Origin of the sequence: Planosporangium thailandense (assembly GCF_011947195.1) — a bacterium.
Lineage (GTDB): Bacteria > Actinomycetota > Actinomycetes > Mycobacteriales > Micromonosporaceae > Planosporangium > Planosporangium thailandense.
The window spans coordinates 1-57,671 of sequence record NZ_JAATVY010000009.1; the positions used below are offsets into that span (position 1 = coordinate 1).

General features: G+C 68.4%; 50 protein-coding genes, 1 tRNA gene and 1 pseudogene (1 of these 52 running past the window's edge). 30 read left to right on the forward strand and 22 right to left on the reverse strand.

Annotation, left to right across the window (positions count from 1 at the left end):
• Positions 1–513: 513 nt before the first annotated feature.
• From HC031_RS34780 to HC031_RS14670, 3 genes are all read right to left on the reverse strand, one after another.
• Entirely contained in the window at positions 514–1,146 is a 633-nt protein-coding gene (locus HC031_RS34780; RefSeq protein WP_167925863.1) for an HIRAN domain-containing protein, read from the reverse strand.
• Between the two features lie 226 nt (positions 1,147–1,372).
• On the reverse strand, positions 1,373–2,335 hold the full coding sequence (locus tag HC031_RS14665; RefSeq protein ID WP_167925864.1) for a pyridoxal-phosphate dependent enzyme: 963 nt from the start codon (positions 2,333–2,335) through the stop codon (positions 1,373–1,375).
• A gap of 427 nt (positions 2,336–2,762) precedes the next feature.
• Positions 2,763–3,830, reverse strand: a complete 1,068-nt coding sequence (locus tag HC031_RS14670; protein WP_167925865.1) for a sigma-70 family RNA polymerase sigma factor — start codon at positions 3,828–3,830, stop codon at positions 2,763–2,765.
• An 84-nt stretch (positions 3,831–3,914) separates the two neighbouring features.
• On the opposite strand from HC031_RS14670, the gene HC031_RS14675 reads away from it, so the two are divergent.
• The 3 genes from HC031_RS14675 to HC031_RS33100 all read left to right on the forward strand — a co-directional run bounded on the left by HC031_RS14675 (position 3,915) and on the right by HC031_RS33100 (position 4,862).
• On the forward strand, positions 3,915–4,274 hold the full coding sequence (locus tag HC031_RS14675) for a VOC family protein (RefSeq protein WP_167925866.1): 360 nt from the start codon (positions 3,915–3,917) through the stop codon (positions 4,272–4,274).
• A gap of 199 nt (positions 4,275–4,473) precedes the next feature.
• Entirely contained in the window at positions 4,474–4,713 is a 240-nt protein-coding gene (locus tag HC031_RS33095) for a hypothetical protein (protein WP_240942518.1), read from the forward strand.
• Positions 4,707–4,862, forward strand: coding sequence for a site-specific integrase (locus tag HC031_RS33100; protein ID WP_240942519.1), 156 nt, complete (start codon positions 4,707–4,709; stop codon positions 4,860–4,862). The genes HC031_RS33095 and HC031_RS33100 overlap by 7 nt, the downstream gene beginning before the upstream one ends.
• Before the next feature lie 75 nt (positions 4,863–4,937).
• On the opposite strand, the gene HC031_RS14690 is transcribed toward HC031_RS33100, so the two are convergent.
• The 5 genes from HC031_RS14690 to HC031_RS14710 form a co-directional block, all read right to left on the reverse strand.
• Positions 4,938–5,012: transfer RNA gene (locus tag HC031_RS14690), tRNA-Val, on the reverse strand.
• 111 nt (positions 5,013–5,123) lie between these two features.
• A complete protein-coding gene (locus HC031_RS14695; protein WP_167925867.1) occupies positions 5,124–5,585 on the reverse strand; it encodes a peroxiredoxin in 462 nt (153 codons plus the stop codon).
• A gap of 125 nt (positions 5,586–5,710) precedes the next feature.
• A complete protein-coding gene (locus HC031_RS14700) occupies positions 5,711–6,145 on the reverse strand; it encodes a DUF3052 family protein (RefSeq protein WP_167925868.1) in 435 nt (144 codons plus the stop codon).
• Between the two features lie 133 nt (positions 6,146–6,278).
• Positions 6,279–8,759 (reverse strand): thiamine pyrophosphate-dependent enzyme, encoded by a 2,481-nt coding sequence (locus tag HC031_RS14705; protein WP_167925869.1) that lies wholly within the window; start codon positions 8,757–8,759, stop codon positions 6,279–6,281.
• A gap of 46 nt (positions 8,760–8,805) precedes the next feature.
• On the reverse strand, positions 8,806–9,210 hold the full coding sequence (locus HC031_RS14710; protein ID WP_167925870.1) for a YjbQ family protein: 405 nt from the start codon (positions 9,208–9,210) through the stop codon (positions 8,806–8,808).
• A 105-nt stretch (positions 9,211–9,315) separates the two neighbouring features.
• On the opposite strand from HC031_RS14710, the gene aceE reads away from it, so the two are divergent.
• Entirely contained in the window at positions 9,316–12,057 is a 2,742-nt protein-coding gene (aceE, locus tag HC031_RS14715) for a pyruvate dehydrogenase (acetyl-transferring), homodimeric type (RefSeq protein WP_167925871.1), read from the forward strand.
• 73 nt (positions 12,058–12,130) lie between these two features.
• On the opposite strand, the gene HC031_RS14720 is transcribed toward aceE, so the two are convergent.
• Positions 12,131–13,756 (reverse strand): CocE/NonD family hydrolase, encoded by a 1,626-nt coding sequence (locus HC031_RS14720; protein WP_167925872.1) that lies wholly within the window; start codon positions 13,754–13,756, stop codon positions 12,131–12,133.
• A 254-nt stretch (positions 13,757–14,010) separates the two neighbouring features.
• On the opposite strand from HC031_RS14720, the gene HC031_RS14725 reads away from it, so the two are divergent.
• A complete protein-coding gene (locus HC031_RS14725; protein WP_167925873.1) occupies positions 14,011–15,381 on the forward strand; it encodes a GH1 family beta-glucosidase in 1,371 nt (456 codons plus the stop codon).
• A complete protein-coding gene (locus HC031_RS14730; RefSeq protein WP_167925874.1) occupies positions 15,378–16,655 on the forward strand; it encodes an MFS transporter in 1,278 nt (425 codons plus the stop codon). The genes HC031_RS14725 and HC031_RS14730 overlap by 4 nt, the downstream gene beginning before the upstream one ends.
• 6 nt (positions 16,656–16,661) lie before the next feature.
• Here HC031_RS14730 and HC031_RS14735 read toward each other — a convergent pair whose 3' ends face one another.
• Positions 16,662–17,942, reverse strand: coding sequence for a L,D-transpeptidase (locus HC031_RS14735; RefSeq protein WP_167925875.1), 1,281 nt, complete (start codon positions 17,940–17,942; stop codon positions 16,662–16,664).
• Positions 17,943–18,061: 119 nt separating this feature from the next.
• On the opposite strand from HC031_RS14735, the gene gltX reads away from it, so the two are divergent.
• From gltX to HC031_RS33900, 5 genes are all read left to right on the forward strand, one after another.
• On the forward strand, positions 18,062–19,489 hold the full coding sequence (gene gltX, locus HC031_RS14740) for a glutamate--tRNA ligase (protein ID WP_338090663.1): 1,428 nt from the start codon (positions 18,062–18,064) through the stop codon (positions 19,487–19,489).
• 120 nt (positions 19,490–19,609) lie between these two features.
• The gene (locus HC031_RS14745) at positions 19,610–19,918 is read left to right on the forward strand and encodes a type VII secretion target (protein WP_167925877.1); all 309 of its coding nucleotides are present in this window, start codon (positions 19,610–19,612) and stop codon (positions 19,916–19,918) included.
• Positions 19,919–19,991: 73 nt separating this feature from the next.
• Positions 19,992–21,311 (forward strand): recombinase family protein, encoded by a 1,320-nt coding sequence (locus HC031_RS14750; protein ID WP_167925878.1) that lies wholly within the window; start codon positions 19,992–19,994, stop codon positions 21,309–21,311.
• A gap of 7 nt (positions 21,312–21,318) precedes the next feature.
• Positions 21,319–22,134 (forward strand): MBL fold metallo-hydrolase, encoded by an 816-nt coding sequence (locus HC031_RS14755; protein ID WP_167925879.1) that lies wholly within the window; start codon positions 21,319–21,321, stop codon positions 22,132–22,134.
• A gap of 128 nt (positions 22,135–22,262) precedes the next feature.
• Positions 22,263–24,383, forward strand: a complete 2,121-nt coding sequence (locus HC031_RS33900) for a GGDEF domain-containing protein (protein ID WP_277349702.1) — start codon at positions 22,263–22,265, stop codon at positions 24,381–24,383.
• A 197-nt stretch (positions 24,384–24,580) separates the two neighbouring features.
• Here the strand turns inward: HC031_RS33900 and map are convergent, their stop codons facing one another.
• Positions 24,581–25,399: a type I methionyl aminopeptidase gene (map, locus tag HC031_RS14765; RefSeq protein WP_167925880.1), complete on the reverse strand. Its 819-nt coding sequence runs from the start codon at positions 25,397–25,399 to the stop codon at positions 24,581–24,583.
• Positions 25,400–25,475: 76 nt separating this feature from the next.
• On the opposite strand from map, the gene HC031_RS14770 reads away from it, so the two are divergent.
• Complete coding sequence (locus tag HC031_RS14770; protein ID WP_167925881.1) at positions 25,476–25,742, forward strand: helix-turn-helix domain-containing protein; 267 nt, start codon at positions 25,476–25,478, stop codon at positions 25,740–25,742.
• Between the two features lie 66 nt (positions 25,743–25,808).
• Here the strand turns inward: HC031_RS14770 and HC031_RS14775 are convergent, their stop codons facing one another.
• Both HC031_RS14775 and HC031_RS14780 read right to left on the reverse strand, forming a co-directional pair.
• On the reverse strand, positions 25,809–26,039 hold the full coding sequence (locus tag HC031_RS14775) for a GntR family transcriptional regulator (protein ID WP_167925882.1): 231 nt from the start codon (positions 26,037–26,039) through the stop codon (positions 25,809–25,811).
• Positions 26,040–26,464: 425 nt separating this feature from the next.
• Positions 26,465–26,692, reverse strand: coding sequence for a GntR family transcriptional regulator (locus tag HC031_RS14780; RefSeq protein WP_205862759.1), 228 nt, complete (start codon positions 26,690–26,692; stop codon positions 26,465–26,467).
• 218 nt (positions 26,693–26,910) lie between these two features.
• Between HC031_RS14780 and HC031_RS14785 the strand changes: the two genes are divergently transcribed.
• The gene (locus HC031_RS14785; RefSeq protein WP_167925883.1) at positions 26,911–27,288 is read left to right on the forward strand and encodes a hypothetical protein; all 378 of its coding nucleotides are present in this window, start codon (positions 26,911–26,913) and stop codon (positions 27,286–27,288) included.
• Between the two features lie 35 nt (positions 27,289–27,323).
• Here the strand turns inward: HC031_RS14785 and HC031_RS14790 are convergent, their stop codons facing one another.
• Both HC031_RS14790 and HC031_RS14795 read right to left on the reverse strand, forming a co-directional pair.
• The gene (locus tag HC031_RS14790) at positions 27,324–28,658 is read right to left on the reverse strand and encodes a TIGR04013 family B12-binding domain/radical SAM domain-containing protein (RefSeq protein WP_167925884.1); all 1,335 of its coding nucleotides are present in this window, start codon (positions 28,656–28,658) and stop codon (positions 27,324–27,326) included.
• 89 nt (positions 28,659–28,747) lie between these two features.
• Complete coding sequence (locus HC031_RS14795; protein WP_240942520.1) at positions 28,748–29,740, reverse strand: LCP family protein; 993 nt, start codon at positions 29,738–29,740, stop codon at positions 28,748–28,750.
• 655 nt (positions 29,741–30,395) lie between these two features.
• On the opposite strand from HC031_RS14795, the gene HC031_RS14800 reads away from it, so the two are divergent.
• From HC031_RS14800 to HC031_RS34785, 4 genes and pseudogenes are all read left to right on the forward strand, one after another.
• Positions 30,396–31,511: a glycosyltransferase gene (locus HC031_RS14800; RefSeq protein ID WP_338090664.1), complete on the forward strand. Its 1,116-nt coding sequence runs from the start codon at positions 30,396–30,398 to the stop codon at positions 31,509–31,511.
• A 99-nt stretch (positions 31,512–31,610) separates the two neighbouring features.
• Positions 31,611–32,768, forward strand: a complete 1,158-nt coding sequence (locus HC031_RS14805) for a glycosyltransferase family 4 protein (protein ID WP_167925886.1) — start codon at positions 31,611–31,613, stop codon at positions 32,766–32,768.
• Between the two features lie 31 nt (positions 32,769–32,799).
• The gene (locus HC031_RS14810) at positions 32,800–33,960 is read left to right on the forward strand and encodes a glycosyltransferase family 4 protein (RefSeq protein ID WP_167925887.1); all 1,161 of its coding nucleotides are present in this window, start codon (positions 32,800–32,802) and stop codon (positions 33,958–33,960) included.
• Positions 33,961–34,538: 578 nt separating this feature from the next.
• Positions 34,539–34,997: pseudogene (locus HC031_RS34785) on the forward strand (glycosyltransferase family 4 protein); the annotation flags it as partial.
• A 39-nt stretch (positions 34,998–35,036) separates the two neighbouring features.
• Here HC031_RS34785 and HC031_RS33115 read toward each other — a convergent pair.
• The gene (locus HC031_RS33115; protein ID WP_240942521.1) at positions 35,037–35,180 is read right to left on the reverse strand and encodes a hypothetical protein; all 144 of its coding nucleotides are present in this window, start codon (positions 35,178–35,180) and stop codon (positions 35,037–35,039) included.
• Here HC031_RS33115 and HC031_RS34380 point away from each other — a divergent pair.
• From HC031_RS34380 to HC031_RS34385, 3 genes are all read left to right on the forward strand, one after another.
• Entirely contained in the window at positions 35,170–36,513 is a 1,344-nt protein-coding gene (locus tag HC031_RS34380; protein ID WP_167925889.1) for an MATE family efflux transporter, read from the forward strand. The genes HC031_RS33115 and HC031_RS34380 overlap by 11 nt on opposite strands.
• Before the next feature lie 101 nt (positions 36,514–36,614).
• Positions 36,615–37,991, forward strand: coding sequence for a tyrosine-protein kinase domain-containing protein (locus tag HC031_RS14825; RefSeq protein WP_167925890.1), 1,377 nt, complete (start codon positions 36,615–36,617; stop codon positions 37,989–37,991).
• A 236-nt stretch (positions 37,992–38,227) separates the two neighbouring features.
• Positions 38,228–39,637: an O-antigen ligase family protein gene (locus HC031_RS34385; protein WP_167925891.1), complete on the forward strand. Its 1,410-nt coding sequence runs from the start codon at positions 38,228–38,230 to the stop codon at positions 39,635–39,637.
• A 4-nt stretch (positions 39,638–39,641) separates the two neighbouring features.
• Here HC031_RS34385 and HC031_RS14835 read toward each other — a convergent pair whose 3' ends face one another.
• Positions 39,642–40,208, reverse strand: a complete 567-nt coding sequence (locus HC031_RS14835; RefSeq protein WP_167925892.1) for an arsenate reductase/protein-tyrosine-phosphatase family protein — start codon at positions 40,206–40,208, stop codon at positions 39,642–39,644.
• A 632-nt stretch (positions 40,209–40,840) separates the two neighbouring features.
• Between HC031_RS14835 and HC031_RS14840 the strand changes: the two genes are divergently transcribed.
• Entirely contained in the window at positions 40,841–42,151 is a 1,311-nt protein-coding gene (locus HC031_RS14840) for a sugar transferase (protein ID WP_167925893.1), read from the forward strand.
• Between the two features lie 94 nt (positions 42,152–42,245).
• Here HC031_RS14840 and HC031_RS14845 read toward each other — a convergent pair whose 3' ends face one another.
• Positions 42,246–43,658 carry a glycoside hydrolase family 16 protein gene (locus HC031_RS14845; protein WP_167925894.1) on the reverse strand — a complete coding sequence of 471 codons (1,413 nt, stop codon included), beginning with the start codon at positions 43,656–43,658 and terminating at the stop codon, positions 42,246–42,248.
• Positions 43,659–43,930: 272 nt separating this feature from the next.
• Here HC031_RS14845 and HC031_RS14850 point away from each other — a divergent pair, with 272 nt between their 5' ends.
• From HC031_RS14850 to HC031_RS14875, 6 genes are all read left to right on the forward strand, one after another.
• The gene (locus HC031_RS14850) at positions 43,931–45,178 is read left to right on the forward strand and encodes a PucR family transcriptional regulator (protein WP_167925895.1); all 1,248 of its coding nucleotides are present in this window, start codon (positions 43,931–43,933) and stop codon (positions 45,176–45,178) included.
• A gap of 141 nt (positions 45,179–45,319) precedes the next feature.
• Positions 45,320–46,480 (forward strand): acyltransferase domain-containing protein, encoded by a 1,161-nt coding sequence (locus tag HC031_RS14855; protein ID WP_167925896.1) that lies wholly within the window; start codon positions 45,320–45,322, stop codon positions 46,478–46,480.
• A gap of 122 nt (positions 46,481–46,602) precedes the next feature.
• Entirely contained in the window at positions 46,603–47,556 is a 954-nt protein-coding gene (locus HC031_RS14860; protein ID WP_338090677.1) for a beta-ketoacyl-ACP synthase III, read from the forward strand.
• Between the two features lie 43 nt (positions 47,557–47,599).
• Entirely contained in the window at positions 47,600–47,842 is a 243-nt protein-coding gene (locus tag HC031_RS14865) for an acyl carrier protein (protein ID WP_167925897.1), read from the forward strand.
• Positions 47,839–49,056, forward strand: coding sequence for a beta-ketoacyl-ACP synthase II (gene fabF / locus HC031_RS14870; protein ID WP_167925898.1), 1,218 nt, complete (start codon positions 47,839–47,841; stop codon positions 49,054–49,056). The genes HC031_RS14865 and fabF overlap by 4 nt, the downstream gene beginning before the upstream one ends.
• Positions 49,057–49,068: 12 nt before the next feature.
• Positions 49,069–50,481 carry an acyl-CoA carboxylase subunit beta gene (locus HC031_RS14875; RefSeq protein ID WP_167925899.1) on the forward strand — a complete coding sequence of 471 codons (1,413 nt, stop codon included), beginning with the start codon at positions 49,069–49,071 and terminating at the stop codon, positions 50,479–50,481.
• 73 nt (positions 50,482–50,554) lie between these two features.
• Here HC031_RS14875 and HC031_RS14880 read toward each other — a convergent pair whose 3' ends face one another.
• The 3 genes from HC031_RS14880 to HC031_RS14890 all read right to left on the reverse strand — a co-directional run bounded on the left by HC031_RS14880 (position 50,555) and on the right by HC031_RS14890 (position 54,490).
• Positions 50,555–52,102 carry a GGDEF domain-containing protein gene (locus HC031_RS14880; RefSeq protein ID WP_240942543.1) on the reverse strand — a complete coding sequence of 516 codons (1,548 nt, stop codon included), beginning with the start codon at positions 52,100–52,102 and terminating at the stop codon, positions 50,555–50,557.
• A 166-nt stretch (positions 52,103–52,268) separates the two neighbouring features.
• Positions 52,269–53,978 carry a glycoside hydrolase family 3 N-terminal domain-containing protein gene (locus HC031_RS14885; RefSeq protein ID WP_167925901.1) on the reverse strand — a complete coding sequence of 570 codons (1,710 nt, stop codon included), beginning with the start codon at positions 53,976–53,978 and terminating at the stop codon, positions 52,269–52,271.
• Positions 53,979–53,998: 20 nt separating this feature from the next.
• Entirely contained in the window at positions 53,999–54,490 is a 492-nt protein-coding gene (locus HC031_RS14890; protein ID WP_167925902.1) for a DUF3145 family protein, read from the reverse strand.
• A gap of 293 nt (positions 54,491–54,783) precedes the next feature.
• Here HC031_RS14890 and HC031_RS14895 point away from each other — a divergent pair, with 293 nt between their 5' ends.
• A complete protein-coding gene (locus HC031_RS14895) occupies positions 54,784–55,116 on the forward strand; it encodes a hypothetical protein (protein WP_167925903.1) in 333 nt (110 codons plus the stop codon).
• 102 nt (positions 55,117–55,218) lie between these two features.
• On the opposite strand, the gene HC031_RS14900 is transcribed toward HC031_RS14895, so the two are convergent.
• On the reverse strand, positions 55,219–55,842 hold the full coding sequence (locus tag HC031_RS14900) for a carbonic anhydrase (protein ID WP_240942523.1): 624 nt from the start codon (positions 55,840–55,842) through the stop codon (positions 55,219–55,221).
• Between the two features lie 132 nt (positions 55,843–55,974).
• Here HC031_RS14900 and HC031_RS14905 point away from each other — a divergent pair, with 132 nt between their 5' ends.
• Both HC031_RS14905 and HC031_RS14910 read left to right on the forward strand, forming a co-directional pair.
• Positions 55,975–57,006, forward strand: coding sequence for an alpha/beta fold hydrolase (locus HC031_RS14905; RefSeq protein WP_240942524.1), 1,032 nt, complete (start codon positions 55,975–55,977; stop codon positions 57,004–57,006).
• 117 nt (positions 57,007–57,123) lie between these two features.
• On the forward strand, positions 57,124–57,671 hold the 5' portion of the coding sequence (locus HC031_RS14910; RefSeq protein ID WP_167925905.1) for a VTT domain-containing protein. It continues 106 nt past the right edge of the window; only the first 548 of its 654 coding nucleotides appear in the window; the start codon lies at positions 57,124–57,126; its stop codon lies beyond the right edge, outside the window.

Genomic DNA, 57,671 nt, shown 5'->3' on the forward strand with positions numbered 1-57,671 from the left:
GCCGACCGTTGAAGGATGCGAGCGATCTCGTCGGTGGTCATGAACGTGGCGTACCGGCGTGTGCCGTCGCGGAGGTAGACGTGCGCGTCGATGTTCTCGATAGCTGCCGGGTCGTCGTCTTGCCCTGGCATGAACTGGACCGTCGCGCCATCCAGTTCGTACGTCCACTCAGAGCCGTGAGTCACGGGGCGATCATGTCATGTTCGCCGTCGCAACGGTTGATCCTCAGAGCAAGGCAACCAGATCCGTGAGGGTAGATGCAAGGCCAGCCTGTGCGTCGAGGTCCGGTTCGGCGCGGTACGGGGTCACCGTTGCTGCACCTCCGCGCTGTGTCGCCGCTCCCCCAGACCAGCGGATTAAGAGCCCGGCTTAGGCGGCTGGGTCTCCGACTGCGAAGTGCGGCAAGCCGTCTGGCGAGGTCCACCGGTGATCGGGCGTGGCGGTCTCGGTTGCCGTCAGCGTTGCTGTCACTCCAGCGGTCACCACTCGTCACCCACAGGCGACCATCGATCGTCAAGACACCTGATGCGCTGGCGTCGGCAAATGGTCTGGTCGAGGTTCAAGAAGCCGCCGCAAGACCTCCGGCGACGCAGCCAGGACGGCTATCTGATCGCAGGGTATCCCCGAGCCGGTTCCCCGGATCGAGATCGCCTCGATCGGCTCACCAGAATCCATGAGGCGTGACAACATCCGAGCCTTCTGCTTGTTCACATAGGCAGCCGGGTGCAGTCCGGCGTGGTCGTAGACAGCCACCGCGTTGCGATCGAACTCGTTATCCGGTTCTCGAACGAGCCGAACTGGACGACCCGGCCGGAAGTCACCAGCCTCGCACGCCGTGCGATGGTAGGCCTCGCCCCGGAGCTGGGACACGTAGATGCCGGCCCTCGGAAGGCGGGTGTCACTCGGGCTTACCAACAGCCCTGTTGTGTCCTCGCACAGGCGGAGGACTGACTCACCGCCAGTATCTCCATAGACGATCAGATGAAGGGGAGGTACTCCGTCAGCACCGACGAAGCGGTCTCGATCCCCATCATGCGGCACGTACCATCTACCATCCGGCGTCGATCCTGGCGCAGAGTTGGGCAACGGCTCCGGCATGTCGGTCTCGGTAGACGGGCGTCCGAGGATGCGATCGATGAAGCTCATGGCCGCAGCCTTGCAGCATCGATGTCGTGATTCGACCGACCGACCGAGCAGACCTCCATGGGCCGAAGGCAGGACTGCTTACGTGTCAAGGAATGATTGCGGGCGGGCTGCCAGGGCGGTCATGGCCCGTTAGCACGAGAAACAGTCCGCCGACGTCCGCCAATGTCCGCCGCCATCCATACCGGTTGTCACTCAGTTCGTCACCCACTACTTCAGTTGCCAGGACTCACCGGCCGACCCAACGGCGGTAGGCGTCCAGGTCTACGTTGCCGCCACAGATGATCGTGACCACGTGGCGGCCGGCAAAGCGATCAGGGTCTTCGAGAATGGCGGCGATACCCAAAGCCGCCGAGGGCTCGACGACCAGACCCGCGTGCTCCAGGAGCAACCGCATCCCGGTGACGATCGACGCCTCGCGCACGAGGACCGCGTCGTCGATCACCTGGAGGAGATCTTCCAGGACCGCAGGGATCGGGTACCGGCCGGCCACGCCGTCAGCGATGGTGTCGGTCGAGTCAGTGGTGACGACCCTGCGCTCCCGCCAGGACAGCGTCATGGCAGGTGCGCCAAGCGGCTGCACGCAGATCACCTCGACCTCCGGCGCCAGCGCCTTGAGGACATGGCCAACGCCGGTGGCCATGGCGCCGCCGCCAAGGGCGATCAGGACGACGTCGCCGGCGGACATCCCGCCGACCAGCTCCAGGCCGATGGTCGCCGCACCCTCGCAGGTCTCAATGTCCAAGCTGTCCTCGACCAGCCGAACGCCGTGCTGACGCGCGATGGTCACCGCCCGCTCGCGGGCCATCTCGAAGTCGCCGTCCACCACCTCCAGGTGCGCCCCGAAGGAACGAACCCGGTCGAGCTTGATCGTCGGCGCAAAGCACGACGCCACCACCGTCACGTCCAGGCCTCGGCGACGACCCGACCAACCCAGCGCCTGACCGAGGTTGCCGGCGCTGGCGCACACCACCGCCGCCGCGCCCTGGTCGGCCAGGCGGCTCGTGACCAGTTCAGTACCCCGGGCCTTGAAGCTACGCACCGGGTTCGCTGTTTCCAGCTTGATGCTCACCGTGCAGCCAAGCTGACCTCCCAGGGCATCACACCGGTACAGCGGTGTGGCCAGAAAAACCGGGTCGATCACATCGCGAGCCGCGCGGATCCGGTCAAGATCAAGACGGGTCTGGAGCACGGTCAGTCAATGTACCCGGCAGCCCAGTCGCTTCAACCGCCTTAGCCGCTTCGCCGGTCGCCGGTCGACCTATTCGGTGTGAACTACAGGCAACCCGGTCGCATGAAATCTCGTAGGAGGTCAGCAGGACTGCTGCGGTCTGTTGTGGTCCGGTTCGGTGCGGTCGGTTGCTGTACTTAGCTGCTGTACACGGCGGGCAGGCGACCTCTCTGTCCCGAACGAACCATAATGGCCGACTGAGCTGCACCATCGCTGGCCCTGAGCTGTCGAAACAGTCCGCCGACGTACGTGCCTGTCCGCTGACATTCGTATCCGTTGTCACTCGCCTTGTCACCCAGTTGTCGGGGGAGCTGCTGGGTTATGAGGAGATCAAGCGGCGTCCCAGCGCCCCATCCGGTGCGTGAGGTTAGAGGGGTGTTCCACCGGGTCAGGCCATCGTGGTGGGCAGACCGAACAGTCTGAAAAGGTCGGGGTCGAGGAATGAGGTGATCTCGGCGATCCGGTCATCGCGCAGGTCCAGCACCGTGATCGACCACGCGTCATGCGGGTGTGCGGGGTCGGTGCCGAGGTAGAACGCGATGGCCGCTTGGCCGTTCGCGCTGGTCAATTGGTGTCGCCAGCTCGGGCAACGGGTCATGGGCACCTGCACGGCGAAATCGGAGACGGCGTCGATGCCGTGGTACCAGTGCGGCAGCGGCGGCATCGACCAGGTGACGTCCTCGGTGAGTAGCGCGATCAGGGCCTCGGCGTCGCCGCGCTCCAACGCGCTGGCGAATTCGGTCGCCAGCGTCCGCGCTCCCGAGTCGCCGATGGAGCGCAGCGTCTGTTGCTGGGTGCGGGCGGGCAGCTTCTTCGCGAGGATGCGGCGGGCGCGGGCGAGCGCGGAGTTCACCGAGGTGGTGGAGGTGCCCATCATGGCGGCGATCTCGGCTGCCGTGAATCCGAGGACGTCGAACAGCAGCAGCGCCGCCCGCTGGTTGACTGGCAGATGCTGGCATGCGGCAACGAACGCCAGCTCAACCGCTTCGCGCTGCTCGTAGCGGGCCTCCGGTCCCGCTGGGTCGTGCGGGAGACCGGCGTCGGGGTAGGGACCGAGCCAGGCGATGTCGGTGCGTGGACGTTGGTCGAGCACAGCGTGCTCACTGGACGGACCCAGGTCCACCGGCAGAGCCCGCTTACTGCGCGCGTCGACTACGTCCAGGCAGACACGGGTGGCCACGGTGTACAGCCACGTGCGCAGGGTGCTGCGGCCCTCGAACCGGGCCAGCCCGCGCCAGGCGCGCACCAGCGCCTCCTGCACCGCGTCGTCGGCATCGTGAACCGAGCCGAGCATCCGGTAGCAGTGGGCGTGCAGCTCCCGGCGTAACGGCGTCACCAGGCGCGTGAACGCGGCATCGTCCCCGTCCCGGATGCGGGCCAGGTCGGCGTCCTGAGCGCCCTGTCCACTCACCTCGACGGTGCCGCCTGCGAGCCGGTCGGTAGAAATCTCGTCCATCAGCGACGATTCTGCCCCATGGCAGCAGTCTCACCCATGAACACGTACGACCGACCGCCCTTGACCGCGCCGAGGAGGCTGCTCATGAGCTCGACCGACCACCCGCACCGGCCCGCGTGGTTCGACATCTCCACCCCCGATGCCCCGCGCGCACGACGCTTCTACCAGGATCTTTTCGGGTGGTCGGTCAACGCCCTCGACGCGAACTATGCGCTCGTCGGCGGCGACGACGGCCGGCCGTCGGGCGGGATCGGCCAGGCCGGCCCGGACAGTCCGTATACCGGTCTCGTCGCCTACTTCCCGGTCGATGACGTCGATACTGCGCTCGCCCGCGCCGAGCAGCTCGGAGCCACTTGCGTCCTTTCCCCGACCGACACGCCCGTTAGCCGTATCGCCGTGTTCACCGATCCCGACGGCAACCACGTCGGCCTGGTCAGCCGCTGACCGGATCCCCGCCCGCCTACTACCGCACAGGAGCATCGTCCGTATGACGTCGCCGACACCGAATATCGACCGTCAACCCGCGACCGGCACCTGGTCGCTGATCCACGCCGAGCGCGCCGCCTTGGCCGCTGACCTCGCGCAGCTAACCGAGCAGCGGTGAGCTACCCGGTCGCTGTGTGACCAGTTAACCGTTCGCGAGGTGCTCGCGCACTTGACCGCGGGGGCCAGCCTCAACCCGGTGCGGTGGATGGCGGGTGTGATCCGCTGCCGCTTCGACTTCGACCGGCAGGTCGCCATGCGGCTGGCCGAGCACATGGGCGCCACTCCGGACGAGACGCTCGCACGATACCGCCGGGTGATCACCAGCACGACCAAGCCGCCCTTTCCGATCGTGGACTGCCGGACGTCCGGCTACACGATCTTCGCCACACGATGGTGACGCTGCTGTTGGACCTCGGCGTACCGCCGCACCTGGTCCAGGCGATCGCCCGCCACGCTGACGTGGACATCACGCTCAAGATCTACGCCCACACCAACCTCGACGCGAGGCGAGAGGGGCTGAAGCGCCTTGACGACCACCTCGACTGACCTGACACTGCTACAGGCGCTGCTACAGATGATCTCCGTTGCGGTCTTCCCCGAAGAAAAAGACCTGGTGAACCGTGGTGGGCGCGGCTGGGTTCGAACCAGCGACCCCCCGCTTGTAAGGCGGGTGCTCTTCCACTGAGCTACGCACCCGGAATCGGCGGCTAGCTTACCTTGCTGCGCGAGGATACCGCCTCCGCGGCGCACCGCTCCACCATGATCGGACTGCAAGCCGTCCAGTGATCATGGTGGAGACGGCACGAATCACGCGATCTCGGCCAGTACCTTCCGCCACGTGCCCTGGTCCCGCGCCTCACCGGGCCCGTTCATCTCGGCGTAGCGGATGATCCCCTCACGGTCGATGACGAAGGTGCCGCGGTTGGCGAAGCCCTTGTCCCGGTTGAAAACACCGTACGCGTGCGCCACCTCCCCGTGCGGCCAGAAGTCGGCCAGCAGGGGGAAGTCGAAGCCCTCGCGGTCGGCCCAGACCTTGTGGCTGTAGACCGAGTCGACGCTGATCGCGAGCACCTGGACGCTGTCACTCTGGAAGTCGCCGATGTTGTCCCGCACCTGGCACAGCTCGCCCTGGCACGTACCCGTGAACGCGAGCGGGTAGAACACCAGCAGAACGTTCTTTCGGCCCCGGAAGTCCGAAAGGTGGACCTCCTGGTTGTTCTGGTCCTTGAGGACGAAGTCGGGGGCCTGGGTCCCCACTTCGAGAGGCATGCCTTCTCCTACGGTCGCCGGAGTGGTCGACCTGTCGGTCGGCCCTAGAACGGTCGCCTAGAGGATACGGGCACGCAAGGACCAGCCGCCGACCGCATGGGTCGGCGGACCGGAGACGGGTGGCGTCAGCGCTGCTTGGCTCGGGCACTCCGCGGAACGACGAGCCGGGCGGCCGTCCAGTCCTTCCCGGCGTTGACGGTCGAGGTCTGCTGCAGGCCAGCCGTCGGAGCCGACTCGTTGATCTCGCTGGGCTCGACGTGCCCCTCACGCCCCGCCTTGGGGGTGAGCAGCCAAACCACACCGTTGTCGGTCAGCGGGCCGAGGGCGTCGATCAGCGTCTCGACCAGGTCGCCGTCGCCTTCGCGCCACCACAGCAGCACGGCGTCGACCACCTCGTCGGTGTCCTCGTCCACCAATTCGCCACACCGGTCGATCAACGTGTCGCGGAGATCCTCGTCGACGTCGTCGTCGTACCCCATCTCCATAACGACCATGCCCGGCTCGATACCGAACCGGTCCGCCAGGCTCTTGACGTCGGCCTGGCCTGCGGTCGCGTTCACTGTCTGGTGCCTCCCTGTCTTGTACGTCTAGCAGCAGTATCCACTGTTTTTGGCGCGGTCGTGGACGCTGTTAGCGCGTAGTCCACACAGTTGTAGCTTCCGGCGCAAGTGGCTCACCGTACGAACCGGGAAATCAACGCGTCAGTAGTGATCTCGCCGCTTGGATGATCTGGTCCTCGGTCACGAGTACATGTGCCGCGGCCGGGCCGAGCGGAATGAACGAGTCGACACCCGCGACCCGCCGCGCCACCCCAACGTAACCGGTGTCGACCAGCGCGGCGAGCACCCCCTCACCGACTCCCCCACTGCGGCGGGTCTCGTCCACGACCAGGACCCGGCCGGTGGCGGCGGACTCGCGGATGATGTCGGCGACGGGCAGCGGCGACAGCCAGCGCAGGTCGACCACGCGGCAGCCGACCCCGTCGGCGGCCAGCCGGGCGGCTGCCCGCAGCGACATCCGGACGCCGTTGCCGAACGTGATGATTGTCAGGTCGCCGGCCGAGCCGAGGCCGTAGACGCGGGCCCGGCCGATCGGTACGTGCTCCGCCGACCAGCGCTCCGGCGCCCGGTACTCCGAAAGCCACTCCCCATCGCCGTCGGTGTGCAGGTCACGGGTGTGGTAGAGCGCGATGGGCTCGAGGTAGACGCAGACGCTGCCGTCGACGACGGCCGCCGCGAGACAGGTACGCAGCAGCGGCGCGGCGTCCTCGGCCCGCGCCGGCACGGCGACGACGAGCCCCGGTATGTCACGCAGCACGGCGACGGAGTTGTCGTTGTGGAAGTGGCCACCGAAGCCCGACTGGTAGGCCAGGCCGGCGAGCCGTACGACCATCGGGTTGCGGTAGGCGCCCTGCGAGAAGAACTGCATGGTGGCCGCCTCGCCGCGCAGCTGGTCCTCGGCGTTGTGCAGATAGGCCAGGTACTGGATCTCGGGCACCGGCAGCATCCCGCCGAGGCCGACGCCGAGGCCGAGCCCCAGGATCGACGTCTCGTCCAGCAGCGTGTCGAAGACCCGGCCGACCCCGAACCGGTCCCGCAGCCCCTTGGTCACCCCGTACACGCCGCCCTTGCCGGCGACGTCCTCGCCGAAGACGAGCAGCTGAGGGTACGCCAGCAGCGCGTCGGTCAGCACCGCGTTGATCGTCTGGGCGAGTGTGAGCGGGCCGGCCTGTTCGGGCAGTTTGCCGCCGAATGCGGCGTTCCGGGCGGCGCCGCTGGGCACCCCGATGCCGCCCAGCGCGCGGGCGATGGCGGTGGACGCCGCCGACTCGCTGACCGCCGCGGGCTGGTCGGCCTCCGAGGCCTCCGCGGCCCCCGCGGCCCCCGCGGCCCCCGAAGCGGGCGAGGCCGGAGGGGCGGACGAGGCCTCCGAAGCGGGCGAGACCTCCGAAGGGGGCGAGACCTCCGAAGCGGCCTCTGGGGCGGGCGCCGCGAGCCGGGCGGCGGCGTCCGCGACGGCGCGGGCGACGCGTACGGGCCGCCTGGGCGCGAGCGGGGCGGCGACCTCGCCGGGCGAGCCGAGCTTCGGCTCGGTCAGGATCTCCTCGGCGACCCGGCGCACCTCCCAGCCGACCTCGTCGTAGCGGGTGAGCAGGTCGGTGCGGGTGGCGAGGCCGGCCCGGACCAGCAGCGCGGCGGTGGCCAGGAGCGGGTCCCGGTCGACGTCCGCCGCGATCTCGGCGGGCGTGCGGTAGGCCTGTTCGGCGTCGGCGCCGGCGTGGCCCATGAGCCGGACCACGGACAGGTGCAGCACGGCGGGGCGGCGCTGTCGGCGTACCCAGGTGACCGCCTCGACGGCCGTGTCGTACGTGGCGGTGACGTCGCAGCCGTCGGCGGCGAAGTACCGGATGCCGGGACGGCTGCGCAGGGCCTGCTCGACCCAGCCGGCCGGGGACCGGACACTGATGCCGAGCCCGTTGTCTTCGCAGACGAACAGGATCGGCAGGCCCAGGCCGGTGTGGGTGGACCAGCCGGCGGTGTTGAGCCCGGCGAGGGTGCTGGCGTGGTTGACGGAGGCGTCGCCGAAGGAACAGACCGCGATCGCGTCGGCCGGCCAGCCGGTGGCCTGGGCGTTGAGCCGGGAGATCCGCCGGCCGCGCGCGAGGGCGTACCCGACGCCGACGGCGCGCGGCACGTGCGAGCCGATGGTGGAGGTGGTGGGGATGATGTGCAGGTAGGGGTTGCCGAAGACCTTGTGCCGCCCGCCGGCGATCGGCTCCCGGCTGGAGGCGACGAGCCCGCGGAGGACGTCGCGGATGGGGTCGCTGCCGGCCACCTGGGCTGCGCGGGCGCAGTAGAACGCGCCGGAGCGGTAGTGCAGCAGCGCCGGGTCGGTCGGGCGCAGGGCGGCGGCGACCGCCGCGTTGCCCTCGTGGCCGGCCGAGCCGATGGTGTAGTACCCCTCGTCGAAGCTGCGTAGCCAGCGCGCGGCGAGGTCGAGGTGCCGGCTGGCGAGCTGTGCGGAGAACAGTTCCCAGGCCTTCGTGCCGGTCAGCGCCGTGCCCTCGCGTACCGGACCGTCGGGCTCCCGCTTCTCCTCGGCGGGTTCCATCCCGCCGAGGACCGCCCGGAACCGCTCGTCGAGATCCTGGGGGGTGGTCACGTCGCACAGCATGTCGGAAACCCGGCGGCCGGGGCCAGCCCGTGCTTACGATGTCACCTCACCCCGGCAGGAACGAGAAGCGCACCTGCCGTGTCGGATTATCGACATTCGGGTCAACCAGGCAGATCGACTGCCAGGTCCCCAGCGCGATCTTGCCGCCGATCACCGGGAGCGTGGCGTACGGCGCGACGAACGCCGGCAGCACGTGGTCGCGGCCGTGCCCGGGCGAGCCGTGGCGGTGCCGCCACCGGTCGTCGGCGGGCAGTACGTCGTCGAGGGCCCGCAGCAGGTCGTCGTCGCTGCCGGCGCCGGTCTCGATGATCGCCACGCCGGCGGTGGCGTGCGGTACGAAGACGTGGAGCAGCCCGTCGCCGCGCCCGGAGACGAACTCGGCTGCCTCACCTGTGATGTCGCGGACAGTCGGCGCCGACCCCGTCCGAACCGTTATTACTGATGAGTACATGTGTCGATCATCCCAGTTGACGCGTCGGTAGCGTGACGCGAGGCGGGGTAAGCGTGCACCATGGTTCGGTAGAGCTTTACCAGCACGCATCCCTAAGGAACGCCTGTGTCCACCGAACGCAAGCGTCCGGTCATCAGCGACGGCCTACCCAGCCAACTGCCTGATATCGACCCGGACGAGACCAACGAGTGGGTCGAATCCCTGGACGGGGTCGTCGACGAGCGGGGCGCCAAGCGAGCGCGGTACATCATGCTGCGCCTGCTCGAACGCGCGCGGGAGCACCAGGTCGGGGTTCCTCCGCTGACGACGACGGACTACATCAACACGATTCCGCCGGAGCGGGAGCCCTGGTTCCCGGGTGACGAGTACGTGGAGCGGCGCATCCGCGCCTACATCCGCTGGAACGCCGCGATGCTGGTACACCGCGCGCAGCGGCCGGAGATCGGTGTCGGCGGTCACATCTCGACGTACGCGTCGGCGGCGAGCCTCTACGAGGTCGGGTTCAACCACTTCTTCCGGGGCAAGGAGCACCCGGGCGGCGGTGACCAGATCTACTTCCAGGGGCACGCCTCCCCCGGCATCTACGCCCGGGCGTTCATGGAGGGGCGGCTGTCCGCGGACCGGCTCGACGGGTTCCGCCAGGAGCTGTCGCACCCGGGTGGCGGGCTGCCGAGCTACCCGCACCCGCGGCTCATGCCGGACTTCTGGGAGTTCCCGACGGTCTCCATGGGCCTCGGGCCGCTGAACGCGATCTACCAGGCCCGGTTCAACCGGTACCTGCACCACCGTGGCATCAAGGACACCAGCCAGCAGCACGTCTGGGCGTTCCTCGGCGACGGCGAGATGGACGAGGTCGAGTCGCTCGGCCAGATCGGCGCGGCGGCCCGCGAGGAGCTCGACAACCTGACCTTCGTCATCAACTGCAACCTGCAGCGCCTCGACGGTCCGGTGCGCGGCAACGGCAAGGTCATCCAGGAGCTGGAGGCGCTCTTCCGGGGCGCCGGCTGGAACGTCATCAAGGTCATCTGGGGCCGTGAGTGGGACCCGCTGCTGGCCGCTGACGGCGACGGTGCGCTGGTCAACCTCATGAACGTCACGCCGGACGGCGACTACCAGACCTACAAGGCCGAGTCCGGGGCGTACGTGCGGGAGCACTTCTTCGGCCGCGACCCGCGTACCCGCAAGATGGTCGAGAACCTGACCGACGACGAGATCTGGAACCTCAAGCGCGGCGGCCACGACTACCGCAAGCTCTACGCGGCGTACAAGGCGGCGCTGGAGCACACCGGGCAGCCGACGGTCATCCTGGCCAAGACGATCAAGGGCTGGACGCTGGGCTCGCACTTCGAGGGCCGCAACGCCACGCACCAGATGAAGAAGCTGACGCTGGAAGACCTGAAGACCTTCCGCGACCGCCTCTACCTGGACATTCCGGACAGCCAGCTCGACGAGAACCCGTACCTGCCGCCGTACTACAAGCCGGCCGAGGACTCCGACGAGATGGAGTACCTGCGGGAGCGCCGTCGCCAGCTCGGCGGTGGGGTGCCGTCGCGGCGTACCACCACGATCCCGCTCGCGCTGCCGCCGTCGGACGCGTACGGCTCAGTCAAGAAGGGCTCCGGCAAGCAGAAGGTCGCCACCACGATGGCCTTCGTCAGGCTCATGAAGGACCTGATGAAGGACAAGAACATCGGCAAGCGGTGGGTGCCGATCATCCCGGACGAGGCTCGGACCTTCGGCCTGGACGCGATGTTCCCGACCGCGAAGATCTACTCGCCGTTCGGGCAGAACTACACGCCGGTCGACCGGGACCTTTTCCTGTCGTACCGGGAGGCCGAGACCGGCCAGATCCTGCACGAGGGCATCAACGAGGCCGGCTCGGTCGCGTCCTTCATCGCCGCGGGCACGTCGTACGCCACGCACAACGAGCCCATGATCCCGATGTACATGTTCTACTCGATGTTCGGGTTCCAGCGCACGGCCGACGGGCTGTGGGCGGCCGCCGACCAGATGGCGCGGGGCTTCCTGCTCGGGGCGACGGCCGGGCGCACCACGCTCAACGGCGAGGGCCTGCAGCACGAGGACGGCCACTCGCTTCTGATCGCGGCGACCAACCCGGCCGTGGTGGCCTACGACCCGGCGTTCGGGTTCGAGGTGGCGTACATCGTCGAGGACGGGCTGCGGCGGATGTACGGGGAGAACCCCGAGGACATCTTCTACTACCTGACGGTGTACAACGAGCCGATCCACCAGCCGGCCGAGCCGGCGAACGTCGACGTCGACGGACTGCTGCGCGGCATGTACCGGTACGCCGAGGCGCCCGTGACCGAGGGGCCGAAGTCCCGGATCCTCGCCTCGGGCGTCGGGATGCAGTGGGCGCTGAAGGCGCAGAAGCTGCTCGCCGAGGACTGGGGCGTGGCCGCCGACGTGTGGTCGGTGACCTCGTGGACCGAGCTGCGCCGGGACGCCGTCGAGGCCGAGGAGCACAACCTGCTGCACCCGGGCGAGAACGAGCGGGTGCCGTACGTGACGCAGAAGCTGTCGGAGAACGGCAGCGGCCCGGTCGTGGCGGTCAGCGACTTCATGCGGGCCGTCCAGGACCTGATCTCCCGGTGGGTGCCGGGTGACTTCACGTCGCTGGGCACCGACGGGTTCGGCATGTCCGACACCCGGCACGCGCTGCGCCGCCACTTCCACGTCGACGCCGAGTCGATCGTGGTGGCGACGCTGCGCCAGCTCGCCCGCCGGGGCGAGGTACGGGCGTCGGCCCCGGCCGAGGCGGCGAAGAAGTACGCGATCGACGACGTGAACGCGGCGCCGGTCGGCGAGACCGGCGGCGACTCCTGACCCGCCCCTGACGCGATCTTGGACACTTGTGGGACCTATAGGTCCCACAAGTGTCCAAGATCGCATAGAACGATCAGCGGAGCGTCACGTCCAGCCACGAACCGCTGCCGAACGACACCGTGGCGCCCGCCTGGTCGGCGTCCATGTAGAGCGGGTCCTTCGTGTCGATGACCAGGGCGAGGTGGTGGCCGGCGGGGATGTCGTCGGCCATCGCCTCGAGCTTGAGATCGATGGTGCGCGTGGACGCCAGCCAGGTGATCGGCGCCTGGGCGATGAGCTTGCCGAAGGCCAACGGGCCGGCGTCGTACAGGTAAGCCACCAGCGTCCCGGTCGACGCCGCGGAGTTGACCGCGAGATGCAGCGTCGGGCAGCCGCGGATCGCCTCGTTGGCGGGCAGCGGGTCCGACTCCCAGACCGCCGCGTTGTTCCGGTTGATCAGGGGCAGCCACACGGTCGGCGCGATCCCGGTCAGGCCGGTGAGCCCGTTGGTCAGCAGCGGTATCCCGGCGCCGGCGACCGTGTCGGTGCCCATCGAGATCGACTCCGACCAGGCGCCGGGCGCGCTCGTCGACATCGGGCCGGTGCCGTCCCACCAGTGTGCGCCGCCCAGGTACATCCGCTGGGTCGAGGTGGTGACGTGCGCCCAGTCGGCGTACGACTCGACGGCGTCGCTGCCGAGGTGGCGCAGGACGACCGGCGGCTCGGTGTCGATGCCGGTCGGCTTGCCGGCGAGGTACCGGTCGAACCACCGGTACGCGCTGTCCCACACGTGGTTGGGCAGCCCGAACAGGCCGAGCCCTTCGACGACGGCGTGGTCACCCGGGGCGAACTCCAGCCGCTTCGGGCCGGTCAGCTTGCCGTAGAAGTCGACGAGCTGGTTGGGCGCGAAGAGGCTGTCGCCGTACGCGTTGGCCATGAGGATCGCCGGGTGGTTGCGGTTGATGGCGTCGAGGTAGGTGTCCGGAGAGCGGACCCGGCCCCAGGCCTTGAGGGGTTCCACGTCGGTGTTTCCACTGTCGAGGTACGCCTTGGCCATGGCGGAGAACTCGGCGCTGGGCCGGCCGACGAGCTGCGCGACGGTCTTGAGCAGCCACACCGTCTGCGGCCGGCGGGTGTCGTTGCCGTACAGCGACGTCACCAGGTCGGTCCAACAGCTCATCGCGACGACCGCCTTGATGCGGGGGTCGAACGCGGAGGCGAGCAGGCTGATGCCGGAGCCGTAGGAGACGCCCGCGATACCGAGGTGCGCGGGGTCGGCGGCGGTGTTGGCGAGCAGCCAGTCGACCACGCTCGACGCGTCGGCGACGTCCTTGGGGCCGGCGACGTCGATCTCTCCGCCCGAGTCCCAGAAACCCCTCGTCGTGTACGACAGGACCACGTACCCGCGGCTGGCGAACGCCCGGGCCTGCGCGAGGTACTGGAGATCGTTGAGTCCCCAGCTGTTGACGAACACGATCGCCGGGTGGCGGCCGGCGGTCGTCGGGGCGACCACGTTCGCCTTGAGCACCACGCCGTCCTTGGCGGGGATGTCGACGAAGCGGAATCCCGTGATCGGGGTGCTCTCGGCGGTGGCTGCTGACCGGGCGGCCGCGGCGCGGTGGGCGGCGACGGCGGCACTCGCGGGCGCCGGGGCGGACAGTGTGACGGTGGTGACTCCGGCGAGGACGGCTGAGAGGACGGCGGATCGACGCAGCGCCATGGACGCCTCCAGTAAATGGAGAAGTTACCAACTGGTAACAGGAATTACTGGAGGGTAACTTCATGTGCAGCAGGTCACAATAGTGATAGTCATGAATAGCTAAACGCTACTTTCCGGATATTTCGCCCGGCCGGCACGCACCGTCACCACGTACAAATGGGGCGTCACCACATTCCCCGTTAACTGATCGACGGGTATCGCGGTAGGGGCGGAACGGATTAGTGTCCGAGCAAGCTTCACGTTCGGAGGCGAGCATGACCGACGAGCCGCTGCCCGACTTCCCACCCGACTTCCGCTGGGGCGTGTCGACCGCCGCCTATCAGATCGAGGGCGCCGCGGGCGAGGACGGCCGCGGACCGTCCATCTGGGACACCTTCAGCCACCAGCCCGACCGCATCGGCGACGGCAGCACCGGCGACGTGACCTGCGACCACTACCACCGGTACGCCGGAGACGTGGCGCTGATGGCCGACCTGGGCGTGCGGACGTACCGGTTCTCGGTCGCCTGGCCACGCATCCAGCCCGCCGGGCAGGGCGCGCCCGACCCGCGCGGTCTGGCGTTCTACGACCGGCTCGTCGACGCGCTCCTCGAGCGGGGCATCGAGCCGGCCGTCACGCTGTTCCACTGGGACCTGCCGCAGCCGTTGCAGGACGCCGGTGGCTGGACCAACCGCGACACCGCCGCCCGCTTCGGCGAGTACGCCGAGATCGTCGCGCGGGCGCTCGGTGACCGGGTCGCGCTGTGGATGACGCTCAACGAGCCGTTCATCCACTTCGCCCTCGGACACCTGCTCGGCCTGCACGCGCCCGGCCGGCAACTGCTCGACGACCCGTTCCCGGTGGTACACCACCAACTGCTGGGCCACGGGCTCGCGACGGCCGCGATCCGCCGGCACGCCAGCGGCGGCGTGGCGATCGCGAACAACTACTCGCCGGCCTGGGCGGTCGGCCCCGACGGCACCCCGGACACCGCCGACGGCGCCGACCGGGCCGCCGCCGTGGCGTACGACGCGTTCCACAACCGTCTGTTCACCGATCCCCTGCTGCGCGGGCGCTACCCCGACGGCATCGACCAGTTGGCCGGCGTCGATCCCGACCGGGTCGTCCTCGACGGCGACCTCGACATCATCTCCGCCCGGCTCGACGTGCTGGGCGTCAACTATTACCAGCCGACCGGCGTACGTGCCCCGGCGCCCGACAACCCGCTGCCGTTCGACCTGACGGCGCTGTCGGGGTACCCCACGACCGCGTTCGGCTGGCCGGTCGTCCCCGCCGGGCTGACCCAGACGCTCGTCATGCTCGCCGACCGCTACGGCGACGCCCTCCCACCGATGTGGATCACCGAAAACGGGTGCTGCTACGACGACAAGCCCGGCCCGGACGCCGTCGTGGCCGACCACGACCGGATCGCGTACCTCGACGCGCACATCCGGGCGGTGCGGGCCGCGCTGGACGCCGGGGTACGCGTCGACGGGTACTGCGTGTGGTCGTTGCTGGACAACTGGGAGTGGGCCGAGGGGTTCACCAAGCGGTTCGGGCTGGTCCACGTCGACTTCGACACCCAGCGGCGCACCCCGAAGGCGTCGTACGCGTGGTACCGCGACCTCATCGCCCGTACCCGATGACCGCGACCGAGGCGGGCACCCCGGCGGCGGTGTCGGCGGTCGCCGAGCCGACGCAGCCGGTCGGCGCGCGCTGGGTCACGCTGCTCGTGTGCGCGAACCTGGGCCTGTGGATGGCTTTCTACACGCCGATCCAGGTGCTGCTGCCCCAGCAGATCGCCGCCATCGATCCCGGCCACAAGGAGGCCCTGCTGGGTTGGGTGACCGGGATCGGCGCGCTGGTCGCGGTGGTCGCCAACCCCCTGGCCGGTGCCCTGTCCGACCGGACCAGGATCGCCGTACGCGGGCGGGCGTCGGGCCGCCGTCATGTCTGGACGCTCGCCGGTGGGCTCCTCGGGGCGCTCGCGCTGACGCTGCTGGCCGGGCAGCGCACCATCGGCGGGGTGATCCTCGGCTGGGCGCTCGCCCAGGTCTGCTTCAACGCGATGCTCGCCACGCTCACCGCCGCGCTGCCCGACCGGGTACCCGTGGCCCAGCGCGGCGCGGTCTCCGGCTGGATCGGCATCCCGCAGATCCTCGGCCTGGTCGTCGGCGTCGTCCTGGTGACCGCTGTCGTCTCCGGCACCCGCGCCGGCTACCTGGCCATCGCCGTCGCGGCGGCGCTGCTGATCGTGCCGTTCACGCTGGCCACGCCGGACGACCCGCTGCCGCCCGGGCAGGCGCCGCCGCTGCGCGCCCGCGCGCTGCTGTCCGGGCTGTGGGTGAGTCCCCGCCGTCATCCCGACTTCGCCTGGGCCTGGATCACCCGGTTCCTGGTGCAGCTCGGCAACGCGATGGGCACCCTGTACCTGCTGTACTTCCTGCGCGACCGGGTCCACCACCCGCACCCCGAGGACGGGTTGCTGGTCCTGATCCTCGTGTACGCCGCCGCGCTGGTCGCCACGACCGTGGTGGCCGGGCGGCGCTCCGACCGCACCGGCCGGCGCCGGTCGTTCGCGGTGTGGTCGGGCCTGGTGATGACCGGCGCGGCGCTGGTGCTCGCCGGCTGGCCGACGTGGCCGGGGGCGGTCCTCGCCGCGGCCGTGCTGGGCTGCGGGTACGGCGTGTACGTGGCGGTCGACGCCGCGTTGATCACACAGGTGCTGCCGGCGGCGACCGACCGGGCGAAGGATCTGGGCGTCATCAACATCGCCAACTCGGCGCCGCAGGTGCTCGGGCCGGCGCTGTCCGCGCCCGTCGTGGTGCACCTGGGCGGCTACCCGGCGCTGTACGCCCTGACCGCGGTGGTCACGCTGCTGGGCAGCGTGTTCGTCCTGCGGATCCGGTCGGTCCCGTGATCGGGTTTAGAGCGCGCTGCCCTTCACCCAGTCGTCCCAGCTCATGTTCCAGCCGCCGGGGCTGTCCCACAGCTGCAACTGCTTGGGCGTGTTCCTGACGTCGACCACGTCGCCCGGCCCGAAGTTGTTGTAGATCCAGTCGATGTTGGCGGGGCCGATGTTGATGCAGCCGTGCGAGGTGTTGGTGTGGCCGTGGGCCCAGATGTTCCAGTCGGCCAGGTGCAGGTACTCACCGGAGTAGCTGATCTGGACGGTCTTCTTGATGTCCTCGTCGTAGTAGAACTTGCTGGACTTGTCGGTCAGTCCGTAGCTGGCCGAGGACATGTGGGTCACCGGGGCCTTGCCGATGACGACGTGGGGGCCGCTGCGGGTCCAGAAGTCGATCGTCTGGCCGTTGGCGCCCTTGGTCTCGCCGCCCATGCCCATGCTGACCGGGATCGTCTTCACCAGCTCGCCGTCGACGTACACCTTCATGATCTTGCTGGCGGAGTCGGCGATCGCGATCTTCGACTGACCGATCTTGAACGACGCGCTCACGTCGGACTGGCCGTAGAGCCCGTTACCGAGGTCCTTGCCGTAGACGGTCGCCTTGACAGTGACCTGGGTGCCGCTCTTCCAGTACTCCTTGGGCCGCCACTGCACCTCCTGGTTGCCGTTCCAGTGCCAGGCGCCCTCGACCTCGGGGCTCGTGGTGACCTGGAGGGTGCGCTGCGCGGCCGCCTTGTCGGGGATCGGCTCGTCCCAGTGCACGATCACGGGCTGGCCGACGCCGTAGGTGCCGCCGTCCTGGAGGAGGTGGGACGCGCTGGCCTGCAGGTACGGCTGGGTCATGTTGGGCGGCTTGAGGGTGGTGAAGGAGGCGACCTGCTCGATGTGCTGGTGGGCGCTGTTGGTGCCGTCCGCCGTCACCTTGTACTGCTTGCCGTAGCCCAGGTATTCGGTGGTGTGCCAGGTCTTGTGTGCCGCGTCGAACTCGCCGCTGACCTGCTTGCCGTCGGCATTGGCGACCGTGACGGTCTCCAGGGTGGCGTCCTTGGCGGTCACGTTGACGGGGTCGAGAACGGAGACGTCGGTGGTGTCGGCGGCCGGAGTGATCTTGAACTCACCGGGCGCCTTCTTCACGCCGACTCCGCCGGCGCCGCCCGCCTCGCCGGAGGGCATGCCCGATCCCGGACTGCGCCAGGCCGCCGTGTTGTCAGGGGCGCATCCGGCGACCGCAACCAGCGCCAGTGCGACGGCCGCCAGCCCGGCAAGCCGGGTGTACGACCGACGAGGCGGCTTGTGCATTGCGCTCCTCCCCCAACACCTGTTCGTTCGTCACGCAATCTACTGAGCCCAGGCAAGCGATGCGACCCCACTACCGGCCCGCGTGTCGCGACGACCGGGTGGGCCATAAGGTAGAAACCGTGACGGTACGTGTACGGTTTGCACCCTCCCCGACCGGTATGTTCCATGTCGGCGGCGCCCGCTCGGCGCTGCAGAACTGGATCTATGCCAAACAACACAACGGGGCGTTCGTCCTGCGTATCGAAGATACCGATGCGGCGCGCAACCGCCCCGAGTGGACCGAGGGCATCATCGCCGCCCTCGATTGGATCGGCATCAAGCGTGGCACGTACGAAGGCCCGTACTTCCAGTCCTCCTACGCCGAACAGCACCGGGAGGCGGCCGCTCGGCTGAAGGAGTCTGGCCGAGCGTACTACTGCGACTGCACCCGCGAACAGATCCAGGAGCGCACCGGCAGCCAGTACATCGGCTACGACGGATACTGCCGCGACCGCGGGCTCGAGCCCGGCCCCGGCCGGGCGCTGCGCTTCCGTACCCCCGACGAGGGCCAGACCGTCGTCGAAGACCTGGTCCGCGGCTCGGTCGTGACGGAGAACGCCAACATCGAGGACTTCGTCATCGCCCGCGCCGACGGGTCGCCGGTCTTCCTGCTGGCCAACGTCGTCGACGACGCGACGATGGGCATCACCCTCGTCATGCGCGCCGAGGAGCACCTGCCCAACACGCCCAAGCAGCAGCTGCTGTGGGAGGCGCTCGGGCTGCGGCCGCCGATCTGGGCGCACGTGCCCGTCGTGGTCAACGAGAAGCGTCAGAAGCTGTCGAAGCGGCGCGACAAGGTGGCGCTGGAGTCCTACCGCGACGAGGGATACCTCGCCGACGCGATGCGCAACTACCTGATGCTGCTGGGGTGGGCGCCGTCCGGAAACCGGGAGATCGTCCCCTGGTCGGTGATCGAGCAGGAGTTCCGGCTGGAGGACGTCAACCCGTCCCCCGCGTTCTTCGACGAGAAGAAGCTGCGGGCGTTCAACGGCGAGTACATCCGGGCGCTGAGCCTGGAGGAGTTCATCGACGCCTGCCAGCCGTGGCTGACCGGTACCCAGGTCGCGCCCGGCGCGGCGGCCGTCGCCGCGCCGCCGTGGCGCCCCGGCGACTTCGACCCGAAGGTGTTCGCCGCCGTCGCCCCGCTGGCGCAGACCCGGGTGGCGGTGCTGTCCGAGATCGTGCCGAACGTCGACTTCCTGTTCCTGGCCGAGCCGGCGATCGACGAGGCGGCGTGGGCGAAGGCCATGAAGGAAGGCGCCGCCGACCTGCTCCAGGCCGCGGTGGCCGCGTTCGAGAACGCGCCGTGGGACGCGGAGTCGCTCAAGACCACGCTGGAGGCCGTGGGCACCGAACGCGGGCTCAAGCTCGGCAAGGCACAGGCGCCCGTACGCGTGGCCGTGACCGGCCGGTCGGTCGGGCTGCCGCTGTTCGAGTCGCTGGAGGTGCTCGGCCGCGAGCGCACGCTGGCCCGGCTGCGCGCCGCGCTGGCGAAGCTGGCCGGCTGAGACGCGGAACGTGCCGCCGTCGCCGCCGCGGCGACGGCGGCACTTCCATGTGTACGGACGGGGCGGCGCGGCGGGTGCTGATCCGGTAGCGTGGCCGGCCGGACAGCGTGGGGAGGCACCGTGCCGGGTGGGCAGTTCGAGGTCGTGGCCGACGCGTTGCGCCAGCACGCGAACGCGGTGGAGGCGATCGCCGACCACATCGAGACCGCTCGCGCCGCCGGCGCGCAGGTGCGGCTGGGCCGCGGCGCATACGGCATGCTGCCGGTCTGCCAGATGATCTCGATGCTGCTCGACCCCATCCAGCAGCGCGGGGTGGATGCCCTGGCGGCCGCGAGGGACGCGCTGCACGGCTCGGCCGACGCGGTGCGCACGGCGGCGACCCGCTACGACGCCACGGACGCCGCGGCGCGGGCGCGGTTGGCCCCGTAGGGACGCATTTACCTGCTCAAACGCGCTTTCGCGTCGAGGTGCGCGCGGTGCGCGGTCCCGTAAAGTACCCGTCATGAAGGCCGCGGTCTACCTGCGGATCAGCGCCGGCCGGGCGGACCGCGAGCCCGACCTCGAGCGCCAGCGCGCCGGCTGCCTGCGGTTGGCGGGTGCGCTCGGCGCCGACGTGGTGGCGGTGTACTCCGACGACGGCGCCGACGGGCCGGCCCCGGGCCCCGACCGCCGGCCGGCCTACCGCCGGCTGCTCGCCGACGCGGGGGCGCGCCGCTTCGGCACCGTCATCGCGTACACGTCGGGTCGGCTCGCGCAGCGGCCCGCCGAGTACGAGGACCTCATCGACCTGGCGCAGCGGCACGGCATCCGGTTCGCGTACGTGCTGCCGGCAGCCGCGGAGGCCGGGTCGGCGCTGGCCCCGATCGTCGGCGCGGCCGGCACGTTCCGCAGGCTGGCCGGTGAGCTGGCCCCGGAGCTGAGAGGGCTGCTGGCAGACGCCGGTCCGGCCATCGAACCGTTCGCCGAAGGCGTGGCCGGCTTCGTTCGCAACGCGATGCCGGGCGTCCGGGCGCTGGTCCGGCAGTCCGCCCCGGCGGTCACCGAACTCAGCCGCGCGCTACCCGCCTGGGGGCACGCGACGGGCGCGTTCCTCGGCGGCGTGGCGCCGGGCGCGCCGGGTACGGCGGCCCTCGTCACCGACGTCGTCGGCCTCGCGACGACCCACGCTCGGTTCTGGGGTGACGTGGTCGGCCGGCTGGCCGACCGGTACCTGGCGCTGCGCGGGCTGGCCGACGACGCCGGCGCGGCGTTCGCCGCGCTGCCCGAGCGGGCGCGGATCGTCGTCGTGGGCGCGTTCGACCAGACCACCACCGCCGTCGGGGTCGGCATCGGCGCGGCGCTGCGGTCCCACGCCTCCGGCGCCCTGCCCGGCGTCGTCCGCCAGGGCCTGGCGGGCACCGCGAACGCCGCGAACTCGGCGGCGTCCGCGCTGGTCGGTGCGGCTATGGGCGTCGCGGCGGGCGTGCCGGTGCGGCTCGGCAGGGCGGTGGGCGGCCTCGGCGGACCGGTACGGTACGCGGGGGCGCGGCTGCGGGCGGAGGGCCGCGAACTGGCCGGCGGGGTGGCCGGCGGCGCGGAGTCGGCGGCCGGGTTCACCCTCGCCGCCGTCGAACGCGCGACCGGCAACATCCTGGCGGGCGTACGCAGCGGCCTCGCGCCGCCGGCGGCCGTCGGGGCGGTCGCCCTGCCCGGCGGCATCGCCGTCAACGACCTGCGCATCAACCTGTACGCCCCGGGCGAGCTCAGCGATCCGGCGACGGTCGACCGGGTCGCCGCCGGCGTCCACGAGGCGCTCAACCGGTTCCGCCGCGAGTACGCATAATCCAGTGATGGAGTTGGACCTGCCGATCTGTCGGACCTGCGGCGTGCAGTACCCGGCGCCGCGCGCGGACTGTCCGATCTGTCTGGACGAGCGGCAGTACGTGGGCTGGTCGGGTCAGCGCTGGACCTCCCTGGCGGAGCTGGCGGCCGGCGGTCACCGAGGCGAGCTCAGGGCGCAGGGCGAGGACGTGACCGGCGTCGGCACCACGCCGTCGTTCGCGATCGGACAGCGCGCGCTCCTGCTCCAGCGGCCCGGCGGGAACATCCTGTGGGACTGTGTCAGCTACCTCGACGACGCCCTGGTGGAGCAGGTGACCGCCCTCGGCGGGATCAGCGCGATCGCCGTCAGCCATCCGCACTTCCACGGTTCCATGGTCGAATGGGCGCACGCCTTCGACGCGCCCGTCCACATCCACGCCGCCGACCGCGACTGGGTCGTACGCCCGGACCCGGCCGTGGTCTTCTGGGACGGCGACACCCTCGAGCTCGGCGACGGGCTCACCCTGATCAACGCCGGGGTGCACTTCGACGGCGGCCAGGTGCTGCACTGGCGGGACGCCGACGGCGGCCGGGGCGCGCTGTTCTCCGGCGACATCCTCCAGGTGGTGCGCGACCGGCGCTGGCTGAGCTTCATGTACAGCTACCCCAACCTCATCCCGGAGCGCCCCCGTACGATCCGGCGGGCGCTCGCGCTGCTCGAGCCGTACCCGTTCGAGCGGGTGTACGGCGCGTGGTGGGACCTCGTCGTCGGCACCGACGGCGCCGCGGCGGTGCGCCGCTCCGCGGACCGGTACCTGCGCTTCGCCCTCGACGACGCCGATTAGGTCATTGATCCGCTCACGGCCCGCTGATCCGCTCACGGCCCGCTGATCCGCGATTCCGCTCACGAGCGCCCCGATCCGGACGATGATCTGGAATGACGACTACCTTCAATCCCGGGAAGGATTTGCGGATGTCAGCGAGGCTCGTCGACGGGCCAGGCCGGACGCCCGAAGCGGCGCGGCCCTGGCGCGTGCGAGCCATCCGCTCCGGGGGCCTGATGGGGGTCGTCGGACCCGGCATCGCGGCGTCGTACACGCTGGCGACGTGGCACGACCCGCACCGCCCCGCCATGCTCGCGGTCGCCGGGGGCCTGCTGGCGGCCACCGTCGCGAACTGGTGGCGCGCCCCGGCGATCGCCCGGTCCCGGGCGCGGATCCCGCTGCAGGTGGCCGCCGCGCTCGTCAACGTGCTGGGCTCCGCCCTGCTGGGGCTGCTCGACGGCGGGGTCGCCAGCCCGCTGGGTCCGCTGGTGCTGTTCTCCCTGATCTTCTTCGCGGTCCTGATGCCCCCTCGGATGTTCGTCGGCATCTACACCGTCACCATCGCCGCATACTGGTCGGTGGCGCTGCTGGGTGACCCGACCCCGGCCGGCTACCCCTGTGTCTACACGCTGGCGTTCACCGGCCTCGCGTACCTGTGTGTACGACACACGCGCACGCTCGCGTCGCTGCGCCGCCGGCTCAGCGAGGCCTCGCGCGTCGATCCGCTGACGAGGTGCCTCAACCGTCGCGGCTTCGACGAACGGCTCGGGCAGGAGCTGGCCCGGGCCGTACGCAAAGGGGCGCCGGTCACGCTGGTCGTCGCCGACCTCGACCGGTTCAAGGACGTCAACGACACGTACGGCCACCGGGTCGGCGACGACGTGCTCACGTGGGCCGCCCAGACCATGCTGCGGCAGTTGCGCGCGTACGACGCGGTCGGGCGCCTCGGCGGCGACGAGTTCGCGATGGTCCTGAGCGGGACCGGCCCGGGCGAGGCGGAGGTCACCGTCGAGCGGCTCCGCGCGGCGCTGGATCCGGTCGCGCCCGCCTCGGTCGGGTACGCCTCGTACCCCGCGGACGCCGCCACCGCCCACGAGCTCATGCAGCGGGCGGACGAGCGGGTCTACCGCGACAAGACCGGCCGCGAGGCCGGCCGCGCGGCCGGCCGCACCGGGCGCGTACCGAGCGCGGACGCGATAGCCGCCGCACGCCGCCAGCTCGACCGCGTGGAGACGGCGAAGGTCTCCCGCCAGGAGCGCCGCCGCCGCTCCATCGCCGGCATGGGCGGAATAGCCGTGTCCAACTTCACCATCGGCCTGGTCTACGCGGCCGTCTTCGCCACGGCGGCGCCGCACCGGTTGGCGATGGGCGTCCTGTGCGCCATCGGCTGCGCGTCGGGGCTGCTCGTGGTGGGCGGAGCCGACTGGTTGAGCCGGTCGCCCGCCGGGCGGTGGCTCATGGCCACCTTCGCGGTCGGTCTGATCCCCGTCGGCGCCGCCGTGGCCGTGCTCGACGGCGGAACGGGCTCGCCGACGATCCTCGGCACGCTGGTCCCCATGCCGTTGGTCGCGCTCAGCACGCCACTGCGGGTAGCGGTACCCGTCGTCGCCGGATTGTCCGCCTTCTACCTGGTCGTCGCGGCGGTCGTCGGCTCGCCGGGCGGCTGGTACGTCGCCCTGCACCTCGCCGGCATCATTTCGATCTCGGCCATCTGCGCGGCGCAGGGCCGTACCGCCGCGCGGCAACGACTCCTGCTGACCCGGTTGTCCCGCGTCGACGTGCTGACCGACTGCCTCAACCGGCGGGGCTTCGAGGACCGGTTCACCGCCGAACTGGCGCGCACCCAACGTACCGGCGGAACGCTGTCCCTGCTGATCTTCGACCTGGACGGGTTCAAGAAGCTCAACGACGCGCACGGGCACGCCGCCGGGGACGATCTCCTACGCTGGGTCGCCACCACCCTGCGGGACAACATCCAGCCCCACGACGTGGTCGCCCGCCTCGGCGGCGACGAGTTCGTCGTCCTGCTCGGCTCCGCGCCCGAGGCGGACGCCAGGCGGGTCGCGGACCGCCTCGTGGCCCGACTCGCCGCACGCGCCTCGGCGAGCGTCGGCGTCGCCACGCTTCCCGAGCACGGGCTGACCTTCGACGCCCTGTACGCCCACGCCGACGGCGATCTGTACGGCCAGAAGGCCACCCGGCAGACGGCCCGGCGGGTCAGCCGGTCCGGTGCCTCCACGAACCTGCGTACGGGTACCTCGGCGCCCTGAGCGCCAGCTCGGCGAGCCGCTTGTACAGCGAGCCGCACGAGGCCACGGTCTGTCAGAGCTTTCCGACCGCTGCGCATGACCGTACGGCATACATGCCTGAGCGGTGGGCTGAAGCGTGCGGCTCGGACTGGCTCAGGATGCTGCGGCAAGCCCCATCCCCGGAACGCCCTGAGTCATACCCCAAGGCGAGCAGTGGATCAGGAGGCTGTGGCGGGCTTCTTGGTGGGATCGGCCGAGGTGGCGCCGTGAGTGGGGCGGCGGGTCAGGACCTGGGGGCCGGAAGCCGTGATGGCGACCGTGTGTTCGGAGTGGGCGGTGCGGGAGCCGTCCGCGGAGCGGATCGTCCAGCCGTCTTTGTCGAACTTGATTTTGTCGGTGGAGCGGCAGAACCAGGGCTCGATGGCGATGGTGAGGCCGGGGTCGAGTTTCATGCCGCGGCGGGCGCGGCCGTTGTTGGGGACGTGCGGGGCCTCGTGCATGGTGCGGCCGATGCCGTGGCCGCCGAACTCGGCGTTGACGCCGTAGCCGTAGGAGTTGGCGACCTCGCCGATCGCGGCGGAGATGTCGCCGAGGCGGCCGCCAGGCTGGGCGGCGGTGATGCCGGCCTCCAGTGCGACGTCGGTGGCCTCGATCAGCTTCAGGTCGGCCGGGTCGGGGGTGCCGACGATGACCGAGAGCGCGGAGTCGGCGACCCAGCCGTCGATGCCGACCGCCATGTCGATGCTGAGCAGGTCACCGTCCCGCAGAACATAGTCGTGCGGCAGGCCGTGCAGCACCGCGTCGTTGACGGACAGGCACAGCACGTTGCGGAACGGGCCACGGCCGAACGAAGGAGCGTAGTCCCAGTAGCAGGATTCGGCGCCGCGTTCGGAGATCCGGCGGCGGGCGTGGTGTTCGAGGTCCATCAGGTTGACGCCGACCGCGGCGACACCGCTCAGCTCGGCGAGCAGCTCGCCGACGAACTGGCCGGTCACCGCCATCCGGCCGATCTCCTCGGCGGACTTGAGCTCGATCACGACAGCCTCCCTCTCCGATTGCGGTATTTTTATACCACGACAGGTCGGGGATGATCGGGAGGGATATCCTGCTGGCATGGTTCGCCAACCACTCACCGCCGAACAGATCGCAGCAGGCCAGCACCTCGGAGCCGCCCTCCGGGCCGCGCGGGCGGGCCGCAGCCTCGTCGAGGTGGCCCTGGCAGCCGGCATCTCCCCCGAGACGCTGCGGAAGATCGAGGCGGGCCGCCTTCCCGCACCGGCGTTCGGCACTGTGGTCTGCCTCAGCCAGGCCCTCGACGTCCCCCTCAGCGACCTGGCCGACATCTGGCTGGCCGACATGCCCATCCGCCAGGCGTCCTAGAGACCAGCCGTCCTAGTACTCCAGTAGGAGATCCGCTTCAGGATTCCGTGCGGGCTTGCCGCACCCTCACCGCTCGGCCACGAACGAGCCGCGCGCCTGGATCGTGACGACGAGACCACTCTCGCGCAGGACCCGCATCGCCTGGCGGACCGTGCCACGGGACACGCCGTAGGTCTGCTGAAGGTGAAGCTCCGACGGCAGCGGCTGACCAGGCCGCAACTCTCCACGCTCGATCTGCGCCGTCAGCAGGTCGGCCAACTGCTGATAGAGCGGCATCGGCGAGAGCGGATTGGTCATGAGCGGAGGCTAGGAGCCTTGTACATGATCTGTACGTCAGCCTTGTCCTACCCCTATACGTCCTGAACATGTACAGGTACGGTCGGCATGGTGGCGGTCGGCGGGTACCGATCCCCCGGCCGCTCCCGTCCCCAAACAGGCGGAGCTCCCGCCGCACGGCACGCGAACGGGAGCCCATTGACCGGACGCTGGAGGTCCGACCCGTGACCAGCATGAGGGCGCCACTTCGCACCCGTGGCGCCGCTGCACATCCCGCCCGGCGCCCCGCACGCCACGCCGCACGATTACGCAGACTTTTTCAGGCATCGGAAGCTCGGTCATTCCGAAAACCAGGGATAGAAGGGTACGGCTGCGGCCGGCGCGATGTGCAACTGGATTGACCGGCCGTCTCTACCGTGAAGTGCTCGGCAACGCCAGCCGCACCCTCACCGCTCGGCCACGAACGAGCCCTTGCCCGCCAGCGTGACGATCAGCCCGCGCTCCCGCAGGAGCTTCATCGCCGCGCGCACCGTACCCCGGCTGACCCCGTGCTCCCCCATCAGATACGGCTCGCTGGGCAGGAGCTGCCCCGGCGCCAGCTCGCCGCTGGCGATCTGATCACCGATCGCGTCGGCAAGCTGCTCGTACATAGGGCGGGGATCCAGCACGGCCATTGTCGAGACGTTATGGAGGGCTGTACGGGTTTCCCTTTCGGCCCCGTATTAATCCTGTACCCGTACAGCCTCTGTACGGGTACACCCAATCAGCGTACGGTCGGATCGGTGGCGGTCGGCGGGTACCGATCCCCGGCCGCTACCACCCCAAATAAGCGGGCCCTGGTCAGCGCTGCACACGCCGCCAGGACCCTTGATCGCCTACAGGGAGGCGACCCGTGACCAGTATGAAGGCGCGCCACTTCGCACCCGTGGCGCCGCTGCACGTGCTACCGGCCGGCCCATACGCCACGCCGCACGATTGCGCAGACGCGCTCACGGACGCTCTCCGGGGCGTCGAGCGCGGCGGCTACGACGAGCTGATCTGCGCCTGGCTCGTCCAGCGCCTCGACGTCTCGACACTTCGCGTGATCGTGAGCCTGATCGAACGCGTCCGCGAGGCCGCGATCCGGCAGGCCGTTGAAGACCAGCTGGTGAGGGATCCACACCCGCAGCCGAAGCATCGCCACGCTGGTCGGGAGGGAGCCCCCATCCCCCGGCAGAACAACCACCCGGGCTACTACGGACCGCCTGGCAACGCAGGTCCGGGCTTCTGATCCCGCGTGGTCTCCCATTTGAGAGACCCGCCGTTTCAGACGCCGGGTGCCTGATCGTCCCTGGGCGCCAGCGGCAGAAGGGTACGGCTGCGGCCGGGACGCGGGTACGCCTCTGCGGCGGCGGCGAGCCGGACCGCGTGTTCGCGCTGGCGCTGCCAGTGGCCGTACAGCGCCCCGCGCTGCGAGAGCCGGTCGACCTCTCGGATCGTCTCCGGGTCCACGTCGCCGGGCGGCGCTTCCCGCCAGGGCGTACCCGGCAGCGGCATGAAGGTGTGGGCGTGGATACGGGCACCAAGGTCGGCAAGTTCCCGCGCGAGCCCGAGCGAGTCGTCCACGTCGGACTGATCCTCACCGGGCATACCGAAGATCATGTCGACGTTGATGCGGAAGCCCTCCTCGATGCCGAGGCGAACCGCCCGCTTGACCTCGTCCACGCCGTGGCCGCGCTTCGCGGCGGTCAGGACCCGGTCGGAGCCGGACTGCGCGCCCACGATGATGTTGTTGTTGGCGCAGTAGCGCTTGACCAGGCGCAGCGCCTCGCGGCTGACGTGTTCGGGCCGGATCTCGCTCGGGAACGAGCCGAAGAACACCCGACCGTTCGGACCGATGCCCTCCTTGCACGAGGCGAGCAACTCCTCGACGGCGGCCAAGTTCGGTTCCTCGTTGTCGCTGCCGTACGACATCGCCGTCGGCGTGATGAACCGGACGTCGCGCAGGCCCCGCTGGCGCATATGGTCGACGTGCCAGCGGACGTTCTCGACGCTGCGGTGCCGGAACCGCGCCGAGAACATGAACGGCGTCTGGCAGAACCGGCACGAGTACAGGCAACCGCGCGTGATCTCGATGGCGTTGAACCGGTTCCACCGCAGCGAGAACCCACGGAACGTGTCGAGCGGCAACCGCTGCGGCCGGCCGGTCTTGACGATGGTCCCGGCCGCGTCCCGGAAGACCACACCGGGTACGGACGTCGGGTCGCCGACTGCGTCGACCAGCCGCAGCAGCGTGGTCTCGCCCTCCCCTACCGCGGCGACGTCCCAACCGGCGTCGAGCGTCTGCACCGGCTCGGCGGTCGCGTGGACACCGCCCGCGACGTGCAGCACCTTCGGCGAATCGACCCGGGAGCGGATCTCGGCGAGTTCGCCGGCGAGCGCCTCCGCGTCCGGGGAGTAGAACGACCACAGTACGAGGACCTTTGGCGCCTGAGCCACGGCCGCCTCGATCTCGCTGACCGTCTCGTCGACCGACTGAGCGAACCGCACCTCGTACGAGACCGGGGTCTGGTGCTCCTCCAGCGCGCCGAGCAGCACGTGGAAGCCGTACGTGACCGCCTTGCGGTACCGCAGAACGATCACCATGTCACAGTCGCTCATGCCGCCTATCGTGCCAGGCACGGTTTCCCGGACGCGCCGTCAGTCCCGGTACGCCCCTTCCCTGCCACACGGCCGTCACCAGCAACGACTTAGCCCTCGGGCGCTTTTTGAGGATTGGCCTCCAGCCACTCCTGGATGGTGTCATCGCGTACAGCGGCGAACATCGCGGCCGCCTTGCTGTCGTCGAGCTTCACCGCCGATCCGGCCGGGGTCTGCAGATTGGCGCTCGTGTACGGCACCGTCGCGTACTTGACGTTGGCAGGCTTGACCTGCCTGGCTGCAAGCACCAGCTCCTGGAGATCAACGCTCTTGTCGATGGTCAGCGCCTGGGCCGCGGTCACGAGCAGGCTGTCCAGTCGCAACGGGTTGGTCAGCATGCCATCGGCGTTGACCTTCTCCATGATCCCTTTCACGACCAGCTGCTGGTCGTGGATGCGCCCGAAGTCGCCGCCGGGCACCTCCTTACGCTGCCGTACGAACTCCTCCGCCTCATCCCCGTCGAGATCATGACAACCTTTGCTCCAGACCTTGCTGGAGAAGGTCGAGCGGACGTCGTAGGGGACGCAGACGTTCACCCCGCCGACCAGATCGACCAGCTTGCGGATGCTGGCGAAGTTCGCGATGACCGCACCGTCGAACTGGACACCCGTCAGCTCGGTGATGGTCTTTGCCGCGTGCGGCGCACCTCCGAACGCGAACGCGGAGTTCAGCTTGTTCATCCCACCCTCCCACGGCCCGGCGGCAGGGACGTTGACGTAGCTGTCACGCGGGAGCGAGATGACCGTGGCCTTGTCCAGGTTCTTGCTGATGTGGACCAGCATGATCGTGTCGGACCGCTCACCCGGAAAGCGCCCTTGGTCTGGCTCGCCTTCCCGCGAGTCGGAGCCGAGCAGCAACAAGTTGAGCGGCCCGGACTTCCAGCGTTGCTCGTCTTTCGGTTTGGCGACCGTGCCGAGAAGATCCGTCCGAGAAACCTTGCTCTGATAGCGGTTGACCAGGGCGTACGCACCGATAGCCGTGCCGGTCGCGAGCACCAACAGCAGAACACCGAGGCCCAGCAGCGCCTTCTTCCAACCCGCCATGGCGCGGAGTCTGCGGCCGACGCGCCATCTGTGCTGGCTGGCGGGTGCGGTTGAGGGTACGGACATCTCACCTTCCCGTTGCGGACAGGTGCGGGGTATGGCCCGTGGGAGTTAACGCACGCGGTGCGCACTCCTTCAAGGTTCCGCGCCCCAAGATTCCCAAACCAGCACCGCAGCGACCGCTTGTGCAGGGCGGAATAGTCCGACCGTCTCGCGATTCAGAGCCGATCATCCCGTCGAATCATGAAACAAATTCAGCGGTCGAGCAAAGCAGCAATAAGCTGCGGAAATACCGCATGCACGCGACGCGCTATAGGCCGTTCGGCCGAGCGAATCGCGCTTTTGCGCAATGCCTCACCCCCGTTGACAGGCCGGGCAGTCCTGGGATCTATTGACCGATGCCAAAGAGCGGCCGTCGTCGCCGCCCATTGCCTCGCACTCGTGCTCGACAGTTCGAGGCCGGCAAGGAATGGATCATTACCGCTGGGACCGGAGGTATCGGCGTGCCATCCGCCATGCGCTGGACGGAACCATTGCATCACCTGAACACCGGCATTGCACTGGTAACCCGTACCGCCGCAGGCACGGACGAGGCAGTCTCTTGTCGCGGTACCGCGGGGGTACAACGTGCCATTCCTGGCGGTCGCAAGTGAACGTGGCAGCTCCTGATGCCATTTTGGGAGCCGATCCGCTTGCCGGCCGCTCGGTCGCCTTGATCCACGAATGGTTCGGCGCCACCGGCGGATCCGAGCAGGTCTTCCTGAGCATGGCCGACGTAATCCCACATGCCGACCGGTACGTGCTGTGGAAAGACCACGACGCCAAGGCCAATCTCGACCTCCGAGAATCGTGGATGTCGAAGACACCGCTGCGGCGCAGCAAGTCCGTCGCGCTGCCCTTCATGCCGCTGGCCTGGCGCACCCTCACACGGCAGAAGTACGACATCGTCATTTCGTCCAGCCACGCTTTCGCCCACACCGTCAAGCTCGGCCACCCTGAGGAGACGCGGTACCTGAGCTACGTCCACTCCCCCGCGCGGTACGTGTGGAGCCCGAACCTGGACGGGCGCGGAGCGCGACGGCTCCTAGGTCCCATGCGGGCGGCCCTGCGGGCGGCAGACGAACGGCTGAGCCGCCACGTGCACACCTACGCGGCCAACTCGCGTGAGGTCCAGGCCCGCATCCGCCGGTACTGGAACCGCGACGCGCGGGTGATCCACCCCCCGGTCGACGTCGAGTTCTTCGGCGATGCGCCGCGAACCGTCAAGCAGCAGGACCGGACCTACTTGCTCGGGGTGGGGCGGTGGATCGCCTACAAGCGGTTCGACCTGATCATAGAGATCGCGGCCGAGGCCAGAATCCCCCTAGTCCTTGCTGGTTCCGGGCCAGAGGAGGTGTCGCTGCGCCGACACGCCGACAAGGTCGACGTCCCGGTCACGTTCGAGACGCGCCCGACGAGAGAGCGCCTGCGCGAGCTCTATTGGGGAGCTAAGTGTCTCCTCTACCCCGCCCACGAGGACTTCGGCATGATTCCCGTCGAAGCGCAGGCGTGCGGCACCCCCGTGCTCGGGCTCGCGCGGGGCGGCTTGCTGGAAACAGTCGTAGATGGCGAAACAGGCTTCCTTACCGGTGCACTTGAGGCCGCAGCATACGCAGCCCTCGTTCGCAAATTGGACGAATTCTCGGCCGACGCAGCAATGACAAACGCAAGCCGGTTCTCGAGCGATGCCTTCAAGGAAAGGTTGGGGTCATGGATTTCTCAAGGTATCTAGGACGAAGCGCTCGTGACATCTTTACCGACGTCTACACCACATCCACCAGTACCCTTAGCCGCACGCGAGCCGCAACCAAATGATCTCCATCCGCACGTCATGAAGATCCTTCACCTCGACCACACCTCACAACCAGGGGGAGCAGAACTCGCTCTGCTCAGGCTCCTCAATCGAGGGCAAGCGTGGACCGCGACTGTGATGACCCTAGGATCCGCCGGCGTTTTCGCGACGCTTACAGCAACCGGCATCCCGGTGGAGACCCCTACTCCGACGTTACCGACGGGTGGAACCAGTTCACGAAACGTGCGCCGCCAGCTCGCGTACATCACTGCGCTAATGAAGCATTCTCATCTTCTCTATAGAAGCGAACGCTTCCGTCAGGCCGACCTGATTCACGCCAATACAGCAGCGGCTGCGATTCTCGCAGCACCAGCAGTTGCTATGGCCCGGATCCCGTTGATCATTCACATCCGAGATATAGTTTCGCCCGCGAGCCTCGGCCGACTGGGATTCGAAGCCTTCACCAAGCTTGCCATCCCAAGAGCAAGCGCCATAATCGCGAACTCACAAGCCACTCTCACGTCCGTGGCCCCATTCATAACAGACGCATTGCCTAAGATCGTGTTGCAAAGCCCTATAGGCATGAGCGACAGAGTCCATACGGCACCACGCCGACACGTACGCAAAATAGGCATGATCGGGCGACTGCAGCAATGGAAGGGGCAACATATATTTCTTAAGGCCTTCGCGTCGACATGCAACGACCTCAATGTCCGCGCGATCATTGCCGGTGGACCGCTCTTCGGGGAGACCGACTACGAACAACAACTCATCAGTCTGGCGCGCCAACTCAGAATCGACGACAGAGTCGACTTCCTCGGTCATGTCGAAGATGTGGAATACCTCATAGATTCCTTGGACGTCGTGGTACACGCTTCCATCACACCCGAGCCCATGGGCCAAACAGTTCTACAAGCGCTCGCAATGGGAAAACCTGTAGTCGCTACCGAGGGCGGCGGCCCCAGCGAATGGCTGATCTCTGGGACTAATGGCATCCTCGTGCGACCAAACGATCCGGTCTCTCTCAGCGAAAGCCTGCGTGCGCTGACTGATTCATACGACCTTAGGCAGCATATTTCTCAAGGTGCAGCAGAGACGCGGGTCATGACAGATGCCGAGTGCATCCGACGGCACCACGAATTCTTTCGCCACGTGCTGTCGCTACACAAGGTTACGCGGGTGCCCAATGAGAAGTAGAGGCAGCGGACTTAAAGTCGCTTATGTTTCGTTGTACCCCCCCACCTATAGCGAAACCTTCGTAACCTCGGAAGTCGATGCCCTAAAGCACGCCGGGGTAACCGTGGAGAGCTTCTCTGCAAACACGAAACAACCCAGCCGGTTTCACCACGGCATTCACATGGTCGCAACAATCCTCAGGCGCCCCGCTACTGTTGTGCGAGGCTGGCGGGCTCTTGGATACGACTACGGCATAAGGGGCATATTCGCAGCTGCCCAAGCGGAGTCGCTAGCTGCGACAGTCTCGCAATACGGACCAGATGTCATCCATTCGCATTTTGTTGGACTGCCAACCGCGGTCGCGATCCTACTCGGACAGAAGCTGAATATTCCCGTTACCTCAACCGCTCACGCCGCCGACTTCGTGCTAGACCGTCGCGTTCCGGCACTTGACCGGAGGCTTAGTCTTCTGAGCCATCTGTTCCTTATCTCATCCTCGGCGATAGATCAGATGCGGCACCTGGGGGTCAGGATCGACAACCACCCGCACAGCGTAGTTCGAGCGTCAACTGTCGGGGCTGTTCCGGAGCGCCGGTCAACACAGTCCGACGGCCCCGTCAAAATCGTGAGCATATGCCGCCTTGTCGCCAAGAAGGGTATCGACACGGCGATCGAGGCGCTCCGCATTCTAAAGCAAGACGGATTTGAATTTAGGTACGACATCTTCGGCGCGGGGCCGCTCTGGGATTCGCTAAACGACCTGGCGAGGTCCCATGGCCTTTTCGAACAGGTTCGATTCCATGGGGCTACGCCGCATGCCGAAGCCATCGAATCCTTGGCCGGTGCGGACGTAGCGGTTCTTGCATGCCAGGCTGATACGGACGGCGATCTTGACGGAATTCCCGTATTCCTCATGGAAGCCGCCAGGATGATGGTGCCAGTCGTAACGACTGATGTATCCGGCATTCCGGAACTGGTCATCCCCGGTGCAGGTTGGCTGGTACCCCCATCGCGGCCAGACCTCCTGGCAGACGCTATCCGAGCTGCGGCAACAGATCACGAGGCGGCACGTCAACGCGCCCATGTCCTGCACAACAGGGTTCTGTCGGAGTTCTCACCCGGCGTTCAGGCACAGCGACTTACGACTGTCTGGCTCAGGCTCCTACGCCGAGAACGCAGCGATCTAGAGGCCGGCGAGAGGCGTGGTGCCTAGGCATGGACTTCACAGTGGTATCCACGTACTTTCCGTTGCCACAAGATCGCGGCGACCCCGTACGAGTACTCATGATGCTACGGGCACTCGCGCAAGTGCGCAGTTACACATTACTGGTGGTACGCCGGCCTACGACGACAGCGGCGGACGTGCGACGACTAGAGGAGCTACTCGAAGGCGTTACAGTGCGTACTTACGACGCAACGCCGTACTTCCTCGGCCGGATGGGCCCGCTCGGTAGGTTCACCGAGGCACGTGCAGCAGGGCTCCCACCTTGGATCCGTAGCCGATACAGCCGTGACTTGCATGCATCACTAGCACGTAGAACCGGAGTTGCACTGGCAATCGGGGAGGCTGCGGGCGCCTACATCAAATCCACGATGTTGGCCTGGCACTGGGACAAAGCGAACGTGTTGGCCGCCAGCGCACCGCTGGCCATCTCAGAATCTCGTAGCCTGCTATATAAGGCGAGAGCCGCTCATATTTCCCGGACGTCGAAGTCATTTGAAGCGTCCGCACTTGTCCGATGTCGCACCGTTTCAGTTACCAGCCAGGAGGAAGCGGAGCGGCTGGTCATTATGCACGGTCGGCGTGCGGATATCATCATACCCAGCTGCGTATCAGCTCCTGCGGATTACGTTCGAATACCAGGACCACTCAAGCTTGTTTGGTTGGGTAGCTTCGCGTACGAATCCAATATTGTCGGCCTCCGGCGATTTCTACGAAATGGCTGGGAGAAACTACGGCGCAGCGGCTTCTCACTAACGCTTATAGGATCAGGATTGTCGGCCCACCTGAAACGAAATCTTCAAACGCACGATGGCGTGACAACTTTAGGGTTTGTAGAAGATCTACGGCCCATATTGAGTAGCGCATATGCAGCCGTTGTGCCCCTATGGAGTGGCGCCGGCGTTAAGCTAAAGACTCTGACCCTCCTTGCGCACGGCGTACCCGTCTTTTCCACATCGTGCGGGGCGGAAGGGATACCGCAGACGGATGGCATCCAGATACGAGAATCGCCAGAAGAACTTGCAGAGGCGATCATAAGTTCAAGCAGCAGCGATCTAGAGCGAATGTCAGTGAGCGGGGCCGAACTCGCTGCCGCCGAGTTCTCTGAGGACGCCTTTCAGCGCAAGGTCAATCATCTTCTCGCCGACCACATAGGTCTTCGATGCGGCGTTGACCTGCTGCCGTGGGAGATCACCTAGCGTGTCGATCAAGAAGCTCGCAACGGCGTCGTTCGCAAACCTCCTCATACCGCTCAGCGGTATGCTCGTCAGTCCAGTCCTCTCCCGGGAGCTTGGTCCTGATAGGCGGGGCCTCTACGCCGCCTTTACGCTGCCTCTCGTCGTTGGCGGGTGGATCGGAACGCTTGGCCTTCAGGATTCACTGAGTTACCACCTTGGCCAGCGCAAGATTACTTGCCGTAGGGCCCTTCGAATTGCGATTGTCGCTTCCGCACCGCTCGGGCTCTTGTGCCTCGCACTCCTATTGGTGCTCGGTCGGTGGCTGTTTGCTGGGCTCGCGTCGACCTACAGCCAGTTTGTTCTAATCTCGCTTTTCGCACCCGTCCACGTACTAGTGAATCTTTTGATCGGATGCCTGACAGGTGTATCCGACGTGCCGAGCGTCAACATAGTCAAGGCCATTCCAGCTCTGGCGCGGGCAGCCTTCATCGCCTTGGCCTGCTTGCTCTTGCATGTAACGGCATTCGAGGCAGCTGCGATCTTTCTAGCCTCGGGTCTCATTGGCGTTACCATTGCGATCTATCGCCTACGCACATCCGAGCCGTGTCGTTCTTCAGAGCTTGAGGACACCATTACGTCAAGGCGATCTATCGCCTCCTATTCATGGTGTTGCCTCCCAGGTGTTCTCGCAATGGTATCGACCGCGAGGCTAGACCAGGTGATCGGGTTGCCTCTGATAGGCGCTCGCGAACTCGGTTACTATGCCGTCGCGGTTAGCGTCGCCGAGATACCAATGGTAATCGCCGCCGCAGCCCGAACGGTTTTGCTGGGGGCTAGAGGCGGGGATACCGTCAACGTAACGAGAGTGACCCGCTGCGCAGTCGCGATTTCCTCATGCTCGTGCCTAGGCGTGACAGCGCTTGCTCCGATTGTTTTGCCAATCTTTTTCGGCGAGCCGTTCCGGCCAGCAGTGCTACCAACAACGATCCTGGCAGTCGGTACCGTGCTATACACAGGTATGACGTGCATGACGGCGATCCTGCTCGTCGAAGGAAGGCCACGGTCGTCATCTCGTTCTCTCGTCATCGGATCCGCCCTTGGCGTGGTCCTGTTACTGGCCCTATCTCCCCTTGGCGCGATTGGCGCAGCGCTAGCAAGCCTCGCGGGATACGGGTTATCCCTCGCGATCGCCTGGCGCGCGCTATCTAGACTTGGAACCAGTTACGGGTTTACAAACTTCATTGTTCTGAACTCACAGGATCTTATAGCGCTTCGGCATTACCTATGGGACACCGTGTCTAGGCGTCACTTGGCAAGGGCATCGACGCCCAAGCAAGGTGGACATCTGAGGGCTCAATCCGATTGACCTAGCAAAGTACGAACCCTACCGCGCCCGCTTCTACGTTACCAATGACGCATTTCGCATCGAGCAGAGAATACCAATGAAGTGAATCGGCTGGAAGACACATGACCCTCTCCAAGTTCCTAAGCACAATTCGCGCTCACTGGCTTTTGGTGCTCGCAGCTGCTGCCGTAGGTGGCCTCGGCGCCGGTATAGTGTCGACTCTGCAGGCACCGGTATATGAGGGCACGGTACAGTTGTTTGTATCGGTTACCGGCCGGGGAGCAGACACCAGCCAACTCAACCAAGGAAACACCTTCAGCCAACAAAGAACAAAATCATACGCGGCAATTGTGAACAGCCCAGAAGTTACGCGAGCTGTAGCGCAGTCGCTACATCTTCCGTACACAGCGGAAGACCTTGCCAAGCACATCTCGACGACCAATCCGCTCGATACTGTCCTGTTGGATATCACTGTGCGGGACACCTCGCCTGACCGGGCACGTGACATTGCCAATGCTGTGGCCGCGGAGTTCCCGCGACTGGTCGACCGGATTGAGACGCCGGCTGGCGAGAACACCTCGCCGGTGAAGATTTCCGTCACGCAAGCGGCCACGACTCCAACAGCTCCCGTGAGCCCGCGCTTGAGCCTAAATCTAGCAATTGGGCTGATACTCGGCTTTACCCTAGGTACTAGTTTCGCTGTCTTGCGCACCACCTTTGATCGGACGATTCGCAGCAAGCTTGTAGCCGCCGAAATCGCTGGCGCATCGGTACTCGGATCTCTCCCTGACGAGTCGAAGGGAAAGCCGCAACCGTTAATCATTGATGAGTCGTCTTCTCCTAGAGCCGAGGCGTTCCGGCAGTTGCGCACGAACATCCGGTTCTTGTCGGTTGACCGGCAACTCAACAGCATTGTTGTCACCGGCTCACTCCCAGAGGAGGGCAAGACCACGACAGCGGCGAACCTCGCGATCGCACTTGCCCAAGCCGGTCAGCCCGTTGCACTCATCGATGCTGACCTGCGGAAACCGAGCGTCGCGGAATTGTTCGCACTCCCCAGCGGAGTCGGACTGACCAACGTACTGCTCGGCGACGTACCTGTCAGACACGCTCTTCAGCCTTGGCGGCCAGATTTGCCGCTCTTCGTCCTTACGTCGGGCCCGAAGCCGCCCAACCCGAGTGAACTGCTTGCATCCGCGAGACTCAAGAAGACCGTCGAATCGCTTGTGGCCTCACACATGATGGTAATTTTCGATTCACCGCCGCTGCTGCCGGTCACCGATGCGGCGATTGTCGCCCAAGCAACCGACGGTGCCCTGATGGTCACACGAATTGCGCGGACCCGTACGGACCAATTCACCACGGCGATAGAAACCCTCCGTACGGTCGGGGCGACCGTCCTCGGCGTTGTTGCTAACCGAGAGAAGAAGGAGAAGAAGGAAGCTTACGGAACGTACTACCACGCGCCCTCACCGCGTCGTTACCGCGCAACGAGGTAGCTCGTGGGTACGATGATACCCAGATCAGATCGAGAATGCCCTCGACCGTCTCGCCGCCTCCTGCCGGCGTCACTTGATTCCGCTACTAGACGCAAGCCACCGAGCCGGCGACACCGGAGGCACCCCGAGTTCCCGGTTTGTAAGAACAAGACAGCCGTTTGGGCAGCGCTAGAGGGCCTGGCGTATTTGGTGAGCCATGTTGCGACAAGATCGCCATCCACCGTAGGACGTGGACAGTGAACTGGATTCAGTTCACAGCCGTCACGTCATTCGGGTTTACCGCTTCGTCGGTTGGTATATGGTTCGTCGTCCGTCTTGGTGTAACAAGAGCGATCGCAGCGACTCTGGCCCTTTCGGCAGCCGTAGTCGAAGAACTGCATGCTAGCGGGAGGAACGCTGCGGAGGGCGTGCTAGAGGCGCCAACGCTCGTCAGCCTTGGGCATCAGCTTCATTCAGCGCAAATATTCAGGGTGTCGCTGCTCACCCTAATCGCGATTGCGGCGACTCCGCTCCTCGCTACCATGCGTGCCGGCAAGAAATTCCCCGTCAGCTACTTCTGTCCGGTCGGTGCGTTGATTATCGGCGCGGGATTATCCGGGCTCGCTTCAGGTGGCATGAGGTCGTCGGAGAAGGCCATCATCCCTCCGTTGCTGATCGTCGCCGGCATGTTAGTTGGCAAACACGTACGCGACATCGATCACAAGATGCTTTCAATCGCACTGTTCGCCCTCATGGCGTACAAGGCCGCTGTTGCCGTTCTCGTCATGGCAGGACTCGGCGCGCGTGGTCCCCGGTTTGTGCTCTATTACGACGCGGTTACACCCAGTCTAGCGGCTGCGATACTGCTGGCAGTCTTCCTGCGTCAACATTGGGGTCGCCTAGAGATTGGACTCGGACTGGCCGCGGGGGTCGTCCTGTTGCTCAGTCCACGACGCACCCCGGTGTTCGCGCTGTTAATTACCGGCCTCCTGCTCATCGTGCTTACCCGGCGTAAGCGTGTTCTCAGGCGCAGCGTCGTGAGTGGTGGGATCATGGCGATATGCGTTGTGTTCTCGTCGGCCCTGCCCGACAACCTACGCATTCGACTTAAAGGTGGGATCGCAGTCTTAACGGGCGCATCTCATGAGGATTCGGCGGCTGGCCACTTTGGCGACCTCCACCGTGGTTACGAACTCGGCATCACCGGCCCGCTTTTCGGGCTCGGCCCTGACTCCCCCCAACCGTCCGGGCTGGCTGCGAGCGACGCACACGCTCTCTATGTGCACGACGAGTTCCTACACGTTTGGGTCGGCCGTGGGATTTTAGCGGCGCTAGCCCTCTGCGTGCTGGTATTGATGTCAACGATTCACGCCATGCGGGCTACCTCCAAGGTTTCGCCAAGTCAGGCATCGCTGACTGAAACTACGGCGGTGTGCTTTCTGTTGCAGATGCCAATCATACTCACATTTTTCCCATACCTGAGTACGACTACCCGATGGCCGCTCGTGTACGGAATTGCGCTTGCAGTCGCTGCCCGCACGCGCAGGATGTTCCTTCCACGCAGGCGGGCTGAAACCACCGACGAGGCTCAACGACCGGAGATCATGACCTCGGTTCCGCACGGCATACGACTCGTGACCAAGGAATCGCCTCAGCAGATAGTATGAATTGCTACAGGGCGTCCAGAATCGCCTCGATCGCCTCCTCGATCTCCGTGGCCGCCGTTCGGTACTCCTGTTTAGCGCCGCCGATCGGATCCGCAACGTCGAAGAGTTCACCGGCCGGCGGCTTCAGGTAGCCCCGCCGGTGCCGTGCCACCCTGGCCAGGTTGGCCACCCGCTCAATTGGGAAGCGCCCCGGTAACTTGCCCGGATCCATCCCGCGTACGAGCCAAGCGAGTTCGCGCCACGTGAACGTGCGGTGCAGCGCCGCCGGCATCAACCCGACGATCTCGTCACGATGTTCGCGGGTTGCCGTGAGCACCAGGTGGGCGCGCTCTGCGGCTTTCAGGTCGAGCGGGCGCGAGACGAAGTCGTCAGCAGGCACACCGCGCCGCTCGAGCTCCGCGGCCGCCAGTGGCTGCATCGGCATCCCGGCTACCGCTCTCATGCCTCCGCTGGTGACGTACACGGAGTCGGCCACCGGCCCGAAACGGCGCCACAGGCCGGCCACCATGAGCCGCTCTGCTATCGGGGAGCGGATCTGGTTGGCCGTGCAGACGTGAAGGATGCCTCCCATTGCAGATCTTCTCTCCCGCGCTCACACCGGTAGCAGGAATCATACGGAACTGTCGATCTAGCGTTGCTGGCGAGACACGAAGGAACGACCAGCACGTACCGAACACCAGCGATATCAGCCGTGCTGGCGGAGACGTCCCGAATCGCACTTTCGATCGTCAAGAGCACAGAGTCACGAACAGAAGCCGCCCACGCTGCGACACGGGATAGCGCACGTCAACCTGCACCGAATCGGCAAGCCCCGGCCAGGCACAACCGAAAGCAACCCCCTGCCGTCGCTGTAGCATCTACGTCCTTGCATGGCCAAAAGTACGACGCCGGTTACGACGGTGAGTCAGACCATTTAGACCCTGGGTGATGGCGCGCCGGAACCGCGCTTCCTAGCGTCTTCCGCGGTGGTTTCAACTCAACAGCAATCTAGGCGGCTTGGAGGCCTGCACCTTGCTGTCCCGGGAATCGCAAGTTCAGTCGACCTTCGCGCCCGCTATTCCTCAGCAGAGACACCACGCTCCAGCGCACTCCAGCAGCATCAGGACGCGCGCCGCGTACACCCCGGCTCACGTCAGCGACAGGAATGCCGTTACCGCCACGAGGCGCCTGTCGACGAAATTGATCAGGACTTCCCGTACCTGGATGTTCCTGCTTCCCGTGGACGTCATTGCGCTGTCGTCGTTGATTCCGTCCAACTCTGCCCATGCGCGGGGTCTGGCCGTCACGGCGGCGCTGTCGATCGCGCTCCTGGCAGCCGGCGGGCTGTACCGGCCACGCCTCCATCTGTCCATTCTGGACGAGATGCCGGCCCTCGCCAGCAGGTTCCTCTCCGCGACAGCGATCGTCGTCTTCGTCGCCGCGTTGCGGCACGACACCTTCGAGGGGGTCGACGAGCTGCTGCGCACCGCGACCGTCATGCTCGTTCTTCTGCTCGTCGGGCGGGCGCTGGCCATGTGGACGATGCGCGCCGCGCGCCGGCGGCGGCTCGTCGGTCACCCGACGATCATCGTCGGCAGCGGGGCACTCACCGCAGAACTGGCGCAGATCCTCGCCCGCTATCCCCAGTACGGCCTCCACGTCATCGGGTTCGTCGACAACCTGCACCGCCTGAACGCTGTCGCCCAGACCGTCCCGTACCTGGGTGATCTCGCACAGCTCGCCGAGGTGAGCACCCATCGGCGTGCTGAGGTGATCATTTTTTCCGATCCTGATATCACCGAGGCGGGCTTCGCCGACGTCCTGCGCAAATCCATGACTCCCGACCGCGACATCCTGTTCGTCCCCCGGATACACCAGTTCCAGATCCAGACCACTCGCCCGGACCACATCGGGGCGATCCCGGTCATGCGCTTCAACGTCCCCACCTTGAGCGGCTGGCGGTGGGGCTTGAAGCGGGCGATCGACGTCATCGTCAGCGCCCTGGCGCTCGTTCTGGTCAGTCCGGTCCTCGCCGCCTGCGCGATCGCCGTACGGATCGAGGGCGGCCCCGGGGTGCTGTTCCGGCAGCAGCGGGTCGGCCGAAACGGAACGGAATTCGAGGTTCTCAAGTTCCGTTCGCTCCGCCCGGTCGACGAAACCGACTCGCAGACCACCTGGTCGGTGGCGCACGACAGCCGGGTGGGGCCCGTCGGTCGGTTCCTGCGCCGCACCTCGCTCGATGAGCTTCCGCAGCTGTGGAACATCCTTCGCGGCGACATGACGTTGGTGGGGCCGCGACCGGAACGCCCGTACTTCGTCGAGCTGTTCTCCGCCGAGCACCGCCTGTACGCCCAACGGCACCGGGTACCCGCCGGCCTGACCGGCCTGGCACAGGTGAGTGGTCTGCGCGGGGATACGCCGATCTCCGATCGGGCGCGTTTCGACAACTACTACATCGAGAACTGGTCGCTCTGGCTCGACTTCAAGATCCTGCTCCGGACGGTCCGCGAGGTCGTCTTCGGCGGCGGCCGGTAGCACGGAGACAGATCTTGGGGATTTTGACACCGTATTCGGTGTCAAAATCCCCAAGATCGCAAAAGTAACGACCCGAAAACGACGCCGTCAGACCTCAGTGGCCGAACGTGAACCAGTTGACGTTCACGAAGTCGGCCGGCTGACCGCTCGAAAACGTCAGAAACACCGTATGCGTACCCGTGACGGCCGCGATGTTGGCCGGGACCGTACGCCAGCTCTGCCACCCGCCGGTGTTGGCGATCGCGAAGCTGCCGATCGGCGCGTTGGCTCTGCTGTCCAGGCGTACCTCGACCAGGCCGCTGACGCCGCCCGCGGCGCCGGCGGCGACCCTCGCGCTGAACTGGTGCGCCGCGTTCGTACCGAAGTTGACGTTGTTGAACTGCAGCCAGTCGCCGTTCGCGATCCAGCCGACGTCGCTGCCGCCGCCGGCGTCGGAGGTCGCTTCGGTCTGGGTGCCCGACTGCGCGTCGAAGTCCTCGGCCTGGATCGTGGAGTACGCGTCCCGCCCGTTGCCGGGCGGCGGCGGAGGCGGCGGAGGCGTGGAACCGCCCCCACCGCTGGTGTACACGGCCACGTAGTCGACGAGCATCGGTACGCCCGACTGCGTCGCCCCGGTCGGCCCGCCGCCGAACGCGTCCGGGAAGCCGCCACCCATGGCGACGTTCATGATCACGAAGAACCCGTGGTGGGTGGCGTTGTTCCAGGTGGTGGCGTCGACCTGGGTGGCGTTGATGGTGAAGAAGTTGTTTCCGTCGAGGTACCAGCGGATCTGTTCGGGCGAGACGCTGCGGTCGTACTCCATGGCGTACGTGTGGAAGCCGGTCTGGCAGCCGCCGCAGGGCCGTTCGCCGCTGCCGATTCCGTTGAACTCGTTGCAGGGGCCGCCGGGGGCTACACCGCAGTGCAGGGTGGCGAACTCGGAGCTGCGGCCGTTGATGTCCTCCAGGATGTCGATCTCGCCGATGCCCGGCCAGCCGGCCGCGCCGTTGGGCCGCGCCGCGTCGCCGAGCATCCAGAAGGCGGGCCAGTAGCCGGCCGCGGCGGCGCCGCTGACGTTCGGCTGCTGGATCGACGCCTCGACGCGCAGCTTGCCGCCGGGGGGCGCGGCGAAGTCGGTGCGCTGGGTCTCGATCCGGCCGGAGGTCCAGTTGCCGGCGGCGTCGCGGATGGGCTTGATGGCGAGGTGGCCGGCGCCGTCCTGGTACACGTTGGCGGTGCTGTCGGTCGTCTCCTCGATCTCGCCGGTGCCCCAGTTGGGCGCGCCGCCGGGGTAGCCGTGGCCGAGGTCGTAGAGCCAGTCGGACCGGTTGAGCCCGGTGTTGGCCGGGCCGTTGAAGTCGTCGCTGAAGGCCAGGTTCCACCCGGCCGCCGGGGGCGGCACGGCGGCTCGGGCGCTGATCCTGGTGGTCAGCCAGCTCGCCGCGGCGACCAGGACGACGGCCGCGACGACCAGGAGTCGGAACGCAGGTCTCCGTGATCGGGAGAGCGCGTGCGCGGAGGAGTTCATGGGGATGCCTTTCCGTTCCGATGAACAGGCGGTGACTGGCTCGTTTCTCTGTTCCCACATGGCCCGGCAAGTTGAGAGAGCGCTCTCGCATACTTTTTAACAGCGGGTTACCTATAAGTCAATGAACTTCAATATTTACTCGTCGGTCGCGGAATCGAAACCGGCCGGGGCGGCCGCCGCGTGTCGGGGGGTCGTACCGGAGCGCGCGCCGAACGGACCTTCCAAGAGCACCGGCGTCCCGCCGGTCAGCGGCTCATGACAAGCTTTCGGACATGACCAGGCAGGTGGTGGAGGCCGGGGAGCAGCCCGACGGCGAGGGAGCCGACGCCCTGCCGCTCGCGGCCAGCATCCGGGCCATCGAACGGGCCGCCGGGGCGCTCGCGACCGCGAGCGTCGCGCGGATGGACGAGGTCCTCCCCTGGTTCCGCGAGCTGCCCGCCGACCATCGCGCCTGGGTCATGCTGGTGGCGCAGGCCGGCGTACGGTCGCTCGTCCAGTGGCTGCGCCGGCGCGGCGAGCCCGACGGCAGCGGCCCCCAGGAGATCTCCGACGAGGTCTTCGACGCGGCGCCCCGGGCGCTGGCGCGCTCCATCAACCTCCAGCAGACCGTCCAGCTCATCAAAGTCACCATCGAGGTGACCGAAGAGCAGGTGCCGCACCTGGCCGCCCCGGGCGAGGAGCAGGACATCCAGGACGCGATCCTGCGCTTCAGCCGCGAGATCGCCTTCTCCGCCGCCCGGGTGTACGCGCGGGCCGCCGAGACCCGCGGCGCGTGGGACGCCCGGCTGCAGGCGCTGCTCGTGGACGCGCTGCTGCGCGGTGACTCCTCCGACGTGCTCGCCAGCCGGGCCGCGGCGCTGGGCTGGGACGACAAGCCGCCGGTCGCGGTCGCGGTCGGGCGCTCGCCCGGCGGCGAGGCGGCGATGGTGCTGCACACCGTGTACCGGGCGGCCCGGCGGATCGGGGTGGAGATCCTCGGCGGCGTGCACGGCGACCGCCTCGTGGTCGTGCTCGGCGGCGCCAGCGACCCGCTCGCGGCGACCAGCCTGCTGCTCGCCGGCTTCGGCGACGGCCCGGTTGTCGTCGGGCCGGCCGTACCGAGCCTCGACGAGGCCGCCGAGTCGGCGCGCGCCGCCCTCGCCGGGTACCGCGCCGCCCCCGCCTGGCCGGCGGCGCCCCGGCCGGTGTCCGCGGGCGACCTGCTCCCCGAGCGGGCGCTCGCCGGCGACACCGAGGCGCGGCGCATCCTGCGCCAGGACGTGTACGGGGCACTGGTCCGGGCCGGCGGCGAACTGCTCGACACGCTCGAGGCGTTCTTCGCCGCCGGCGGCGTGCTCGAAAGCGCGGCGCGCGCGCTGTACGTCCACCCCAATACCGTCCGGTACCGGCTGCGCCGCATCGGCGAGGTGACGGGATTCACGCCGCTGTCGGCCCGTGACGCGTTCGCGTTGCGCATCGCCCTGACGGTCGGGAGGCTGGATCCCTCAGCCGCTCCGCCTCTCCCGCCAACGGTGAGTTAGTTTCACGTCACGCGGCGTAAGATCAGCCGCTATCGCAAGGAATCGGACGACATCTTTTGGAGGTTTCCTCCAAAAGATGTCGTCGACTTTGGTCGCTTGCGTTACCTCCACAAGGCCGGACTATCCGGAACAGTCATAGGCGTGCTCGCCGTACTAGCCCCTGGACAGGGGTCCCAGAAGCCTGGCTTCCTCACCCCGTGGCTCGAACTCCCCGGTGCCGAGGCCCGCCTGCGCTGGTGGTCGGCGCTCGCCGGACTCGACCTCGTCCACCTCGGCACCGAGGCGGACGCCGACGAGATCAAGGACACGGCGCGCACCCAGCCGCTTCTGGTCGCCGCCGCCCTGCTGGCCGCCGAACACCTCCCCATGTACGACGTGGGCGTCGTCGCCGGCCACAGCATCGGTGAGGTGGCCGCGGCCGCGCTGGCCGAGGTGCTCAGCCCCGAGGCCGCGATCACGTTCGCCGCGGTCCGCGGGCGGGAGATGGCGGCGGCGTGCGCCCTCGAACCGACCGGCATGAGCGCGGTGCTCGGCGGCGACGCCGACGAGGTCCTCGCCGCGATCGAAGCCGCCGGCCTCTACCCGGCCAACCGCAACGGCGCCGGCCAGGTGGTCGCCGCCGGCGCGCTGGCCAGCCTGGAGAAGCTCGCGGCGGAGCCGCCCGCGAAGGCGCGCCTGATCTCGCTGTCGGTCGCCGGCGCCTTCCACACCCCGTACATGGCGCCCGCCGAGCAGGCCCTCGGCGCGCTGGCCGGTGGCATCACGACGGGTACCCCGTCGCGGATCCTGCTGTCCAACCGCGACGGTGCGGCGGTCGACCACGGACCCACGATGCTGCAGCGGCTCGTCCGACAGGTCACCGCGCCGGTGCGCTGGGACCTGTGCATGCAGACGCTCGCCGAGATCGGCGTCACCGCGATCATCGAGCTTCCGCCCGCCGGCACGCTCGCCGGCCTGGCGAAGCGGGCGCTCAAGGGCATCGAGATCATCACCGTGAACACGCCGGACGATCTGGCCGCGGCACGCGACGCCATCGCCCGCCACGGCGCCGCGCCCAGCTTCGAGCCGAGCCCGCAGTTCCACGTCGTCGTGGTGACCGCCGCCGGCACCTTCACCCCGGCCGACGGCCTGGCCGAGGGCGTCGACCTGCGTGCCGGCCAGGTGATCGGCCACGTGACCACCCGCCAGGGCGCGGTCGAGGTGACCGCCCACGAGGCGGGCACGCTCACCGAGTGGCTCGCCCACCCTGACGACCCGGTCGCTCCCGGCCAGCCCGTCGCCCGCATCGGCGGCCTCCTGTAGAGGCTGCCAGAGCCGCGCAGAGCCGCCAGCGCCGCGCAGAAGCCGCCAAGGCCGCGCGGCCGCCAACGAAAGGCATCGTCCGTGATCGAGCAAGCACGCTGCTCCAGAGAGGCATAACTGTGATCCAACCCGCCGCCGGTTCCCGGATCATCGCCATGGGGCACTACCAGCCCGCCCGCGTACTGACCAACGACGACCTGGCCCAGATGGTCGAGACCAACGACCAGTGGATCCGCGACCGGGTCGGCATCGTCACCCGCCGCATCGCCGACACCGAGACGGTCGCCGACATGGCCGCGGCCGCCGCGGACAAGGCCCTCGCCAACTCGGGCCTCACCGCCGGCGACATCGACCTCGTCGTCGTCGCCACCTGCTCCTCGGTCGACCGCTCCCCCAACGTCGCGTGCCGGGTGGCGGCGAAGCTCGGCATCAACGCGCCGGCCGCCTACGACATCAACACGGCCTGCTCCGGCTACTCGTACGCGCTCGCCACCGCCGACCACGCGATCCGCGCCGGCTCGGCCCGCAACGCGATCGTGATCGGCGCCGAGAAGCTGTCCGACTTCACCGACTGGACCGACCGCTCCACCTGCATCCTCTTCGGCGACGCCGCCGGCGCCGCGGTGGTCACCGCGGTAGGCGAGGGCGAGCAGCCCGGCGTCGGCCCGGTGCTCTGGGGCTCGGTGCCGGAGCGCAGCGACGCGGTACGCATCGAGGGCTGGCGGCCGTACATCCAGCAGGAGGGCCAGCAGGTCTTCCGCTGGGCCACGACCGCGCTCGCGCCGCTGGCGCTCGAGGCGATCAAGCGCGCCGGGTACGAGCCCGGCGACATCAAGGCGCTCGTCTGCCACCAGGCCAACGCCCGCATCATCGAGGGCATAGCCAAGCGGCTCAACCTGCCCGACGCGATCGTCGCCAAGGACATCGTCGAGTCGGGCAACACCTCCGCGGCGAGCACGCCGCTGGCCCTGTCCAAGTTGATCGAACGGCGCGAGGTGCCTTCGGGTTCCCCGGTACTACTGTTCGGCTTCGGCGGCGGCCTCACGTATGCCGGACAGGTCGTCCGCTGCCCGTAACGCGCTCACCAGGCGTTCCACATCAGGAAGGAAGTAAAACCCCATGACCCGTGACGAGATCGTTGCCGGCCTCGCCGAGATCCTCGAAGAGGTAGCCGGGGTCAACCCCGACGACGTCACCGAGGAGAAGTCGTTCACCGAGGACCTCGACGTCGACTCGCTGTCGATGGTGGAGGTCGTGGTGGCGGCCGAGGAGAAGTTCGGCGTGAAGATCCCGGACGACGAGGTGCAGAACCTCAAGACGGTGGGCGACGCCGTGTCGTACATCTCGAAGGCGCAGGCGTGACCGTTGAGGTTGTAGTCACCGGGCTCGGCGCGACGACCCCCCTGGGCGGGGACGTCGCGTCGACCTGGGACGCCATGCTCGCCGGCCGCTCCGGGGTCAGCGCCCTGACCCAGGAGTGGGCGGCGCAGCTGCCGGTACGCATCGCCGCCCAGCTCGCTGTGGAGCCGACCATCGACCGGGTGCAGGCCCGGCGGATGGACCGCTCGGAGCAGGTCGCCCTGGTCGCCGCCCGCGAGGCGTGGGCCGACTCGGGGCTCGCCGACGCCAACCTCGACCCGGAGCGCCTCGGCGTGGTCGTCGGGACCGGCATCGGCGGCGCCACCACCCTGCTCGCCCAGGACGACATTCTCGAAGCCAGCGGACCGCGGCGGGTGTCGCCGCACACCGTACCGATGCTCATGCCCAACGGGCCGGCGGCCTGGATCGGCCTGGAGTTCAAGGCCCGGGCGGGCGTGCACTCGCCCACGAGCGCCTGCGCCACCGGTTCGGAGTCGATCGCCTGGGCGCTGGACATGATCCGGTCCGGCCGGGCCGACGTGGTGATCGCGGGCGGTACCGAGTCGGTCATCCACCCGCTGCCGATCGCCGGCTTCGCGTCGATGCGGGCCATGTCGACCCGCAACGACGAGCCGGAGAAGGCGTCCCGCCCGTTCGACCGGGGCCGCGACGGCTTCGTGCTCGGTGAGGGCTCCGGCATCGTCGTACTCGAACGCGCCGACCTCGCCCGGGCGCGCGGCGCCAAGGTGTACGCCCGTCTCGCGGGTGCCGGCATGACCTCGGACGGATTCGACATCGTCCAGCCGGAGCCGAGCCACGCGGGTGCCGCGCGGGCGGTCGCGAAGGCGCTCAAGGACGCCGGCGTCGACGGGGCGGAGATCGTGCACGTCAACGCGCACGCCACCTCCACCCCGGTCGGTGACATCCCGGAGATCACCATGCTTCGTACGGTGATCGGTGACCACCCGGTGGTCACCTCGACCAAGTCGATGACCGGGCACCTGCTCGGCGCGGCCGGCGCGGTCGAGTCGATCGCCACCGTCCTCGCCATCCACCACGGCGTGGTGCCGCCGACCATCAACCTCGACGACCCCGACGACGGAGTCGACCTCGACGTGGCCGCCCACAAGGCGCGCCACATGGAGATCCCCGCCGCGCTCAACAACTCGTTCGGCTTCGGGGGCCACAACGCGGCGTTGATCTTCACTCGCGCCTGAACCGGAGGACCCATGACCCTGACATCGACTTCTGCTGATACACCGGCGGTCGACTACCGCGATCCCGAGGTGCGGCTTCGGGCGCTGTTCGACGACGGCACGCTGCGGCTGCTCATGCCGCGGGACGACTCCGGCGTCCTGGCCGCCCGCGGTGAGATCGACGGCACCCCGTCGGTCGCGTTCGCCACCGACGCCACCCGCATGGGCGGCGCGATGGGCCTCGAGGGCTGCCGGCACATCGTCGACGCCATCGACACCGCCGTGCGCGAGCGGGTGCCGGTGCTGGGGTTGTGGCACTGCGGCGGGGCGCGCCTCGCCGAGGGCGTCGTCGCGCTGGACGGGGTCGGGCAGGTCTTCGCCGCGATGGTGCGCGCCTCCGGGCGGGTACCGCAGATCTCGGTGGTGCTCGGCCCGGCCGCCGGCGGCGCCGCCTACGGCCCGGCGCTGACCGACATCGTGGTGATGTCGGACGCCGGCCGGATCTTCGTCACCGGCCCCGAGGTGGTGCGCAGCGTCACCGGCGAGCAGGTCGACATGGAGCGGCTGGGCGGCCCCGAGCCGCACGGCCGGCGCTCCGGCGTGGTGCACGTGACCACCAAGGACGACGACTCGGCGCTGGCCAAGGCCCGCGAGCTGGCCTCGCTGCTCGGCCGGCAGGGCCGCATCGAGCCCGCCGACGTCGCCGACGACGTGGACCTGGGCGCGCTGCTGCCCGAGCAGGCCAACCGCGCCTACGACGTCAAGCCGCTGGTCAAGGCGCTGCTGGACGCTCCCGGCGTGGAGCTGCACGCCAAGTGGGCGCCCAACATCGTCACCACCCTGGGCCGCTTCGGCGGCCGCACTGTCGGGGTGATCGCCAACAACCCGATGCGCCTGGGCGGCTGCCTCGACGCCGCCAGCGCGGAGAAGGCGGCCCGGTTCGTGCGGATGTGCGACGCGCTGGGCGTGCCGCTGATCGTCGTGGTCGACGTACCCGGCTACCTGCCCGGCGTGGGCCAGGAGTGGGACGGCGTGGTCCGCCGCGGCGCCAAGCTGCTGCACGCCTTCGCCGAGGCCGTCGTGCCGCGGGTCACGCTGATCACCCGCAAGGTCTACGGCGGCGCCTACATCGCCATGAACTCCCGGTCGCTGGGCGCCACCGCCGTTTTCGCCTGGCCCAACGTCGAGGTCGCCGTCATGGGCGCCTCGGCCGCGGTCAACATCCTGCACCGCAAGAAGCTCGCCGCGGCCGCACCCGACGAGCGCGAAGCGCTGCGCGCCCAGCTGATCGACGAGCAGACCCGGGTGGCCGGCGGAGTCAACCGGGCGCTGGAGATCGGCGTCGTCGACGACGTGGTGAAGCCGACCGAGACCCGGCGGCGGATCGCGGAGGCACTGGCGGCCGCCCCGGCCGCGCGCGGCGCGCACGGCAACATTCCGCTGTAAGCACGTCGATGCCTCGATGCGGGCCCGACAGCGCGGACTGCGCTGCCGGGCCCGCACCCTTTGGCGGACCGGTTCAGCGCGGGCGCGGCACCGCGCCCTGCTGCGGGCCGTAGGGCTGGTACGGGACGGGCGCGGCGAGCGGCGCCTCGGCGACCGGCCCGGTGCGGCTGTACGTGCGGTTGCGCCCGGACCGCTTCGCCGCGTACAGCCACTGGTCGGCCGCGCGTACCAGCTCCCGTGCCGACACGCCCTCGGCGGGCATCGTGCCCACGCCGATGGAGACGGTCACCCGGACGCGCGTCTCGTCGCCGATGTCGACGTGGTCGGCGGAGACCCCCTCGCGCATGCGCTCGGCGAGCTGGATCGCGTGGCGCGGCGGTGTGCCCGCCAGCAGCACGAGGAACGTGTCGCCTTCCCAGCGCGCCACCACGTCGCCCGGCCGGCCCGCCGTCCGCAGCCGCGCGGCGACCTCGTGCAGCACCAGGTCGCCGCCGTTGTTGCCGTACATGGCGTTGATGAGTTTGAGGTTGTCGACGCCGACCAGCAGGACCGCCAGCTCACCGCGTACGAAGAAGGCGCGTTCGCACTCGGTCTGCATCGTCTCTGCGACGAAGTCGCTGGAGTAGGCGTCGGTGAGCCCGTCGCGGATGGCCAGGACCCGCTCCTCGGCGGCCTGTTCGGACATCCGCGCCATGATCAGCAGGAACGTGACACCGCCGGCGATGGCCGTGGCGACCACATGGGCGTCGCTGTGCTGCACCACCATCACGACGAGCGGAAGCAGCGACGCGGCGGCGAGCAGGATCAGCCGGCCGCGGCTCGGGATGACCACGGTACGGGCCGACCGCCGGTCCAGCGACCGCATCGACGGGTGCAGCGCCGTGGCGCCGAGCAGGAAGTACGCCCCGAACCAGAGCGAGTCGATCAGGCTGCCGTCCTTGTACGTGTCCTTGGTCAGCACGTACAGGATGTCGGCGACGAGCTGGAGGGTGAGGCTGGCGACGAGCAGCCGGTACGCGGCGGTCCGGGTACCGACGCCCAGCACCAGCCGCAGCGCGACGGCCAGCACGAGCAGGTCCATCGTCGGGTAGGCGGCGGAGACGAGCCGCGCCGGCAGCGATCCCTCGCCACCGCCCTGGGCGCTGATCACGAAGATCCAGGCGACCATGCCGGTCGGCACGGCGAGCACGCCGGCGTCGATGAGGGCGATCCGGTCGCGGCCGGGGGTCCGCCGGCGAATGAAGATCACCAGGGCCCAGCAGATCAGCGGGTACTGCAGGAGGTAGAACACGTCGGCGAGGTCCGGATAGTCCTCGCGGTGCAGCACGGTGTGCAGGATGAAGTAGACGGTGTCGCCGATCGAGTACATGCCCTGCGCGGCGGCCAGCACCAGCCACGGGAACCGGGACGCCGGCCGGTTGAGGACCGTGCCGGCAAGGAGCGCCAGGGCGGCGGCCGTCGAGACCCCGATGAAGATGAGGCTCTGCGCCACCCCCGGCACCCCGAGGTGCGGGAGGACGTAGTACCCGGCGGTCACCACGACGCCGGTGCCCGTGAACCACATCCATGCCGAGCTGTTCCGGACCGGCGCCGCTCGGTCCGGGTGGTGTCCGACCGCCATCTCCACCTCAACACGCTCGCCGCGCGACGGTGGACGTTCCGTCAGCTCAACGGCCCGCCTCGCGCCCACGTATGCCCTGGTCGCCCTCTATGGAAGGGCGGAGGCGCGATAGACTATCACGAATGGCTGGCGGTCCACTACGGACAGTTAAGCGGCGCGGGGACGGTCAGGCCACGCAGGCCGACCGGGGCAGGCCGGGCACCTCGATCGGCGAGCGACCGGGCGCCGGAGCCGCGCCGGCGAGCACGTCCGCGAGCGCGTCCATCGACACCTTCGTCGACGAGTAGGTGGCCAGCAGGACCGGCGACGCCGACTGCCCCAGGATGAGCGGCAGATCCATCGCCACCGTCACGGCCGCGCTCGAATCGAGGTCGGCACCGGCGTCGCCGTAACCCACCAGCCGCACCTCCGTGCCCCCGCTCGGGACCACCGTGACATGCCGGGCGCGCAGGGCATCCGTGAGCCAGGCCCGCTGCGGGTCGCGCCCGTTGGACGAGGTGACGGTGACCGGCCCGCGTACCAGGGCGCCCTGGCAGCCGCCGCGCAGCACCGTCACGGCGGCGGCAGCCACCTTGGCGGCCGCGGCCTGGCGGTCAGCGCCGTTCACTCCCGCCATGCCTGGCTGCGGTCGCCCGCCCAGGGTGAGCCGCAGGGTCAGCACCCTCGTCGCCGCCTCCACCAGGCGCTGCCTCGGTAGCTGGCCGCTGTGCAGGCCGTCGAGGAGACCGGCCTGGGCGGCCGCGAGATCGGGTGGCATCAGCAGCAGGTCGTTGCCGGCGACCAGCGCCCGTACCGCCGCCTCGCCCGGCGCGTACTTCTCCGCCGGCGCCATGTTCAACGCGTCGCTGACCACCACGCCCTTGAACCCGAGCCGGCCGCGCAGCAGGTCGATCAGAGCCTTGGACGAGAACGACGCCGGCACTCCCGGATCGATCGCGCGCACGTCCAGGTGGCCGGACATGACCAGGTCCGCGCCGGCGCCGATGCCGGCCGTGAACGGGGGCAGATCGCCGGTGGCGAGCGCGTCGGCGGACTGGTTGAGCACCGGTAGCTCGGTATGACTGTCGCCGCTGGTGTGGCCGTGCCCCGGGAAGTGCTTCAAGGTGGCCGCGACGCCCGCGTCGCGCAGGCCCTGCACCGCCGCGGCGACCTGGTCGGAGACCGCCTTCGGGTCGGAGCCGTAGGAGCGCGACCCGATGACGCCGTCACCCTGGCCGATCACGTCGGCGTCGGGGGCGAGGTCGACGTTGATGCCGATGGCCCGCAGGTCCGCGCCGGCGGCGGTCCACGCCTGCCGGGTCAGCGCGGGATCGCCGGCCGCCCCGAAGGCGGACGCGCTCGGCAGCTGGGTGATGCCGTCGCGCAGCCGGTTGACCACGCCGTACTCCTGATCGGTGCCGATCAGCATGGGCGCCGACCCCGGCAGCTTCGTCGCCACGGCCTGCAGGCCGTCGGTGAGGGTCCGGACCTGGGCCGCGGACACGATGTTCGTCGTCTTGTTGGTGCTCGCCGTCGGATCCGCGGCCGCCTGGTTCATCAGGATCAGCCCGCCCAGCCGGTACTTCTGCACCATCGCGGCCGGGGTGTCGACACCGGCGTACTTGCGGTTGGCGGCGACGGCCTCCGCGCTCACCTTCCCGGCGTCCGCGCCGTACGCGAAGGGCATCAGCACCTGCCCGACGAGGTCGGCGTCACTGAAGCGCGCGACGAGGGCGGCGGCCCGGGCGGCGGGGTCGGAGGGTTGGCTGGGGCTCGACGAGGCGCTCGCGGACGCGTTACGACCGGCCGGGGTGAGGGTCGTGCTCCTCGAGCATCCGGCGACGAGGGTCAAGGCGATGAGAACTGCGATCGTGGCGGGGGGACGCACGCACCCCACTCAACCAGACCGGCGCCATTTCAGCCGACCCGCGTGAGAAGCGTCATGGGGCAGCCCTCGCCGGCCTGCCGGTACGGCTCCAGCTCGACGTCCCACGGGCTGCCGAGCGCCTTGTCCAGCGCGTGGGTGAGGGCCTCGTACCCGGCCGCCGTGGCGACCAGCGCGCGTACCCGGTCCTCGGAGAGCTGTATGTCACCATTTGCACTGGTCGCGGCGCGGAACAGGCCGCGGCCGGGAACGTGCATGTAGCGCTCGCCGTCGACGCCCGGGCTCGGCTCCTCGGTCACCTCGAACCGGATCATGGGCCACTGGCGCAGGGCGGCGGCGAGCTCGCCACCGGTGCCGGGCCGCCCGGTCCAGGTGGACTCGGCCCGCCGAGCGCCGGGCTCGACAGGCTGAGCGGTCCACTCCAGCCGCACCGGCACGGAGAGGACGCGCGCTATCGCCCACTCGACGTGTGGACACACGGCGAGCGGGGCCGAGTGGACGTATACGACGCCACGTGTTGGCACGGTGAACCTCCCGGGAGCCGAGGTGCGTCTTCCCCTACGACCTCGATCTCGGAAGGACTTGTTGTTCATGATGCCGTCGGAGCCGGCTGTGCGCCAGTGGAGGTTAGACCCGCCTGGTGACGAAATATCTAACGGCCGGCACCTGTTCAGGTAACTAGTGACCGGCGCGTAACGCAAGACGGGACGCCCGGTCGGCACTGTCGAGGATGAGATCGTCAACTGCGGTCGTGTACAGTTTCCTCGGCGTCTGCTGCCGTTTTTTTGTTTCCAACTTCTGTGCAAGGAGTCCCGCCGTGGCGAGCAACACCTCGAAGACCGCGCGCGCCTCCGTCCGCGCTGGCCAGGCCGGCGCGGGGGGTGCGCTGAGCGTGCTGGGTGAGTTCAAGTACCTCATTCCCCTCAACAACGGCAAGAACGCCTACGTGCGTAACCTGACCAACGGCAAGACCGTGCACCTGCGCACCGACTCCGAGGCGTTCGTCGAGGAGATCCGGACGCTGGCCGGCGCGGGCCACGCCGCCAAGATCCGCGCCGAGCTGGGCGCCCTCGCCTCCGCGCACCCCGACCACGGCTGGGACGCCACCGAGAAGCGTCTGGTCGAGGCCGGCGTCTTCGGCGAGAGCTGAGCCAGCGGTCGATCCGGCCCTGACACGGCGAGAGGCCCCACGGATATCCGTGGGGCCTCTCGCTATCCGACTTGTGCCGAGCGCCTATCTTGCGCCGGGCGCCTAACCGAGAACGGTGACCCGGCCGGTGTCGATCTGGTAGCGGGCGCCGACGATCTCGAGCGTGCCCGCGGCGATGCGATCCCGCGTCGATGCAAGTTCCGACAACACGGACACGGTACGGGCGACGTGGCGATCGATCGCCCGGTCGACCCGGTGCGCCGGGTCATCGGTGGGATCGATGGCGGCCGCGATGTCGTCGACCAGCCGGCCCACCGCGCCGCCCGGGTGGTCGCCGCCGTCGAGGGCGCGCACGGCCGAGGTGACCGCGCCGCAGTACTGATGGCCGAGCACCAGCACGAGCGGGACTTCGAAGACGGAGACGGCGAACTCGACCGATCCGATGCCCGCCTCGTCGAGCACGTGCCCGCCGGTGCGCACCACCACGACCGAACCGAAGTCCTGGTCGAGCACGGCCTCCGGGGGCACCCGGGAGTCCAGGCAGCCGACGACGCAGGCCCACGGACGGTGCTGAGTGGTACGCGCTCCCGGCGCGTCGACGTGGTGGCCGAAACGCGGCTTCCCGGCGACGAACCGCTGGTTGCCGGCCAACAGCCGGGCCAACGGCGTCTCGGCGTCGAACGCCGGTCGCGGTGTGGCGTCGCGGGTCGAGCCCGAACGGTTCAATGCGGAATCGTCAGACAGCGGGCCGCCAATCATCCTTCCAGGATCCGACACATGTCGGCTCAGGAGAACCCGAACCGGCAAAAGTGCGACGGTGATCACCCATCTGCCCGTTTACTATTTACCTTGTTACTTATGAGTACCGACCGGGTATCGGTAGGCATGGTCACCGCCGAGTCCAAGGTCACCCTGCCGGACGGGGTCCGCCTGCACGTCGCGGAGTACGGCGACCCCAACAGCTCATTGACGGTCGTACTCCTGCACGGATGGACCTGCGACACCCGGCTGTGGCGCCGCCAGATCGCCGACCTACCGGCCCGGATGGGCGCCCCGCTGCGCATCGTCGCATTCGACCTGCGGGGGCACGGCCGCTCCACCGCCTGCCCGCGTACCACCACGACCCTGGCCCAGCTCGCCGACGACCTGCACGCGGTGATTCACGAGCGGGTACCCGAGGGCAAGGTGATCCTCGCCGGCCACTCGATGGGCGGCATGGCGATCATGGAGTACGCGCACCGCCACTCGGTCGAGTTCACCCACCGGGTCGGCGGCGTCGCGCTCATGTGCACGACCGCGGAGGGCACCGCGCACACCACGTACGGACTGGCCCCGGGCGTCGCGCGGATCGTACGCGCGCTCGAGATCACGGGCGCCGCCGTGCTGGCCCGGTCCGGGCCGTGGCGCCTGCACCGCACCGTCATGCCCGTGCTCTCCCCCGGCATCCGCTGGCTCGGGTTCGGGCGGATCGCCGACCCGTCGGCGGTACGGCTGACCGCCGGCATGATCGGCAACACCCGGCTCACCACGATCGGCGGCTTCCGCCCCTGGTTCGAGGAGCAGGACCGGGTCGACGCGCTCGTACACATGGCGACGCTGCCCACGGCCGTGCTGGTCGGCGGCCGGGACCGGCTCACGCCGAGCAACTGTGCGGACACGATCGTGCGGGCGCTGCCCAACGCGGAGCATCTGGTCTGCCCCGACGCCGGACACATGCTGCCGCTGGAGTGCCCGGACGAGGTGACCGGCGCCATCGCACGGGTCTGCCAGCGCGCGAGCGGCGTGCCGACGCTGCCGCCGGGCGACGGGCCGACCGATCCGCGGCGGCGCAAGCGCCGCAAAGGCCGCACCCTGCCCGCCGAGGCGGCCGACGCGGCCGACGCGGCCTGAGGTCGACGCACGGACCGGAGGCCGGTGCGGGCTGAAGCCTCGCGATGGCCGGCCCACGTGGTCGGGCCCGCGTAAACTCCCGCACAACAGCGGCCACCGCCGCAGGAGGGGGAGACCGTGCACCTTGTCCAGGTATGGATGTCCAGCCTTCCTCCTGTCGCGATCTACGCGCTGGTCGGCCTCGTCATCGGAGCCGAGAGCATGGGCATCCCGCTGCCTGGCGAGTTCGCGCTGGTCGGTGCCGCCCTGCTCGCCGCCACCCACCTGACCAACCCGTGGCTGGTCGGCCTCGCCGCGGCGCTGGGCGCCATCGTGGGCGACTCGATCGGGTACGCGGTGGGCCGCCGCGGCGGCCGCGCGGTCCTGGAGCGGTTCGGCCGCCGCTTCCCGCGCCACTTCGGACCGGAGCACCTCGCCCAGGCCGAGCGCACCTTCGCCCGCCACGGCGTGTGGGCGGTGTTCTTCGGCCGGTTCGTGGCGCTGCTGCGCATCCTGGCCGGCCCGCTCGCGGGCGCGCTCCGCGTGCCGTACCCGAAGTTCCTGCTGGCCAATGCGGCCGGGGGCATAGTCTGGGCCTACGGCACGACCTTCGTAATCTACTTCGCCGGCCAGGCCGCGGAGCGCTGGCTCAGTAGCTTCTCCTGGCTGGCCCTGGTGGTGGCGCT

What these genes read in the sequence shown, in the direction of transcription:
- HC031_RS14875 (WP_167925899.1), top strand. Translation starts at nt 49,069, where the DNA reads ATGACCCTGACATCGACTTCTGCTGATACACCGGCGGTCGACTACCGC.
- HC031_RS14840 (WP_167925893.1), top strand. Translation starts at nt 40,841, where the DNA reads ATGTTCCTGCTTCCCGTGGACGTCATTGCGCTGTCGTCGTTGATTCCG.
- HC031_RS14850 (WP_167925895.1), top strand. Translation starts at nt 43,931, where the DNA reads ATGACCAGGCAGGTGGTGGAGGCCGGGGAGCAGCCCGACGGCGAGGGA.
- HC031_RS14705 (WP_167925869.1), bottom strand. Translation starts at nt 8,759, where the DNA reads ATGCTGTGCGACGTGACCACCCCCCAGGATCTCGACGAGCGGTTCCGG.
- HC031_RS14880 (WP_240942543.1), bottom strand. Translation starts at nt 52,102, where the DNA reads ATGGCGGTCGGACACCACCCGGACCGAGCGGCGCCGGTCCGGAACAGC.
- HC031_RS14865 (WP_167925897.1), top strand. Translation starts at nt 47,600, where the DNA reads ATGACCCGTGACGAGATCGTTGCCGGCCTCGCCGAGATCCTCGAAGAG.
- HC031_RS14720 (WP_167925872.1), bottom strand. Translation starts at nt 13,756, where the DNA reads ATGGCGCTGCGTCGATCCGCCGTCCTCTCAGCCGTCCTCGCCGGAGTC.
- HC031_RS14905 (WP_240942524.1), top strand. Translation starts at nt 55,975, where the DNA reads ATGAGTACCGACCGGGTATCGGTAGGCATGGTCACCGCCGAGTCCAAG.
- HC031_RS14755 (WP_167925879.1), top strand. Translation starts at nt 21,319, where the DNA reads ATGGAGTTGGACCTGCCGATCTGTCGGACCTGCGGCGTGCAGTACCCG.
- HC031_RS14780 (WP_205862759.1), bottom strand. Translation starts at nt 26,692, where the DNA reads ATGGCCGTGCTGGATCCCCGCCCTATGTACGAGCAGCTTGCCGACGCG.
- HC031_RS14675 (WP_167925866.1), top strand. Translation starts at nt 3,915, where the DNA reads ATGAGCTCGACCGACCACCCGCACCGGCCCGCGTGGTTCGACATCTCC.
- HC031_RS14730 (WP_167925874.1), top strand. Translation starts at nt 15,378, where the DNA reads ATGACCGCGACCGAGGCGGGCACCCCGGCGGCGGTGTCGGCGGTCGCC.
- HC031_RS14845 (WP_167925894.1), bottom strand. Translation starts at nt 43,658, where the DNA reads ATGAACTCCTCCGCGCACGCGCTCTCCCGATCACGGAGACCTGCGTTC.
- HC031_RS14805 (WP_167925886.1), top strand. Translation starts at nt 31,611, where the DNA reads ATGAAGATCCTTCACCTCGACCACACCTCACAACCAGGGGGAGCAGAA.
- HC031_RS14825 (WP_167925890.1), top strand. Translation starts at nt 36,615, where the DNA reads ATGACCCTCTCCAAGTTCCTAAGCACAATTCGCGCTCACTGGCTTTTG.
- HC031_RS14835 (WP_167925892.1), bottom strand. Translation starts at nt 40,208, where the DNA reads ATGGGAGGCATCCTTCACGTCTGCACGGCCAACCAGATCCGCTCCCCG.
- HC031_RS14750 (WP_167925878.1), top strand. Translation starts at nt 19,992, where the DNA reads ATGAAGGCCGCGGTCTACCTGCGGATCAGCGCCGGCCGGGCGGACCGC.
- HC031_RS14735 (WP_167925875.1), bottom strand. Translation starts at nt 17,942, where the DNA reads ATGCACAAGCCGCCTCGTCGGTCGTACACCCGGCTTGCCGGGCTGGCG.
- HC031_RS14775 (WP_167925882.1), bottom strand. Translation starts at nt 26,039, where the DNA reads ATGACCAATCCGCTCTCGCCGATGCCGCTCTATCAGCAGTTGGCCGAC.
- HC031_RS14695 (WP_167925867.1), bottom strand. Translation starts at nt 5,585, where the DNA reads ATGCCTCTCGAAGTGGGGACCCAGGCCCCCGACTTCGTCCTCAAGGAC.
- HC031_RS14790 (WP_167925884.1), bottom strand. Translation starts at nt 28,658, where the DNA reads ATGAGCGACTGTGACATGGTGATCGTTCTGCGGTACCGCAAGGCGGTC.
- HC031_RS14710 (WP_167925870.1), bottom strand. Translation starts at nt 9,210, where the DNA reads ATGTACTCATCAGTAATAACGGTTCGGACGGGGTCGGCGCCGACTGTC.
- HC031_RS34780 (WP_167925863.1), bottom strand. Translation starts at nt 1,146, where the DNA reads ATGAGCTTCATCGATCGCATCCTCGGACGCCCGTCTACCGAGACCGAC.
- HC031_RS33100 (WP_240942519.1), top strand. Translation starts at nt 4,707, where the DNA reads ATGGTGACGCTGCTGTTGGACCTCGGCGTACCGCCGCACCTGGTCCAG.
- HC031_RS33900 (WP_277349702.1), top strand. Translation starts at nt 22,263, where the DNA reads ATGTCAGCGAGGCTCGTCGACGGGCCAGGCCGGACGCCCGAAGCGGCG.
- HC031_RS14795 (WP_240942520.1), bottom strand. Translation starts at nt 29,740, where the DNA reads ATGGCGGGTTGGAAGAAGGCGCTGCTGGGCCTCGGTGTTCTGCTGTTG.
- HC031_RS14670 (WP_167925865.1), bottom strand. Translation starts at nt 3,830, where the DNA reads ATGGACGAGATTTCTACCGACCGGCTCGCAGGCGGCACCGTCGAGGTG.
- HC031_RS14770 (WP_167925881.1), top strand. Translation starts at nt 25,476, where the DNA reads ATGGTTCGCCAACCACTCACCGCCGAACAGATCGCAGCAGGCCAGCAC.
- HC031_RS14725 (WP_167925873.1), top strand. Translation starts at nt 14,011, where the DNA reads ATGACCGACGAGCCGCTGCCCGACTTCCCACCCGACTTCCGCTGGGGC.